Below are 57,671 nucleotides of genomic sequence, written 5' to 3'. Positions count from 1 at the left end.
ACCAAATATGCTGTTGGTAAGAAGCGCTGGGGAGTTGCTAAAAGTCTTTCCGTTACTAAGAATGCAATTACCGCCGAAGATGGTAGTGTGCTTCGACCGGCAATTACGGATGCAGCAGAGATTGCTGCCTATGATCAATGGCGTGCGAGCTGTACAGCTGCTGTGGAGGCCTATGGCAAATATTGTGCTGAGCATCATGTGATTCAACTTCGCCAATTAGAGCGCTTAGAAAAAAGCAGCGCCCCTGCTAGTATCGGAAATGCAGAAATAGCTGAAAATAGAGTGCCCAAATGGCAAGACGGCTGGGTATTGGATGAAACAGCCGAAGAATATTTGGCTCAAATGGCACGTTTTTTCAAAATGCAATTAGCATTGGGACATGACTTTACTTTACTTAAAGGACATGCCGGTACTGGTAAAGATGTTCTCATAGAAATTTTTGCTCATTTAACCGGCCGCCCATTATTTTCTTTCAACTGTACTAAGTGGACAGATGAATTTGCTCTTTGTGAAGATATTCAGCTCCAAGTAGAAGGAGGAGCTAGTCAGACAATTAGGGTACCTTCAATTATTGTCCAGGGTATGCAAACACCTGGTGCGATAATCAATCTTAATGAATTCAATGGTATGCCTGAGCATGGTCAGCTTTTTATGCATGCTCTTTTTGATCATAAGCGCTCTATGACTTCAAATGCAGCAGGTGGAAAAGTGATCAAAGCTGCAGCAGGAGTAGTATTTACGGGATCAGCCAATATCGGTTACCCAGGTACTTTTGATATCCAAATGGCTACTCAGAGTCGTATGACTGAAATTAAAGTAGCTTATCCGCCATTACAAAATGCTGCAGGTGACTATACTGTTTCGGAGGCTTGGCGTGTAGCTAGATCTGTCCCTTCCTTGAAAGATATGTCTATTGAGTCTGATCCTAAGCGTAACAAATTTGTGGCTCATTGGCATAAATATGTAAATAAGGCGACACCCCAGCAGACCTTAACTCCACTTACTCCTGTACAGCAGTTTGATTTGGAAGTGATTTTGGCTTTAACTCAATTTACCGACAAGTTGCGTAAAGAATTTGTGAAAAGTTTAGGGAAAGGAAAACCTGGTAGTAAAGGCCTTCCCGTTAATTTACCAGTAACTGGCCGTGAAATGCGGCGCTGTGCCTATTTGCTTGGGCAAGTACCTGACAAACAAAAGACTGACAAAAATGCACTCAACTACCTGAATGCTGATAAATTGGCAAAACAATTATTGGAAGAAGTATTTTTGGCTCATTTTGATGATGAGGATGATGTGCAAAAGATAAAGGCTGGTATGAATTCTTGGACATCAGTTCGTAAGCCATAATAAGACTAGCCAATGAAAAAACCATCAGCTGCTCCTAGTCATAGACCTAAAGTAGATGCCCATTTGCGTGAACGCATTCATGAAGCAGAAGCTATTAGTCATGCATCAGAAATTCGGGTATTGCCAGGAAAAGATTGGGGACATTGGTATGGCACCACACCGGCAGCAGCAGTAGCACAAAAGCTCTTGGAGGGTAAAACTGAACCAAGTGATAAAAGTGTGCAAGATGCTTTGCGTCCCAAGGCGCTAATCTATAAAGCAGATGATGTAAAAGCCTATGGTGTTGATCCTATCATTGCCAGAGTTCGCATGTCTTCTACGCGAGCTACCAATGATGATTATAGTCGCCGAGCGCACTTTTATGCCGCATTCTTTGATAAAGAAGTAGATGTTCCCACTTTGAACACTGTGTACGATGATTTGACGTTTTGTGCTGTGGTGCATGAAGGCATGGAGAATCTAGGTGCTACTGGGCGTGATCAGCTCCAGCAAGCGATGTCATTACAAGGACAAAAGTTGGTGGCTGGGTTAAAGACAAATAGCGGCTTTGGTAAAGTTTTGGATCTTTTACAATTGAAATGGCTAAATACCCAAGGAGTTGTTTCTGATCCTGAGTATGTACGTTTACAGAGCTTGCTTGATACGGGAGAAAAAGATCTTTTTGATTACCTCTTCCCGCATTACGAGAAGTTCTCTCAAACACGAGATAGAAAAGCATTTGAAAGGCTGCGTGATTGTATTGTTGAGATAGTGAAAGATAAGCCTGATGAGCCCAATCCTATTGATGATCCCGAAAAAACTCAGGTCATTAATCCTGATCAACCTGGCGGTGTGCCAATGCCACCTCCGGGCGGTGAAGGAGACCCTGCTATTCCTCCTGAGGATGCTGATGAATATCATACTCCACCACCATCACCTTCAGGTGGAGGCCCCGATGAAGGTAATGATACGATGAAAAGCAGGCCATTTTTTGTCATTGAAGCTCGTGGTACTAGTCAAAAGCCTTTATTGGGCTATTATTGCCGAGGCCACAAAAGTTATTTTGATAAGAATACTTTGACCTGGAGTAAGAAAAAAGTATTAGGTCCTTACACGAGAAGTGTGCCTGGAGATCATCGCTTTGCTATCACCGGTTATGTGACCACTGGCATTACCGCTATTCCTATTCCTGATGGTTATGAATTGGATGCTAGCAAGCTGACAGTAAGCGGTGGTGTGAAAGTGGATCTGCTGCGTGATCAGAATGGCTGTTTTTATGCCCAGTCATCATCTCCAGTTGAAATATCAGTAGAGTTTGTTAAAGAAGATAATCCCTTTGAAAGCCCACCAATAGCTCAAGATACAGAGTCTCTCTATACCGGAGCCCTTTCCGCTGCTACTGAAGCTTTACTTGCTTCAGTGCGTGGTAGTGGAGCTGGTGCTGAAGCTATTGCTTTAAAAGTACAGAAGTATTTACGCAGCAATCATGTGTATCCAGGTGGTGGTGATCTCCAAGCGGCCCAAAGAGTGCAGCATCAGATTCGCTCTACTTCAAATGCTAGTAATTATGTTCAGAACCTGGATGCAGCGAAACATCTGGAATGTTATTCTACTGCCCATTTAGCCATTGCTTTATTACGCAATCTTGGTGTGCCTGCTCGTTTAGTAGTAGGAGACCATATAGATTCTTCTAAAAAAGGTAAGGCCAGTATCGATAATACTACTGGTCACGCCTGGGTCGTAATCTGGAATGGTAATCGTTGGGTACGTATAGATCCCACACCTCCACCTGATCCTGCTGAGAAGAAGAAAAAGGACAAAAAAGATAAACAGCAAGGCAAGCAGAAAGAGAAAAATGACGGCGGTGAAAAAGCTGATGATGGGGGTATGGAAGGTGATAAAAGTGGCAGTGCTGATTCGGGTGATGAATCAGGAGATCCTGGGGATGAAAGTGGCGATCAGACACCTGGGGAACCAGGTCAGGACTCAGGAGATGGTGAGGGAGAGAAAAGTGATCAACCTGGTGAAAAGCCAGAAAGTATGGAAGATATTGTCGAGCAACTTAAAGACAGAGCCGAGCAAAGAGCCAGGGAAGAAGCTCAAAAGGTTGATGATAGAGATGTCGATGATGCCCAGAAAGAGCTTGATAATGCTAAAAAGAAATTGGATCAAATGGAGGAAGCCAAACAAAAGATGAAGCAAAAAGTTTCTGAAGATGGGACTGATAAGTCTTTTAAGGATTTGGAAAAGTTACGTGAAAATCTTGACAAGGAAGAGCTACTTGATGATATGAAAAAGGAAATTGAAGAAATTATTGACGCTGTCGAAGAGCAAAAGAAACAAGAATTGCAAGAAAAGTTAGACAAGCTCGAAGAGGATGGATTTATTGATGAAGCAGAGAAAAAGAGAATGGAAGCGGAACTAAAAAAGGACAATCCTCAAGCGTTAGATCGATTGGCACTGGAAATTGAACGTGATGCGGTACTTCATGACCAATATGAATTAATCAAAGAAGAGGTCGCTGACGTGGTGGATCAATGGTATGAGTACTTTGTGGAGCGCCTGCCAAAAAGAGTTGATGCTCGAATTGCAGATTATGCTGGGGCTCGTAGAGGAAAATTGGATAAAAAAGCCATGGGCCGTCCAATTGCGATACAAACTGGTAAGGTATTTCGCCCCCGTGAATGGACTAGCTCTACTGAGCCAATGTTCTTAGCTGCATTTTTAGTGGATGTGAGTGATTCTATGGATGGACCGGTTCATGATGAACAATATCGTATAATAGAACCTAGTAAACTCAAGGCAGTGTTAAAGGTGCTAATTGCTCTCTGTGAACTTTTATCACGTATTAAGAAAGAATATGGTTATGTGCGCTTTTCTATTGATGTGTTTGCTGACTATATGAGAAGAATTAAAGGGTTTGAGCAGGACTATGATTCACGAGAACGCTATGATTTCGGTAATGGGGCTCAGTCAACTATCAAAGCTCGTCTCATGCAACATGTTTACACTAACGGAGGAACTGAAATGCTCCCAGCAATTGGTCAGGTGGCAGAGGATCTCAATGCCCAAAAAGAACAATATCCAGAATATGCTTCTGCCTTTTACTTTATGGGTGATGGTGGTGATAGTAGTGGCAATGGTCCTCGAATAAGAAGAATGCTTACTGACGCCAGAAGTCCTTGGGGTATGGAGGATCATATGGTATCTGCGATTATGTTAGGAAATCAATCACAGTTTCGTGTGCTAGCAGATATATTTGGTGATGATAATACTACGGTAGCGCCATCTTTTAATGAATTATTCAGGGCTACGATGGAAAACTTTGATCAACAGATGGAAGCTTATATAAGAAAAATGAACCTTGGCTAATTATGTCACATCGCCTACCAAGACATACAGAATCTACTAGATCAGTTGAAGTTAGAAAGTTTATTTCGCCAACGAAGCGAACTCGCTTAGCTTTGCTATTTGCTGGCTTACTACCATTTTTAGCCTGTAGTTCTAGATCTTCAGACAATAACAATCATCATAATCCTGCTCCTCCAGTAGCAAGTGCCGGTGATGCTGCTACCAATAGCAATGAAGAAGAGCATGACTGCAATGAAGATGGTGGTTGTGAAAGTGATGCTGGTGTTGAAGACGATGCAGGTAGTGAAGATGAAGATGTTCATGAATCAGGACCAGTGATAACTGACACAGATGAAGGTGTTGATTTGGGGGACTTTTCTCCTACTGAAGGCATGGGACAATCGGTTAGATCTTTAGCTACTGCCTTACGCGCCAGGCCGAGGAGTGACAATGCTATCGTCACTTTTATCAATCCTTTACCGACAGGGTGGCAGCTTTGTGGAACAGCTATTTTGCCAGGAGTGATAGCTAGAGCGGGAAGACAGCGAAATCAAGATTGGTGGGACTCGGCTAGAGAGCGTCTCAATCACCATACTTGTACAACTATTGATACTGCGCGAGAATTGCCATTTGGTTTCCCTATAGACACTGATAGTACTTTCGCTGCTGTTTCTAATTATGCAGAAAGACCAATTAGACCAGGATCTCGCCTTTCGATGAGAGAACATCTGCGCCGAAACTTTATGATTGCGTTTCACGAAACAGAATTATATAGATTTTTGGAAGCTAGATCACCAGATCTTGCTAGCCAGTTTGCCCGTTTAGTAACTAATGGTATTCCCGCTCAAGAAACATCTTTCGGAGCCAATATTACTATCAGTAGAACAGGTGCTGTGGGTATAATGCAAACACAAAGGTCTTCCTATGCCGATGCTCGTCGCAATTCTGCTTGGAACCGAGCGTTTCGTGGTAGCAACGGTCGACCTATGCGAGTCAGTTTTGCTTCGGTTGCTCAAACACCTTGGCAATCAGCTCGCGTAGCAGCATTAGAGTTTGATAATATTTTCCGCCATTTTAGAAGCAAATGGGCTGAACCGAATCACCCAGTGTGGCGCTATCCCGAAGCATTTCTTGTTCCTGCTCTCATTGGAGCTTATCATAGTGGACCGACACGAATTTCCAATATGCTCGATCGCCGACTTGCTGATAGTGATATGCAAGATTTGCTTAGGGGCGAAGATCGAGAAGCTATTTTGAATCAGGGCTATATCAGAGCCAGTACACAATACTTTCTCAATCGTACTGATGGCTTTTTTGGTCGAGCATCAGTCCCATACCCTCTACTGATATATACTTGGGATGCTTTATTTGAAGGTGATAATGATACGGAACCAAGTGATGTTGGAGCTAGTCCTTCTGTGTCTCCTACCGAAACTTCACACAATGGTGAAATGCTAGGTGAGGCATTTAATCGTTGGGCACATGCTCGATTAGAAGATATAAAAACTCAGCGATTTGTGAGAGTAGAAAATGCGCCGGCCTTGGGCGCTAGAGTTCCTTTTAATCGTGATGCTTGGAATTTTGCTACTAGGAATGTCAGTCAGGGAAATATTCGGGTCCATGCCTGGCTCATGAGGAATGATGCTCTGGCGAGAAGATTAGCTGGTGGTGTGGCTAATGATGCAGTATTAGAGTCTACGGTACAGGGAATGGTGCATGATCATACTTTTGTAGCCGCTGATCCACATCGACGTCCTTTACTTGCTTTCGATCCAGCCAATATCACTGAGCAATGGCGTCGGGTGATTCGTGCTGATCATGTGCCGGTTGTCGAAAAACTGACTGAAGAACTTAATGCTATCTTGAGAACTGGTGGCATGAACCCAGAGCTTTTCGTCATACCAATGATCAATAGTACAGTAAGAAGTAGAGCTGCCAATAATCGATTGCGTGGTCATAGCCCGCGCAGTGCACATTTGACTGGAGCTGCTATCGATATGAGCAGAAGACAATATGTAGTGATGCGTCGTATGCGAAATGGTAGCTATCAACGTGCGATTAGCAGTATTGATTCAGAAAGCTATTTTCAAGCCCTGATTCAGGCCAGTGTGCGACTTGCTCGCCAAGGCATGCTCTTTGTTCGTTATCATGGGCCACCACAACATTTCCATATTGTGCCAAGAGTGCGAAGAGCTAGATAAGAAATTTGGATTCCTAGATTCTAGATTGAAAACCAGGACATTTTCAACCTGACTTTTTTTCCCTGTGTTTTTCAATTCGTAATTTGTAATTCGTAATCCGTAATTTTCTTTACCTTCTATCTCTCCTATGTTACCCTCTGCCTGCTCTTAATTTTCATTTATTTATCTATGGACCGAGCAAAAAAGAAAACAGTGATTTCTAAGTTTGCTGCGCATGCCAAAGATACGGGATCAATCAAGGTGCAAATTGCCTTGGTTAGCCAACGTATCGATGACTTGACGAAGCATTTGGAAAAGCACAAAAAAGACAATCACTCACGCCGTGGCCTGCTAATGTTGGTAGGTAAGCGTCGCAAACTCATGGCTTATTTTAAAACTATCGATCCCACTGGCTATGAGGCTTTCACTCAAGAAGTTGGGCTTCGTAAATAATTATTTCACATGTCTTCACGTATCGTATCTACTGAATTTGCTGGTCGCACTCTTCAACTGGAAACAGGGGAAATGGCAAAACTAGCTAATGGTTCGGTGCTTGTTCGCTATGGCGATGTAGTAATCCTTGCTGCAGCTACTGTAATGCCAGAAGCGAAGCCGGATATTGATTTCTTTCCTTTGCTAGTTGATTACGAAGAACGTTTTTATGCTGCGGGGAAAATCAAAGGTAGTAGATTCATGAAGCGTGAGGGTAGACCATCGGATGCAGCAGTTTTGGCTGCTCGTCTTATTGATAGACCGATAAGGCCACTTTTCCCTAAGGGATTTGTTAATGACACTCAAGTAATTTGTACCGTACTTTCTGCTGATGGCGAAAATGATCCCGCTATTATTGCTTTGATTGGTGCTTCATGTGCTATGTCATTGGCTGGTTTACCATTCAGTGGTCCAGTTGGCGGTGTGCGAATCGGTCTTATCGATGGCAATTTTATTACTAATCCTACTTATGAACAGATTGAAGCAAGTAGCTTGGATTTGGTAGTAGCCGGTACCGCTGACGCCATTATGATGGTGGAAGCTGGTGCTAAACAGGTCGATGAAGAAACCATGGTAAAGGCATTAGATTTCGCTCATAGTGAACTCAAAAAAACTGTTGCCTTACAAAATGAATTGCTTGCCCAGTGCAATGTTACACCAATCACTTACACCCTGAGAATCCCTGAAGAACAGTTGGGTGAAAAGTGCCAGAAAAAACTCTATGATGTTGTCAAAGAAATGGTATCTGATGAAGATGCTAATGCTATTTTTGCTCATCCATTAAGCAAAGAAATTGATGCAGCTGCACGTGTACTCAAGAAAAAAATAACGGATCAAGTTTTAGCGCTTGACGATACATTTAGTGCCAAGTTTATTAGCGAGGTGGTGGAAGGAGTGCTCAAAAAACATTTGCGCAAAAATATTCTGGTAAACAACAAGCGCCCTGATGGTAGAGGATTAACTGATATTCGGCCTATTTCAGCTCGAGTTTCTCTTTTGCCTCGCACTCATGGATCAGCGTTGTTCAACCGAGGTGAAACTCAGGGATTGACCATTGCTACTATTGGCTCCAAAGGAAACGGACAAATGATAGATGATATGGATATGGACTATACGAAGCATTACATGCATCATTATAATTTCCCTTCTTATTCTGTTGGCGATGTGAGACCTTCACGTGGGCCTGGTAGACGAGAAATTGGTCATGGTTATTTAGCGGAAAAGGCTTTAGTTCCAGTGCTTCCGGCACTTGCTGATTTCCCTTATGCTATTCGCGTAGTAACTGAGATATTGGGTAGTAATGGTTCTACTTCAATGGCAGCAGTTTGTGGTAGCACCTTATCTCTTATGGATGCAGGAGTGCCTATCGCCGCTCCCATAGCTGGTGTCGCGATGGGACTGATGACCGAGCCAGATGGTACTTACAAGGTACTTACTGATATTCGTGATCTGGAAGATTTTGGTGGTGATATGGATTTTAAGGTAGCTGGTAGCGCTACGGGTATTACTGCTTTGCAAATGGATATCAAAGTAAAAGGTATTACTATTGATATTATGCGTGATGCTATTGCTCAAGCTAAAGTGGGTAGACTTTTTATCTTAGGCAAAATGCTTGAGGTATTACCTACCGTACGACCAGAAATGTCTCGCTTTGCACCACGGGTGATTACTTTAAAGATTCATCCTGATCAGATTCGGGATGTGATTGGTAGCGGAGGCAAAATTATCAATGAAATTATTGATTCTACTGGTGTTGAAATTGACATTGAGGATGATGGTACAGTGCTGGTTTCTTCTAATAATGAAGAAAATATGGCTAAGGCAGTAGAATGGATTAAGCGTCTTACTTTCAAATTTGAAATCGGTGATGTGTTTGAAGGAAAAGTAACAAAGATTATTCAAGATAGAATGTCAGGAAAAGAGGTGGGGGTTTTAGTAGAAAAAGTCCCAGGAAGAGATGGTATGGTACACATTTCTGAACTAGCTGATCGTCGTATCAATACTATTAGTGAGGTATGCAAGGTTGGAGATATGCTCAAAGTTGTTGTGTTAGATGTTGATCCAGTAAAGAATCGTGTCAGCCTTTCTCACAAAGAATATTTGAAACGCTTTGGTACTAATGGCTAAACTGTGGAATAAACAGTTAGGATGGATACTAGCAATATTAGTGGCTATTGTGTTGTGTCTTAGTATTGCAGCATTTTTATATCATCTTTATCGACCATTAGTATTAGCTAATAAGATTAGCAATCAAGATATTGTCGGCTATTTTGAATGGGAGGGCCAAGCTGATACCAGCTTCCCGCTACCGTCAAGCCTAAAGGCGTTGAAAAGCAAGTTGGACTGCGCATTACTAAATTGTCCTTTCTGGGGTGAGACAAATGCTTTGGTGCTAAGAAAAAAGACTGATAAAATTGTGGCTGAGCTCTATCTCTATAGACCAGATAAAGAGGCTCTACTAAATACTTGGCAAGATTTAAGTGGTGGATCAGAGCAGGTGGTAGTATCAGACACTTCCTATCAACTCAAATGGTTCGATACTATCGCTGTGATTTCCCCACATCCTACTGTTACTGTCGCCAAGCTTAATACTGTACAAGAAATGCCTTGGCTCAAAGAAGCGGGTGTATCCTCCTGGAGTCGACGTTGGGGCATATCTTTTTGCTCACTTGAATGTCTTAATTGGTGGGGCCAAGGAATTGGTGAAAAGTATAAATTTGATTTATTACCAGCTTATTTGCAAGGTACGGTACGCTACTTAGTACTAACACTGTACCCAACCAAACCATTCCATGCTGAATATCAACTATTTTTTACTGATCAATTTCATCATCCTATTAGCAGCAAAAGAGATTATCGGAAAGCCATTTTAGCTGGCGGTGACTGGGCTGCATTTGCTGGTGAAGGTCTAGCGAGCAAGCTAAAGATGCTTGAAGGTGAAAGTCAGAACTTTGGTTTATGGCAAACAGTCGAGACCTTGTGGGGTAATGCTCCCACTGGTAAAGCATGGGGAGAAATAGCAAAAAGTATTGGTGACTATCCATATATTTTCCATTGGGGAGGAACTTTGGAGCAATCTCGACTCACACTGACCATTTCTCCGGAGGAAAGATCTGATTGGAAAGAACACTTTACTCAGAATATTGCTCAGTATGCTGCTATCCTTTTTCCCAAAACTGTTAATTTTGTTTTGCCTGATGGTACTAGAGGGGCTGAATATGTGAAAAATACTACTTTGCTTACTGAATGGAAAAAAGAACATGAGACAGATGTCCTAACTATCAAGAGTCGTGATACTAGCAAACCATTGCTCAAAGTATATATTGCTGATCAATTAGATGGACTTGATATTAGTATTGCCTCGCCATTACGTTTAACTAGTGTTACCCAGGATTGCTTCATGACGTCCTCGCCGGTAGAAGAGTTGAATGCTCTGCGTTTACCTTCCACAATACTCTGGAGTACAGTGGAAAATAGTAGTACACAAGCGGTTAAGGGCAGTGTCTATTTAGACAATGAAGGGCATAAATGCTAGTGTCCGGAGGACACTGAGAATGGAGAATGAAGAGTGGAGAGTGAAGAATGACGCTCCCATTCTCCATCCTTCATTCTCCATTCTTCATTCTTCATCATGGAGGCCCTCAATTTTTTAGCAGAGCAAATTAAAAAATGTCATCTTTGTCGCTTGGGCGATACCAGAACTAATGCTGTGCCAGGGTATGGCAATCCTGAGTCTCCAGTGCTGTTTGTTGGTGAAGGTCCAGGGAAGAATGAGGATGAAAAGGGTCTGCCCTTTGTCGGTGCTGCAGGTAAATTTCTTGATAAATGTTTAGATTCAATTGGCTGGAAAAGAGAAGATGTCTTTATTACCAACGTAGTAAAGTGTCGCCCACCCGAAAATCGCGATCCATTACCCGATGAGATTACTACCTGTTGTAACAATTACTTAAAAAATCAAATTCGGTTGATAAAACCATTATTAATAGTTACTTTAGGACGGCATTCATTGGAACTTTTTTTGCCTGGTAAAAAAATATCTGAAGTTCATGGCAAGGCCATGCGTACTCAGGGAGAAAATGGTCTACAAGTATATTTAGCACTCTATCATCCGGCAGCAGCTCTCTATAATGGTGGTTTACAATCGGTATTGTTGGCAGATTTTCAGAAAATCCCTGCGCTCTTGGAACAATTAAAAAACACTAATGCTTAATCTCTGGGTATTACTTTTTTCTGCCATTCTCGGTTGGAGTACCTTATGGTTAGTAATTAGTCGCCTCACCCCTTGCGAACTATTGATTGATCAGGTATGCACCACAGGAATCGAATGGGGTGGCGTATTCGCTTTTTTCGTTGCTCTTTTTATTGCCCTAAGTGCTACTTTTGCCATGGTGATATTTTTCCTGCATAGATTCTTTTCTGGTAATGAAATCTTCTATGCATTCTTAGTAGTAGCCCTTCGACAAGGTGTGCTATTAAGTACCGGTCTCTGTCTACTACTTTTACTCAAAGCCCTACAAGTATTTTTCTGGTGGGATGGCTTGATTATTATTCTCGTTATGGTTTTAATTGAGCTTGCTTTTCATCGTAAACCTTTATCGCCATAAGTATGAATATTGATGTTATTCAGCAACAAGTAAATGAGTTGGCAGAATTGATTAATAAAGTGCAAAACTTTTCTGAGTTAACTGAAATCAAACGCAAATATATTGGGAAAGATGGTTTATTAGATGCTCAGTTTAAACAATGGTTACAAAACTCTTCTCCAGAAGAAAAAAAACAATTTGGCTCTCAGCTCCAAAGCTTACGCAATCAAGCATATACTTTATTTCAAGATAAGGAAGAACAAATAAAAATTCAGGAATTGGTAGCGCAAGAAAGCAAGGAAGCTATTGATGTGACATTGCCTAGTAAGTCACTCGGTGGTTCACTTCATCCCCTTACTCAAGTTCAATATGAACTTATTGATATCTTTCGCAGTTTAGGTTTTGCTGTTTTGCGTGGTCCGGAGGCAGAATTTGAGTATTATAACTTTGAAGCACTTAATATCCCAGCGACTCATCCGGCACGAGACATGCAAGACACTTTCTTTTTGAGTGGTGAGCACAAAGTAATGCGCACGCACACCTCTTCTGTGCAAGTGCGCGCTATGGAACAGTATGGTGCGCCATTACGTATCATTGTGCCTGGCAGAGTCTTCCGTAATGAAGCACTGGACGCTTCTCATGAGCATACTTTTTATCAACTTGAAGGCATGATGATTGATGAAAATCTCACCATTGGTAATTTGCTAGCAGTAATGAAATTGCTGCTAAGAGAAATGTTTGGTCGAGAAATTAATGTTCGTCTGCGACCTGGGTATTTCCCATTTGTGGAGCCAGGCTTTGAACTAGATGCTGAGTGTGCTATTTGTGGGGGCAAGGGCTGTAGTGTATGTAAACATTCCGGGTGGGTGGAACTTATTCCCTGCGGCATGATTCACCCCAAGGTTTTAGAATATGGCAAAATTGACTCTACTAAATATAATGGTTGGGCATTTGGTATGGGCCTTAGCCGTTTGGTAATGATGAAGTACAAGATTGATGATATTCGTCTGATGCAAAGTGGTGACTTACGTTTCTTATCTCAATTCTCTTTATGAAAATCTCCCGCTATTGGCTAGAGCAATTTGTCGATTTAGCTGATATTTCCAATCAAGAATTTTCTCGTCTGTTTAATATCCGCACGGCCGAGATTGATGGCATAGAAAGTGCAGCAGAGCAATTTGCTCATATGGTGATCGGTCAAATAAAATCTATTAGCCCGCATCCCAATGCTGAAAAATTGCGTGTTACTCAAACTGATATCGGTGATCAGATAGTACAAATTGTTTGTGGCGCTCCCAATATTAAAGAGGGAATGAAAGTGATTGTTGCCTTGCCAGGCAGTAAAGTCCGTTGGCATGGCGAAGGGGATTTAATTGAACTTAAAGAAGCTGAGCTAAGGGGAGTGAAAAGTATTGGTATGATCTGTGGAGGTGATGAAGTAGGTGTTCCTAGTACTGTGGATGGAGTAGAGGATATGTCTCAACTTGCTTGCCGACCAGGAACTCCTTTGGCCGAAGCTCTAGGGAAAGATGATACTATTATTGAAATTGATAATAAGTCGCTTACTCATAGACCTGATTTATGGGGACATTATGGATTAGCCAGAGAATGTGCAGTAATTTGGGACAAAAAGCTGCAAGTATTACCTATATACCAAGGTAGTTTTGGTAAACAAGAACTTACTGTTCGGGTAGAAGATGATCGATTATGTCCTCGTTATATTGCCTGTCATTTTTCCCTGGATGCGATCAAAGATGAAACGTATCTTGCTAATTATTTAGCTCGGATTGGTCATAATTCTCATGGCATCCTGGTCGATTTAACGAATTATATCATGCATGAGCTAGGACAGCCGCTGCATGTATTTGATGCCGAGAAAGTACAAGGTAATATTACTATTCGTCCCGCTAAACAGGGTGAAAAAATAGTAACATTAGATGGGATCGATAGAGAATTATCTGCTGGCATGTTAGTAATTGTTGATGAGAAAAAGATCCTAGCTATTGCTGGTGTAATGGGAGGAATCGACTCAGCTATTAGTGAAAATACTAAAGAAATTATTCTTGAGGCAGCTAATTTTGATCCTACCTCAATACGCGTCACTGCCCAAAAGTTATCTTTACGTACAGATGCAGTACAACGTTATGAAAAATCTCTTGATCCTCATCTCGCAGAATTAGCGGCCAAGCGCTTCTTTTTACTACTTAAGCAGTGTGCAGAAATTACTATTCAATCAAAAGTAGCTGATCATTTTCCTACCCCACCAAAGCCATTAAAATTCACCGTAGATAGTACTCATATTGCTAATCGCATAGGAGCTCCAGTGACCAAAGCATTTATTACTAAGACATTAAAAGCCTTAGATTTTGCTGTGATAGCTAAAGGCGAGAAATTGGCACTAACAGTACCAAGTTTTCGTGCTACGAAAGATATTAGCAGTGAAGCCGATATTATTGAGGAAATTGCGCGTTTTTACGGTTATGAAAAGATTGAACCTAAACTGCCACAAGTACAACTTACTTTGCCACCTAAGCAACCATGGCAAGAATTAGAAAAGCAGATTAAATTATTCCTAGCACATTCTTGCCATCTTTCTGAAGTATATCATTATTCATTCTACGGCCCGAAAGAATTACAAAAATTTGAATTTGCTCATGATCATATAGTGCTCAAGAATTCTCTTTCTGAAGAACATACTCATCTCAGGACTACTCTTTTGCCGGGCATGTTAGATGGCTTAGTAAAAAATAGTGCTTTATTTAGCAGAGTTGCTACTTTTGAAGTAGGTAAAGTGTATCTTCCTACCAGTGAAAATGATTTACCCAATGAAAGAAGCAGAATCGCTGTTCTTTATAGTGAAGAAAATAATGTTCAGCCATTTTATCAGGTTAAGACTTCTATAGAAGCATTACTCAATCATTTAGCAATTCCTTTTAGAACTAAGTCTTATCAACCAAAGCCGACAGAATTAGCTTTACAAAAAGGTCGCGCATTAGAAATTCTTGTTGCCGATAAGGTACTCGGCTATATTTATGAGTTATCAGCTCGTATTCGTAGTAAGTATAAGATCACTAGCAAAGTTGCTTTTGCCGAAATAGATTTTGAGGTATTGCTTGAATATGCTGGTCAAAAAGCAAAAACATTTAAACCTATTCCAAAGTTTCCCAGTAAACTATTTGACGTCTCTGTCGTGGTGGATCAAGCAATAGAAGCTGGTATAGTTTTAGCTAGCATTAGCAAGCTAAACACTCTGATTGAAAAAGTAGAGCTTTTTGATGTATTTACTGATACCAGTTTAGGCGAACAAAAAAAGGCTTTGGCATTCAAGGTCACCCTACAAGCTGGAGATAAAACACTGACTGATCAAGATATGCATATTGTCCAAAAAATGATATTTGATCACTTGGTACAAAAGTATCAAGGCGTGATACGGGGGCTATGAGAGAATTACAAATTACGAATTACGAATCATGTGGTGAGCCTGCCGAATCCATACGAATTGGGGATGCGGGAAGGAAACGAGAATTAGGAATGATTGCTGAGGAATATGCTGGACATTATTTGCAGGCTTGTGGCTATATGGTTGAACATTGTAATTGGAGATATAAGCATCATGAATTGGATTTAGTGATAAGAGATGCTAAGCAGCAGCTGGTATTTATTGAGGTTAAGGCTGCACAGGCGCCATTTGATCCGATACAGCATTTTTCCGATCGCAAGCAGCGTGATTTCAAAGCAGCTATTGGTGATTACTTAGAACAGTATCAATTGTGGGAAGAAACATTTTCCGCTGACTTGGTTACCATTTCATTAGCGACAGACTATTCGATCTATTCATTGGCACATTATGACAATGTTATCTAAACGGGTAATAGCAATTGATTATGGTTACTTGCGCTCTAGCTTTGGGTTTATTAATGATAATCAAGTAATTACTACTTTTGAACCAAAAAAGTTTAATTTAACTGAAGATGATTTTGCTCAATTAGCTGAACGCTATAAAACAAACCATTTTGTTCTTACCGGTCCCAATACCGAATTTTTACCAGTAAAAAGCAGCAAATACACTTTTGCCAAAGTCGGTCGCATTGACGCACTTACCCAGGGAGTACATTTCCTATCGCCCCAAGCTCCTATGCTAGTTATTCTCTTTGAAGTAGGTTGCCATCTCTTTTATCATGATAAAGAGACTCTCTATCTAGGCTGTTTGCCATACAGTTTTTCTAGTTTCGGTTTAGCAAAAGATATTAGCCTCAAAGAGGAAATGGGCCAAGAACTAAATTCTGCTCTAGCTATCTGCGCCACTCATGCTCTACCCCATACCAGAGTTATGGATCGTTACGAAACCCTACTTTCATATACTATCGCCCTAGGAATCAAAGAATTCCTAGCCCGTTACCAAGTAAATAATCATACCATCATAGGCAACATTACAAAAAACCAGAAAGCCCTACTGACTTCTTTCTTACTCCCCCCAATTCCGAATTCCGAATTCCGAATTCCGAATTTCCCCTCGTTGCCTTCCCCCGAACATATCGCTATCTTTGGCATGCTCAGTCCTTACCTTGCTTAAACATGTTGGCGAAGATTAGAAACTTTTGCATTATTGCTCATATCGATCATGGCAAGTCCACCTTGGCTGATCGCTTCATTGAAATTACTGGCACGCTAGCTAAGCGGGAAATGAAGCATACGCAAATGCTTGATACTATGGATATTGAGCAAGAGCGTGGTATCACTATCAAGCTACAACCGGTTAGAATGGAATGGAAAGAGCATTTATTAAACTTAATCGACACACCAGGTCATGTGGATTTTGCTTATGAAGTTTCTCGAAGCTTAGCTGCTTGCGAAGGAGCGATACTAGTAGTTGATGCCAGTCAGGGAATTGAGGCACAAACATTAGCTAATGTTTATTTAGCGATGGAACATAATTTAAAGCTCATTCCGGTAATTAATAAGATAGACTTACCGCATGCTGAGCCAGAAAAAGTTGCTCAAGAAATAGAGCAAGTACTTGGTTTGAAGCGAGAAGAAATGATATTTGTTTCTGGTAAGACAGGCCAAAATGTTGAACAAGTATTAGATGCTATTATAGAACGTATTCCCGCACCCACCTTAAGCGAGACCAAAGGACTACAAGCACTTATTTTTGACTCCATGTATGATACTTACAAAGGAGTAGTAACGTATGTACGTTTATTTGGTGGCGAAGTGAAAAGAGGGGATACCATTTATATGGCCCATACCAAGGTAAAGACCATTGTTACTGAAGTGGGTTACTTTAGACCAAAGTATGAAGAAGCAGCATCATTACAAAATGGTGAAATTGGCTACATTGTCACTGGAGTAAAAGAAGTGGGAGAAACTCGAGTGGGTGATACAGTATTGAGTGCTCCGGAAATTCCCGCTTTACCAGGATACAAAAAAGTACAACCAATGGTATTTGCTGGGCTCTATTGTGTAGAAGGTGATGACTATCATTTGCTGCGGGATGCCTTGGGCAAACTCAGCCTCAATGATTCTGCGCTGGTTTATGAACCAGAAAAATCTCAAGCACTTGGCCTCGGTTTTCGTTGCGGATTTTTAGGTCTGCTTCATATGGATATTGTCCAAGAGCGGCTAGAACGTGAGTACAATATGAATTTAATTATTACTTCACCAAGCGTTTCTTATCGCATCACGAGTGGAACTGAAACTCTCATGATTGATAATCCTGCTGATTTCCCTGATCCCGCTACTATCACCAAGCTTGAGGAACCAATTGTCAATCTCGAGGTAGTAACACCCAAGGAATATGTTGGCGATGTAATGAAATTAGTTCAAGACAGCCGTGGTGGTATGAATAATATGCAATATTTAGATCCCACTCGGGTCCATATTACTTTTGCCGCCCCATTGGCATCTATTGTTAGTGATTTTTATGATGATTTGAAATCTATTACCTCTGGCTATGCATCTATGAACTATACCCTAACAGGTTACCAAGAGGAGGATTTGGTGAAGATGGATATTCTGGTGGCGGGTGAACGAGTAGATGCCTTCTCCAGTATTGTCGTTCGTGGTGAAGCTCATAAAAGAGGTAGTGAGCTTTTGGAACGATTAAAAGATATTATCCCCAAAGCACAATTTGCCATTGCTCTGCAGGCAGCAGTTGGTGGCAAGATCATCGCCCGAGAAACCATTTCAGCTTTTCGCAAAGATGTCACCGGCTATCTGTATGGTGGTGATGTCACCCGCAAAAGAAAACTTTTAGAAAAGCAAAAGAAGGGAAAGAAACGAATGAAAATGGTCGGACAGGTGACCATTCCGCAAGAAGCATTTTTAGCAGTGCTGCGCAAGAATTAATTTTCATAACGATAAGATTACACTACTAGGTATAGTTTTTTTACTATGCCTTATTTCTTTGCTTACAATAAAAAACTAAAAACATTTGCTCGTAAGAATAGAAAGCCTTTGACTACTGCCGAACACAAGCTTTGGCAACTCTTGCGCAGAAGGCAGCTATTAGGTTTTAAGTTCTTACGCCAAAAGCCATTAGCCAACTTTATCGCTGATTTCTATTGTTCTAAATTGCGCTTAGTGATTGAAGTCGATGGCGGCTACCATAAGAATCAACTTATCTATGATCAATGGCGGTCCAAAGTGCTAAATGAAAAGTTTGGCATTACCGTGCTACGGTTTACAAATAATGATGTGTTGGATCAGGTAGAGCAAGTGGAGCATGCTATAGTGACTTGGGTATTGCAAACCCATCCTCGTCACCTTCTCTTAAGTAAGGGAAGGAACACTTGGTCTCGAGAATAAGCTTAATAAACACATTAAACTTCCCCTTCGATAAGGCGAAATGCAAAAGGGGTTTTCCGGGTAACACACTCTCTCAAGCTTGCGTACTCACTAACAGAAACATAATCTCTATGATCACCTTCATTTCGCTACTCACAGCTACATTGGTAACTACAGCGCCAGTATCTCTACCACCTTCAGTAGCCCATCTTAACCTGCAGAATACTTATTCTGCAGGGGAAACAATCCAAATTAAAGTTACTAATGATACTAGCGGTAACATTACTATCGATGAAATGGGGCAATGCCATCGTTTCTTTAGAGTGTTTGATCGTAACAATAATGAGCTTTCTTTGTTAGATCCGCTAGCTCTTTGTACTATGGACTTTCGCAGTATCACTTTGGCTCCTTTTGAAACAAAAGTAGTAGATACTTGGAATCAAAAGTTTTATACCAACTGTCCTCCTGGCGCTCAATGTGTTGCTCCTCCATATCTTCAAGTTGGTGAAGGGCCTTATAGCATTCAAGTAAATGTCGCTAGCCCCATTCATCAAGAGTTGAGAAAAACAATAGTAATTAACACTCCAACCACCACATTTAAGGATGTTCCAGCAAGTTATTGGGCCTATAGCTATATCATGGATCTCTATACTAGAAGGATTGTCCGTGGCTATGGTAATGGCAATTTTGGCCCAGAAAATTCTATTACTAGAGCTGAAGTAGTGAAGATCGCAGTAAATGCCGCTTTAGCTAAGGGTTTGCATCGTGATACCATTTCCTCCTGCTTTCCAGATTGCCCAACACTAGAAATTCCTGTACTCACATTTGAGGATGTCCCTCCTAGTCATGCTATGTTTCGTTATATAGAAATAGCGGAAATGGTGAGCATTATTGAGTCAGGTACTTATTTCTATCCAGATCGACCTGCTACTCGTTTTGAATGTTTACAGATTTTATTAAATGCTTTTCAAAAGCAAAATGAAATCAGCATGTTCAATGCGAGCTCAGCACAATCATTTTCTGATGTAGCAGCCCCAATGCAACGTGCATATACTGACTACGCTGCCAATGAAGGTATAGTTTCTGGTCAGAATAATAACTTCTACCCCAATCAATCTGTTCGCCGCTCTGAAATTGCTAAGATTGCTTATAACTTGCTTATTAATTAGTAGTTACAGTTTAAGGGCTGTGGGCCGTCTCTTTTCAGCAATAATCACTAATTGCTAATTGTTATTTATTGTGCTACTTTGTGCGCGCTATTTAAGGTTTCTTATGTACGCAGTTATCCATGTCTCTGGTAGACAAGAACAAGTAATGCCCGGCGAAGTAATCGAGATCGAAAAACTCGCAGGTGAAGTTGGTGATATTGTTTCTTTTGGTAACGCCATTACTATCGTAGATGGTGAAAAGTTGGATTTAGCTCCCAAGGCGGAAGTCAAAGGTAAGATTTTGGAGCATGGCAAAGGAGATAAGGTACTAGTCTTCAAAAAGTTACGTCGCAAGAGATATATGAGAAAAAAGGGTCATCGACAACAATACACAGCAGTAGAGATTCTAGCCTGGTAATATCCCTCCCCTCAAATTAGTAATTCGTAATTGGGAATTAGTAATTGACATGCTGTGGTGGTGGAATGGCAGACACGCCAGCTTGAGGGGCTGGTCCTCGCAAGGGGGTGGAGGTTCAAGTCCTCTCCACAGCACCAGCCTGCGCTCGGAGAGCTTCGGCTGGCGCGGCCATCACTGATAGGCTTAGTTTGCCATGTCTGCTTGTTCGCAGATAATGCACTCCGCTGAGCCAGCGCAGTGCTAGGCGACCGAAGTCGTCGTTCATGCGACGCGCAGGTAGCCATGTTGCCTAAGAATATTTTATTGTTTGTATTTCCCATGAATCTTCCTTATTCTTGGAATACTTAAAATTTTCTAGTGGTATTACAATACAAAAAGAAAGGCGACTATTTAATGGTATATAAACCTGCTAATGTACCAACCACGCCAGGAGAAAAGCCGGATTCATTGGTAGAACAGGTACTTGTTCAATTTCCTGAATTATCTCAAGTGAATGGATTTAAGGTGGGTGAAGGAGGTTTATTGTATAGACTTGATACTATTACTTCAGGCTTGGTTTTGTTTGCTTGCAATGATCAAGCGTTCAAATCATTCATCAAAGCAGCAGATGAGGGAAAAATTAAGAAGAAGTACCTTGCCAAAGTGTTGGGACATATGGAAAGAGCTGCTGGTTACATCGATTGGCCAATTGCGCATCATCCCACCAAGAAGTCACGAATGATTGTTTATAAAGATGCGGGACAGAAAAAGAGGGGACAATGGCGAGACTCTATTACGGATTATCGAGTAGTTAAATTAATTGGGGGAAATACGCTACTAGAAATAGCTATTACTCAGGGTGCGCGTCATCAAATACGTGTACATTTGGCTGCTATTGGGAATCCTTTGTGTGGTGATCCACTTTACAATCCAGGTTCAGCAGGAGAAGAGTTCCTTTTGGAATGTATTTCTGTCGAGTGGGTAGGAAAGGATATTTTTAGTTTACAAGAAATATTAGGTGACAAAAAAGATGCCTTGTAAACTGGGCACAATAGTTTAGTTATGATAGCCTGGCTTTGATCGTTTTTGTTAGCAAAATTGTTATGATGTTTCCTACGCATGTAGTAACAACAGCAGCCACCACAGCCTATTTCCTCAACCGTTGGAATGTAAGCAATAATAAATGGCTTTTTGCTCTAGGATTTGTTGCCGGAGCTTTGCCTGATTTTGATTTGCTGTATTACATGCTTTTCAAAAAGCGTAAAAATACCATATTCACTGCAGATGCAGTCAATCATAGACAGACATTCATGCACGCTCCACTGTTCTATTTGGCCATACTCATACCTTTACTATTGATTTCACTACTCACCGGTAGTGTATTACTATATCAGGTTGTAGTGCTAGTAAGTATTGGTGTATTTAGTCATATTATCATGGATATGGTGTGGGTAGGCGGAGTACCACTTCTGTGGCCATTTGATATCAGCATGCGTGGCTTCTTTCTTAAACATTCTCGTCGTCAGTTAGCACAGTATGTAAAAAAGCAAGGTAATGACTGGATGGCGTTTTATCTTCATCACCCACTTTTTTACTGTGAAATGGCATTTCTAACTATCATGATGGTGGGAAATTTTGTTCCCGCTAGTTTGGTGATAGGAAGTAGCGCTTTTTTTGGCATTCCAGCTCTGGCAGTCAAGCTCAAACAAAGAAAGCTCAAGCGACAATTTGTTGAGGCAATGTAAAAAGCTTTAAACCCAAGCTTTTGTTTTCGCAAAGCCTTATTTATCATGTGAATAAACCTGGATTTAAAAATACTTGTCAGCTAATTTAAACATCGTTATAGTGCACCCGTGTTTAAAGTGTAATTTTAGATATTTCAAGGACAGTTAGCTCAGTTGGTAGAGCATCTCGTTTACACCGAGAGGGTCACAGGTTCGAGTCCTGTACTGTCCACCAGCCTGCGCTCGGAGAGCTTCGGCTGGCGGGGCCATCTCTGAAGGGTAGTTTTACATGTCTGTTTGTTTGAAGACATTGCTCTCCGCTGAGTCAGCGCAGTGCTAGGCTGCCGAAGTCGCGATTAGCGCGCAGGCAATGCCACGGCATGCAAGAATGCCTAATGATCATTTACAGCTCACTACTGAGCTAGCTTTTTATATTCTCAACAAATAAGCAGGTGAACCAAAGTTTCATTTTTCCTCCACTACACTAGATAGAGCTTAATCTTTATCTATGTTTTTTGTTTACTTCCTCAAAAGTCAGCAATCAGATTTTCTATATATTGGCTCAACCGGCAATCTGAAAAGAAGACTACAGCAACATACTGATGGCAATGTCCAATCCACCAAACATTACCGACCATTAGGACTTGTTGGTTATATTGTTTTGCCGACTGAAGTGCAGGTACATAAGTTAGAGAGCTATTTTAAGACTGGTTCAGGGAAGGCTGTTTTAAAGAAAAGGATATTGCAATATTAGGTTCCCCTTTCATTACGTCAGGGACATACTGCAATTGTGGCATGCTGGATTACTGAGCAAATAGCACAACTACTAATTAACCGATTCTCTTCAAGACCTTTTCTAGTAGATTTCTTGGCGCAATCAAAGGTACATCAGGATATCTTGCGATACCTTGCAAAGCTCTAGGACATCTTAGTATATTGCAATGCAGATTGTGAAAGGATTGCTAAAAATAACTTTCATTTGACCACTGCATTAATCAAATAAAATTTGCTATTCAGCAAAATGGTAATGCTAATTGGTCTAGGTATCAAACTTCAAGTTGCATCGACACCTCATTGAAAAGCAATCAATGCTTTAGAGCGTCTCAGATTTCTACTATCAAAACATTCACGAGGTATTGGAATAGTATGCTCTCTATAAAACTCGAGTTCTTTTCTTTGTAGTTTATAAGCCCGTTTATTAGTATGATCTTGTAATACTTCATCCAGTATCCTATCTGTAACTGAATGGATATCATCTGGAATTGTGTTGACTTTTTCTGTAACTGGATAGTGTTTATTGGTATTCCATCGAGCAGTAATAAGCTGCGCCTGTTCAGGAGTAAGCGGAAAATACTCTTGAGCTAGTGTATCATTATAAGGAAAGTCGCTCATCCAGAGCGGAAACCATTGTCCCCATTCTCCTGTTGTTTTCATATGAGTAATAATTCGGGGCAATAAATTTTCATATTCCTCTTTGCTATACTGTTTATTCAGAATACAATAGGCAGATCTGCGAGGGAAACCGATACACCCAAACATTTTTTCCGAGTGAAATACATACGCACAATACTGACTTTCCGCAAGCCCTGGAGACATATAACAAAACTGACAATTGTATGGTCCCTTACTCATGGCAAAGCTTCGATAAATGAATTGACCATCAAAGATAAAACTACTACGCATACAGTCTTTGCAGTTTTGCATGTTAAATGAGTCACTAACATGATCACTATTTTTAGTGATGAAACTGTTGGTGCAATCTTTACAATTATCAATATATTCACCAGTACAATCTACATTATTCACATTTGAATTATATACATAGCCTGAAGATGCTATGAGCTCCACAAACTGTTGCTGCAATGTAACCAGCTCTGACCATTTGCCGGTAAAAAGCTTTGCTATTCTGGTTTTATATTCTTCAGGTGTATATTGCTGATTCCACAGACAAAATTGTTTATGTTCTAGGCCAACACAACCAAAGCAATCCGAGCAATTACGACAGCCATAAAGAAACAGGGAGTTTCTGCAATTGAAGCTATGTTGTGCCCACTTGAGATCATAGCAACCATGACAGTTGATGCATTCATAGCAGAGCTCACAGTTAGAAATATAGATATTATCTATACAATCCCTACTGGAATAGACTTTATTGCCATACATGCATTCCTGACTATTGAGACAGTTGAAAGTAAAATAACAGTCCTTTACATTCACATTAATATTTACATAGGGACTATTCTCAGCATTGAGGGTTAATTGAGCTTCACGAGGGACAGTATTAGAAAGCTCAAAGAATTGTTGGAAAAAAGGTTTAGTGAAGTCATATGGTCGGCCGTATTGCAGGGGATCATTATCTTCACTAAGCCAAATATCTTGAGCATACACTGGGAAGGCTGTATTTGGTCGGTGAATACTAATGATATCTCGACCACTTTTATCACAGATACGATTGAACAAAGTTGTTTCATTTCTAAAGGCGAACATTTCCCTAAAACCTTCTAAAGGAGTGACTTGTGCTAAAGGAATCCGGCGTTGCTCACAATATTGCTGCTCAGCAGGCAAAATAGAAAAAGTCTTTTTGTCACGTATACGAACAGTTTCCATAGGAATCTTTTAACAGGAAAAGAATAGTACTAATTAAGCGCGAAACCAAACAGATCATTAGGCAGTACTTATGGTTAGTGTTACCTAATAAAATTACATGAGTTGTTTAGCTTAAGAACTAAACTCATCTGGTTCAGCTAGACAGTAACGTGGACACGCCCAAGAAGCCATGGTATAAATACCTCTCTATTTTTAGATTAAATGCTAGCTGATTTACATCCTGATACTAGAGATATTATTACCGACTGGTCAAAACGTGGTCCATTATTGGCATCAGGAGCTTCTTTTCGGAGAGAAAGATTGGCAATAATTTTAAACCGAGAGGTAGAAACAGTATCAGTACCAGATCACATTGAAAGAGCTGCTTGGAATAACATTATGGATGAAGGACTATGTGATGCTGAAAATTGGGGAAGTGTAACTATGATTGCAAGAGAAAAAGTTCGTTGGGTATTGGATAATCATCCAGAGGCGGCCACTCGAATGGTGGTTGGCTTAGATACTGTACCTTTAGCGACTACGGTTTTACCAAAAGTTAATGGTTGTTATACAGATGTACTAGATTCTCGGGATGACGAAGTTTTTAAACGCTTAGGAGATTTAGATCTTGCAGAAACAAAGATAGCTCGCCTCCTTACTGAAATGGGGAGCATTAGTGATTTAGATTTATTAGCACCAATCAGTCATGTTGTTTTTCATAAGCCTCGATCTCTGGAAAAAGCTGCAGATCAAATTGAAGAACTATTTCGTATAATGATGCAGGGATATAGTAGTATGCGATTTATTGATGCTGTTCTTACTAAAAGTGCCGGTTTTGGCCTTGAACGAAAACTTTTTCATAATCAAGATGGAGAAGATTGGTGGAAAAAGCAAAGTCATCGAAAACGTTGGTTGTTAGATTATATGTATAGTCGCAGATATTTAGCTACATGTGTGAGAGTTATTACTGCTATGGCAATTCATGTTCCTGGCTCAGATACTATTGAAACCAGCACAGCATTTGCTGATGTATCATTCGATACTATTAGCAATTGGGTAAGTTGGCGGTATTCCCCGGAGAGATTACGTGATGATTTAGTAATGGAAACTATTCGTTTAGAACAAGTTGCAGGAGTGAATCCTCAAATAATTCCAGGTGGTATTGACTACAGTTTAATTGGCAATGAGCCAAACTTGGACTCATTACTTAGAGGACATGTGCATGATCATGGAAGAGTTCCTGATAAACCAGATATATTCAAGGGTTTACCAACAAAAGCTTTTGAGTGCTTCCTAGAAAATTTGGCTTTCAAAGCATTTTCTCGTAAGTTAAAAAAACGACGAGGGGTGAGTTAAAGTGTTTAATCACTACTCTCTGTCGTTAGTTTGCGCCTCAGAGTTCATCTTCTTCAGTCTTATTCTCATGTTTGGTCATCACTCGTTCTGTTGATAAACCACTCTTCTTTAATTTTACTTACATACCAATTGTCTGCATGAGTAGCCATAATTTTTTCAGCTAACTTTTTTGCCGAATCGGATTTCACTCTAACAGCCGTGGTATGAAGCCAATGTCGCTCACCAGCTCTACTATTACCCCAATCTAATTGTTCTTTGAGAGTTAATAATAATTCTAAATTATCAGCATCCTTTGCTAGTATTGATTCTTTAGTTACCCGAGCATGATATTCATGTAAAACTTCTTGGATATAGTCACCAAAAGGCAAGGTGTCTGTTAAGTCTTTCAATGCTTTTTCTTCATCTACTTTCACATACTTTTGATGGGTATAGTTAAGATCTGCAGTCCGCACCTCAGATATATCATGTAGAAGACACATTTGCATTACCTTAGCTACATCCACATCCCCCTCCATTTTTGCCAAGGTCAAACCTATATATGAAACTCTATTGATATGTTCAGCCACGCTCTGTTTGCCAGTGCCCAAATACCAAAGACCACTACGAGGCGTACGAGCCAAAAGACCCATTTCAAACAAAAAATGCACCATGGATTGAATAGCTTGATCAGAGAAGTCTTGCATAAAAATTTATTATTGTCTGGAGCTTAACATTAAATAACGTTCCGTAAAGTTATTTGGCGATCAAGCTAAAGCTATGATATGCTAACAACTTTTAATAATCTCGAGCCATTTTATGAAAAAAGCTTTGGTATCACTCTCAATGTGCTTTTCTCTATTAGTGATTGCTGGTTGCCAACCGCAATCAAAAGTCTCTTTATCTCCATTACCTCAAGCAGTTGAGGAACTTCAAACGCAAACAGTTCCTGAAGTAAAGAAGCAAAGCGATATAGTTACTCAAAGTCCCATGCCAACACAAGCTGGTGTCACTTTGTATCGAGGATCATGGTTTGATATCAAATATCCTAGCAACTTCATCCCTAGGCCTACTTCACCGACAAATAAAACTAATGCAATAACTTCTGTTCAAACTGATGAGGCATATTTTACTTCACCAGATAGCACGGTAGAGTTCTTTGTCTTTTCTCCTCTTTGGGGAGGCAATCCAGAAAACTATTTAAATATTAGTAATACTGAAGAACAAGTGAGTGAAAAAACTGAAACTAGGAAAGAGAACGACTATCCTGGGCAATTTGGTGACAAAACAATTCGTTGGCTCACTATTAAAGCAAAAGATAGCTCCTATTATCGTTCACTAATATCTATCAAAGAGCAAATTGGCACTGGTAGTGATTTACATCATGTGTTCGGTATTAAATATAAGAACAATGACGCTTATGCCAAATATAGAGATGCATATGCTGCTTTCAAAAACAGCGTACGCCAGTATTCTGATTAAGAAATATTGTTCTCTACATTTGTAAGCTCCATTAAGTATATGCTAAAGAATCCAGACCATTCTTCATCATTTTCTATCCGTGAACTCTTACTAGCGAGTTTTATGTTAGGTTGCTCTGGCTCGGCCAGCTCTAGTACAAATGATGCGGAAATAATCTCAGATGCCGCTGAGGATACTAGTCCTGATATAGATCGGACTAATTGCCGAATAGCTGCTGTGGAATTAGGAAATCCTCGAGCATCAGCTCATGTACCACCAAACTCATTTGTATATACCTATCCAGGCACTCACGTACCTTTGCGCGTATATTTTTCTGGTAATTGTATGATGAAAGAGCAAAGGCTGATATTTACTAGTGATCGTACTCCTGGGCGTAACCAAATAATAACAACTGATGGTAGTAGTGGCGAAGATGCATGGAGTTCAATGGCCAATGAAAGAATCGTTGAACCTTTACCACGGGATGGCGACCAAAGATTACGCTGGACTGGGTTTATTAATATTGGTAAAACCAACAAACTAATTAGTGATACTGATAGCCGTCACGCCATACACTATACGGTTAGTAATGAGGTGAATTCAGTCTCAGGGATGTCTTGGGTACTGATCCCTGGCAGAGACCATATTTATCGCCCCTCGTTTTCTCCTCATACTGATTTCATTGCTCGTCATGAAATACCCCGTATTGGTGTATCGATTCATAATGGTCTTAATCCACGTATTATATGTCTTACTTTTAATACTGACGACTTTTCACTGGATACTCAGCGAGCTTACAACTCACTTCATGCTGCCCAGCCCAATTGTTTATACTTTGGCACCAGTTGCTCATCAAATGAAATATGTGCAAATACTACAGGGTCAGGTTCTTATGGTGCCTGTAGTAGTACTTCATTATGTAGACAATTAGCTCCCCAAGAAATCCACACTTTTGTTATCCCGCCAACATTGGCCGAAGCGATCATGCGCGACAGGCAATTACCACATATCAGATTATCAGTATCAGCAGTTACTAGTCATGGATTGCCAATAGCTTTCACCAGTGATGTCCCGGCTGATTTTGCCAGAACTTATAGTTTTCGCTAATAGTGTTTTTCTGCCATATCAATAGCAGCAATTCAATCTAGACAAAAGCTGTATCCAGCATTATTAATGATTTGATCATTAAGTTTCTGCCATGAAAACTCTGGAATTTTCAGTTACTATCAATGCCCCCAAAGAAAAAGTTTGGCATACTATGTTGGCACCAGATTCATACAAAGTTTGGACTGAGCCTTTTATGCCTGGCTCCTACTATGAAGGCTCTTGGGATAAGGGAACAAAAATAAAATTCCTCGGTCCCGAGAAAAGTGGCATGATTGCCGAAATTGCGGAAAGTAAACCTTATGAATTCATTTCCATCAGACATCTTGGTTTTATTCAGGATGGTGTAGAAGATACCGAAAGTGAAGCAGTGAAAGCCTGGGCGCCAGCATTGGAAAATTATACCTTTACTGAACAAAATGGTGTTACTAAGGTAAAAGTTGAGATGCAAGTGACGGCAGACTTTGAAAAGGATATGGTGGCCGCTTGGCCCAAAGCACTAGAAAAGTTAAAAGAGCTCTGCGAATAGCCAATTTGGCACTCAATATCTAAGAGGAAACACCTGCTGAAGCTGCTTCCCTTATTTAGTTAAATCTAGCTCATCATCAATACGTATCTGAGCGACGAAGTCGGGCACATGAGAAACTAAAATCATCGCACCGGTATATTCATCTAAAGCCTGGGCAATCACTGGTAAATGGCGGAAATTAATATGATTGGTAGGCTCATCTAAAATTAACAAACCAGGTCTTTGTAAAACCAATCTAGCAAAAGATACTAGCCCCTTTTGACCTTCAGACAAAGTTCCTATTTTACTATTGATAATCGCTGAGGTAATGAGAAAACCAGCAGCGGTAGAACGTAAATGCTCTTCAATTGGCTTTCCTGCGGATGATTCTAGCGCTTCCATTAAGGACTGATGAACAGTATGAGCAAAGTTTAAGGTAGAGAAGTCTTGGCGATAATATCCTACGCGCACGTTGGCACCAATAATGGCATCTTTAGCCTTTCCTGTTGCTAGGTTTTCTAACAAAGTACTTTTACCAATCCCATTGGGTCCAGTCAGTAGTAAATGCTGATTTTTGCGTACTACTAGAGAAGCCTTTTTTACTATCGGCTTATGGTCTTGAATAATGGTAAAGGCATTAATTTTAACAATTTCGCCGGCCAAATCTTCTTGGCAGGGGATAATGAAGCTACGAATAGTTTTATCTTCTTTGCGAACTTCGACAATATCATCTTCTAATTCATCAGCTACTTTGCGCATACGTTTTGCTACAGCACGCATCTTGCCACCTTTATGAGCAAAGACATTAGCCTTGTCGCGTTTTTCTTGAATGCCTTTAGCTAATTGGGCATTTTTACTATTTTCTTTTTGTTTACGAACTTCAATTTGCTGTACTACATCAAAATAGTTACCGACATATTGTTCTACTTGTTTGGTAAATACATCCAAGTACAAAACTCCGTCAGTGAACGCATTCAAAAAATCGGCATCATGAGAAATAACAATGCAGGTTTTAGGATAATTGATAATAAAGTCAGTAAGATGATCAATACCAGCATGATCGAGATTATTAGTAGGCTCATCCAACAACAGAAGATCAGGATCTTGGATCAATGCTGAAGCTAAGAGTAATCGAGCTTGTTGGCCCCCAGAAAAAGATTTAATGATGCGATCATGTGGAGCATGAAGGTTCACTACCGCCAAAACATCATCAATCCTTCTATCAATATCATAAGCTTTCTCATGTAAGTATTTTTCAAAAAAAGCTTTCACGGTTAAATCACGATCCTCAAGAGGAGTGACTTGAGGAGCAATCGCAATAGTAAGACCAGGGACAATATTCACCATCCCCTCATTTGGTCGATAATTACTACAAATTAACTTGAATATAGTACTTTTCCCCGCACCATTTTGCCCCATAATGGTGATCTTACTACCACGACGCACAGAAAAGCTCGCCTCAACTAAGATTTGATGCTCATTTTCAAATTCAAACGATACTGTATCGAAGCTAACAATAGTTTCCTGGGCCATAAGAAGTAACAAACAAGATTAGATCGCGGCAGAGAGTAGCGTATCTCACATAGTTTGGCTAGGTGAAAACCGGTATCTGAGAATTTTACTACCGAAAAAAGTTAGGTTAATAATATAACTGACTTAGAATTCTTATGCAGATTATTACCAACAAAAACATTCCGGTAGTCTCAGCAATTATCGAACGCATGCGTAATGGTGAGATAGAAGTGCTTATTCAAACAAGATGGAAGCCAGAAAAAGATCCGATTTATTCTGGTACTCTCGAAATACCTGCTGGAGCAATTGAACAATATCAGGAAATTTACGGCGCTCTCAAACGAGAGATCTTGGAAGAAACTGGTCTAAAAGTAACGAGAATAAAACCTGACATGAGAACTAAAATATATAGTTTCAAAGATGATGCTGCATTTGCTTTCATGCCATTTTGTTGTCAGCAACAAATTAAAGGTGGTAAACCTTGGATTGGCTTTGTTTTCCTTTGTGAAGTAGAAGATAGCGAACCCGTACCTCAAGAAAATGAGGTTAAAGATATTCGTTGGATTAATAAAAATGCTTTAAGAGAAATGTTGATCAATACCCCCGAAAAGTTTTTTACCCTTCAGCTTGGCGTATTAGATTATTATCTCAACTATTCACAATGAAGTTCAGAGCACCACACTATTATTTTTAATTTATTATTATGGAATTCAGCCAATTGCAAAATAGAGCAATCGCCGTGATGAATCAGTATATTCAATTGAATCAACAAGTCGGTAGACCTGCTTGGACTGCGGCTGAGTATTTACAAGCCTTTGTAGGAGATGTTGGGGATCTCACTAAACTGATCATGGCAAAAAACAACTTTCGCACTATTCCAGACTATGAAGAAAAGCTTGGTCATGAACTTTCTGATTGCTTATGGGCAATTTGTGTTTTAGCCAAGCAGCTAAATATTGATTTGGAAATAGAATTTCAGAAAACAATGGAACAAATAGAGAAAAAGATTACTGCTCAAGCATAGCTAGAAAATCAGTGGTAACGGATGCCTAAATGAGAACAAGTTTTCTCAAAAAGGCAACAAAAATAGATCACCAGCAATAATTGCTTTCTTAGTATTTTTATTCGCAGTATACTGAAGGTTGGTTATCAAGTTGGATTAGTCTTTAACTTCTCAATTCTATGACTATTCTTACCCAGGCAGCTCTACAAAAGTTAATTCAGGCCACCCCGGAGCCAGGAGTCTCTTTTTATTTCACTGCCAGTGCATCAGGTCAAGGTAGCAGTAAAGAAATTATTCAATGGAAGAATTTAATGCATGAAGCAGAGAGACAATTAGCGGAACGAGGGTTGGAGCCCAAAGCTAGTAATCGTATTCTATCTAAAGCCAAAACATTGCTCACGAATGGTTCATTCTGGCAAAAAGCACAAAAAGGCGTTGCTATTTTTGCCTCCAGCAATCATTTTTCTTATTACTTTCTGCCCTATGAAGTGACAAACAAAGTAACTGTCGATAATGCCTTTTACATTATCCCCCTATTAAAAGCTACCCTGTATGAAAAGGACTTTTATATTTTGGCTCTCAGTCTTGCGAATGCCCACTTAGTTTATTGTTCCCATGGTCAAGGAGAAAGTATCTTTTTAAAAGATGTCCCTCATTCCTTAGAAGAAGAGTTTCAGTACGTTGCTCTCGAAGAACATTTACAAACTCATGGTAATGCCAACTATGGTCGTGCTGGTTTTGTTCATGGTCATGGCGGCCAAAAAGATGAAGGTAAAAATGATATTACCCTTTTCTTTCGCATGATTGACAAAGCTATCCAAAAGTTATTTCTCTCCAATAAAAACTTCGTCATCTTAGCTGGTACCGAACGGCATCTCAGTCGCTACCGCCAATTGAGTCATTATCCCTATTATCTGGATAAAGCGATTATCGGCAATGCTGATCTCAAATCAGACAAAGAATTAGCTCAAGAAGGCTATCAGCTCTTGGCTGAAACGTTCACTATCAATGCCGATACTGTTGCTAACAAATACGCCAGTCTAATTGCCAATGGTAAGGGATCGATAGCGCCTGAAGCTATTTTAGTTGCTGCTCATAGTGGCCGCATACACGAGATGCTCATCAATGGTGAAAGTGAACTATGGGGCAAGTTTGACCCTGAAACCATGTCAGTAGATCTGCATCGAAAGCCATTGCCATACGATCATGAGCTAATCAATCTAGCCACCATAGAAACCATCAAAAATAATGGCCAAGTACATATCCAAGAAGACTTCCAAGAGCCCATCCTAGCCACCTACAGATATTGAGCCGCACTCTTAGCTCTCAGCTCTTCGCTCTTAGCTCTACTTAGATGTCCATCATCTTCCGTTCCGCGCTGGCACGAGTAACTTTCAGAACAAGTTCCTGATTATCATCCTTGGCAATGCTTACGGCATGTTTATATTTACAGGTCTGGCATTGATGGATGATTTGGAAAACTGTTTTATGCGTATTGTAAATCACATCTACCGGGACCATGATTCCTTGGCATGTACTTTGCCTATCACCTGGTACTTGCAAATCTACATGCAGTGAATGTAGACATATGGGGCAATGGTTACGACAGTATCCGCCACCTCTTTTGGCTACTGGATTATGACAATTTTGACAGACAAAAGCTTCATCACGATGTGTCATCTTCATGTACTTGGAGATAAAGGTAGTTTACAATATAAATGTAGCGTATTTTTCGTTTCATGCCATATCTCTTCATTAGTACTGGACTTGCGATCATCTTCCTTGCAGTCTTGCTGCATTTTTTACGCCAGTATCATGCCGTCAAATTTGCTTTAAAGTTAGTATTTTTGCGTGTCACTGTACCGCGAGTAGAGGATGCCAAAGAACAAGAAAGAAGTAAGGACAAAGAAAAGGACTTCAAAGAAAGTGTCAGTATTATGGAGCAGTTACTAGTAAATCTTAGTAGTTTGCTCAAACATAAATGGTATCAAGTCTGGCAATATCCGGAAACACTTTCTTTTGAGTGGGTAGCCAGTAAACAACTCATGTACTTTTATATTGCAGTGCCTCGTGGTTTAGAAACCATAGTAGAGAAACAAATCACTTCTTATTATCCTGACGCTTCAATAGACACTTTGCCGGAGTATCCACTTTTCCAAAAGGGAATGGCAACTGAGAGTACTTTACTAGTATTCAAAGAACCTCACTATTTACCACTGAGGACTTATAGCCAATTGGAATCAGATCCATTGAATGCCGTAATTAATGCTTTCAGCAAATTAGGTGAAAGTGATTTAGCTAGCCTACAACTCACCGTTAGTGTGCCAAATAAAAGACGCGCCAAAAAGGGTAAGAAAGTAGCTAAAGATTTATTTCAAGGCAAGCCATTGCCCGGAAACTTTACCGTATTTAGTCCACTTAAAGCATTGTGGCATTTCTTTACCAGTATCAGCACTAGCAGTAGCAAAAGTGAGCCCAAGAGATTAACTCCCCGCGAAGAAGAAAAAGTAAAGTTAATTGAAGGCAAAGTAAATAAAACCGCTTTCTCAGCTAGTTTACGCATTGTGATTACCAGCACCACAGAAATCAATGCCAAGCTGCAAATGAAAAACATTTTGACTGCTTTGAATCAGTTTTCTAGTCCTGATCTCAATCGTCTAGTAAGTAAGAAGTATTTGGCCAAGAAAGATATTGAACGTTATTTTTTACTACGCCAATTACAACCAGGTAAAAGAAATCAATTAATAGTTAATACTGAGGAAGTGGCTAGTATTTTTCATTTACCAAATACGCGCTTCAATTCTAGCCCTGCTTTATTTTGGCAGTCATTCCGCATCGCTCCCGCACCAGCTGAACTACCTAAAGATGGTGTGCTATTGGGCTACAATGTCTACCGTGGTGAGATTAAGGAAGTACGCATTCAGCACTCTGATCGTTTCCGTCATTTTTACGTCATTGGGCAAACCGGTACTGGTAAATCAACCATATTACAAACCATGATTCGCCAAGATTTGCAGCTTGGTAATGGATTATGTGTAATTGACCCACACGGTGAACTTATTGAGGATATTTTGCCGTTTATTCCTAAATCTCGGGTGCAAGACGTGATTTATTTCAATCCAGGCGACACCGATCGGCCAATGGGCTTAAATATCTTGGAGGCTACTACTCCTGAAGAAAAAGATTTTATCTCCACTGAAGCTCTCAATATCATGATCAAGCTCTATGGGGAAGAAATATTCTCTCCCCGTTTGCAAGATTATTTTCGCAATGGTTGTCTTACCCTGATGGATGACCCAGAAGGTGGCTGTATCACGGACATTGTCCGTCTTTTCACCGATGACACTTGGCAATCTTTCAAATCAGCAAAGGTGCAAAATCCCATTGTAAAGTCTTTCTGGACAAAACAAATGGCTATGACTGGTGCTCGAGAAAAGCAAGAAATGATTCCTTACTTCGCCGCTAAATTTGGTGCCTTTATCACCAACACTTTGATGCGCAATATTCTCGGCCAGACTAAATCTGCCTTTGATTTCTCTGATGTGATGAATAACAAAAAAATCCTCCTGGTTAATCTTTGTAAAGGAATGGTGGGGGATTTTAATGCCAATCTTCTTGGTATGATTATTGTTGCCAAACTGCAAGTGGCGGCAATGAGAAGGGTAAGCGGGCCAAAAACAGATTTTTTTCTCTATATTGATGAATTCCAAAACTTCGTTACCGATAGTATCGAGACTATTCTTTCTGAAGCACGTAAATATCGCTTAGGTTTGATTATGGCCCATCAATTTATTCCCCAACTGATTCGTAACAAAAACGACACCAAAATTCGTGATGCTGTCTTTGGTAATGTGGGTACTATTCTCTCCTACAAAATTGGTGTCGATAGTGCTGAAGTTATTGGTAAAGAAATGGCCCCCGTATTTAGTGAACAAGACTTGCTGAACATTGGTGACTTCAAGGCTGCTCTCAAGCTATGCGTCAATAACAAACCAACTCGTCCCTTCACCCTTAATGTTATCAAACCTTGGGAAATTAGCGGTAAGGGTAATCCTCGTATTGCACAAGCCGTTAAAGAGCTTTCACGCCTAAAGTATGGAGTCCGCAAGGACTTCGTAAATCAAGAAATTCTAGCAAGAATTGGTGCATAAAGCTGTTTTATGCTTAAATAGTGACGACTTTTTTGCTTTACTTATGTTTGATACTAACAATCCTGTTCCGCCACCATCAGATCAATCAGGTTCTACCGGGCAAGGAAATGATTTTGGCGTCAATGTTCCTGGTACTACTAATACCGGTAGCAATCCGCCTGTGCCAGATCCAATGGCTCCATTATTTCCAGTAGGCAAAAGCCAAGACCCTCGAGATGATGAGTGTTTGTCTATTTTCTCTGATGAAGAAACCAAAGCCAAACATGCAGCTTTAGTAAATCATGCCATCGCTGCGAATAATCTGAAATACGATACTAAGCGTTTATTGGAATTAGTAGCAGGATCATACTCGCTTACCTATGCAGAGAAGATCTATTTCTTGGATATAGCAATTGGTCAAATCACTCAAGCACAAATAGATCAGTTGCTGCAGGTATTTGAAAGTGAACAGGTGCGCTTTGCTGAACTCCACAAAGAACACAATGCCAAAATGGCTGAAGTGCAAAAGAAATATGAAGCATCGCAAGCAGCCCTAAAGGATCCGTCAGTAGTTGCGCAAAAACAAGAAGCAAAACAAGCTGATGAAGCGAAAGTACAAGATATTTTGCAGAATCTTGATTAATTAAGAGCAAGTCGTTAGAATCCCTCCTGCGTATGGCATAAACTCTTATCCATTCGTAATTCGTAATTTGTAATTCGTAATTTCTATGTCCAAGGTATTTGATTTCATTACTAAAAATATTGTTTCGCCAACTATGCCAGCAATTAATGTTGGTGATGTAGTTAAAGTCTATCAAAAGATTGTTGAGGGCAAAAAGGAACGGGTGCAGATTTTTGAAGGCTTGGTCATCGCTAAGCATAATAAAAAAATTGTTCAGACCACTATTACTGTACGAAAAATTGCTTCTGGAGTAGGTGTAGAACGTATTTTCCCTTTGATTTCCAATAAGATTGAGAAGATCGAGGTAGTAAAATCTTCCAAAGTACGCCGAGCTAAGTTGTATTATATGCGTGGTTTAGTGGGCCGGGCTGCACGTTTGAAGGATGAGGTGGAGACAAATGTAGCTGCTTAAAGCATAATGTGGCGCGAGTTTGACTGGTGGCTTTTCTACAGTGCAGTTGTACTCAGTTTATTTGGGCTAGTTGTTTTAGTAGCTGGTGATAGCCAACAAAATCTTTTAGCAAGTACAGCATTTAGGCAAACGATATTTTTACTGCCTAGTATTGGACTTAGCTTGTATATTAGCCGAACGGAATACCGAACGCTCAGGATGCCAGCTTATATACTGTATGTAGTAGGCTTATTAGTATTAGTGTCGGTATTAGTGTTTGGAGTCGTGCGCAATGGTACTCGAGGTTGGTTTGATTTGGGCTTTGTTCAATTACAACCATCTGAGTTAGTAAAGATTCCTTTTATTTTAGCTTTGGCACGGTTTTGGAGCAAAAAGACATTTCATACTCTGAAAGATGTCGTGGTCTCCTTAATACTCCTTATCCCAGTACTTTTTTTAGTATTATTGCAACCTGATCTTGGTACCGCATTGAGTTTTGTTACCATATGGCTAATTATTGTTTTGGCACTTAATTTACCTTGGAAGCAGATTATTTACTTTTTACTTTTTGGCACGCTAATTGCTGCTATTTCTTTTGTCGCTTTGCTAAAAGTCGTCGGCCAAGATAGTTATCAATTTCAGCGCTTAGCAGTATATCCTGATCATTTACTTTTGCGCTCATTAAATCATCGTGATGCTGGCTATCAGGTAGATCAAGCAATTATTGCCATTGGTTCAGGTAAAGCCTTGGGGGCAGGTGTCGGTAGAGGCTGGCAAGCACAATTAAATTATTTGCCGGTCAAAGAATCTGATTTCATTTTTGCTAATATTGCTGAATCAATGGGCTTTTTGGGAGCCACGATACTGATACTACTTTTTGTGCTGTTTCTTTTCCGTACTATTCGCGTCGCCATGATCGCTCAAGACGCCTTTGGTAAATTGATGGCCACAGGTTTTCTCGGCATGTTTTTCTTTCATATGGTAGAGAATATCGGCATGAATATGGGCTTATTACCCGTTACTGGAGTGCCGCTTTCTTTTGTCAGTTATGGCGGTAGTCACCTAATAACCTCATTTATAGGCCTTGGCTTTTTGCAGAGCATCATCATGAGACACAAAAAAATCAAATTCTAAAGCCATTTCTCTTATTGACACTCATATCTGAGTATGCTTAGATGGCTTCGGTATGCTGAAAAAGCATATAAAATTCTAATCAAGCTACAATGTTGAAAGGAGGTGAATCACAATGTCAAAGTCAGATCTCATCAATGCTGTAGCAGCGCAAGCTAAGCTCAGCAAAACTGCAGCTGCACAAGCTGTAGCGGCTCTGTTGGATTCAGTTAGCAAAACTCTTGCTAAAGGAGGTAAAGTTACCATCACTGGTTTCGGAACTTTCATGGTTAGCAAGCGTAATGCTCGCGTAGGTGTAAACCCACGTAATCCAACTGAACGTATCAAGATCCCAGCTATGAAGACACCTCATTTCAAAGCTGGTAAGTCTCTCAAAGAAGCAGTACGTTAGTATTGTTTTCTCAGTTACTTCGAAGAAGGTCCTTGTCAGTGTGTGTTACAAGGACCTTTTTTGTTGGGTGAAATGAGGGAGGAGTAGCGAGATCATGAAGACGAAGACAAACACGAAGACTGAGACAAGGATTTGGGAAGTGGTACTTTTTAGCGACAGACTTGATCTCGAGTTGCTAAAGCTTCGGCTAAACGAATACGGCATTGACGATAAGTCGCACATTTAGATGATAGTACAGTAAGCATTCTAGGAATGCTTTGTTCAGCACGGCTAACCCCTATCATGCAAGTATCTTGTGGGTTTTGACGTATGCTTTCTCTACACTGTGCACGCATAGCAGCTAATCTTTCCTGTACACTGGCAATAAATTCTAATGTGCCTAAACAATGATTACGAGGCTGAGACTCCTCTCTCCCTACCTGGTCCAAGGTAGTAGCACATGCCGCACGTATTCTTGAAATGTTACTTTGTGCTTGAGCACACACATTCCTAGTAGCCACAGGTGCAGCTGTTACTAAATTTGGTTGATTTGCTACCGGCACTGATGTAATAGAAGCACATCCTAATACACTGAGCAAAGGTAAAGCTGCTGATAATTTAGACATAAATTAAAGTAGGAAAGCGATACTATACAACAGGATACATATTGTCAACAAAGCACCGTTTACCGAAGCCTCGGGGCCAGACGCTGATGGAGAAAACGCCAAATCACTTCAGCTATTGCAGCTCGTGTCATAGGATCATCTCTGCCCATGCTGCCATCTGGATGTGCATCTACTAAGTGATGCTGCTGAGCATATAAACCAACACCTTCATACCATTCTCCAGCAGGCACATCAGTAAAACTTGTACCTCGGGGTAAGTTATTAATATCAATACCCTGAGTTAATAAAAGCACTTTTAGTGTCTCGATTAAACTGACTATACGATCAATACGGAATTGGCCTCGAAAAGGACCATCTTGATAGCCACGGACAATTTCCATTTCCAGCGCTCTTAAAACATAACCAGCCTGAGGATGAAATCTTGATACATCTGGGAAAGGATCTCTAGTTACTGGAGAAGTAGGCTCAATATGAGCCGCATCCATTAAGATTTGTAACAACGCTCCTCTAGTGACGGCAACTTCGGGATGAAAAAGCCCATCTCTTTCGGGAATCATAATATTATTAGCGAGTACAAAACGTATAGCTGGTGCGTGGGGATGATTATCAGTAACATCAGGAGGTAAAGTAGCGGCTATTACCTGCCGGGTAATGGTTCTAGCAGGTACTTCTCCATGTGATTGGCAAGAAGTAAGTAAGGCCAAGGCTCCCGCTGCTAGTGATAATTTGCCGGCTGAATGCGTCACAGTTTTTTTCATATTCTTTACTTAGAGTAATAAATAGTATTTACTTTCTTAATTCAGTTATTGAATAGCCACGATCTAATAATGCACAAAATATCGGAAATGCTAAGAATATAGATTCATTATCAACTTGAGTTACTTGCTTACCATGCAACAGTTGATCAACAATAGCATGAAGCTCTCTTAAGCGGGCATAAGCAGCAGCAGTCTCAGGAGAATCAGCATATAACTCTAAATAAGCTTTTCTGGTATCTACAACCATAAAGTAACGAACAAAGTTGTTCATTATCTTGTGAATCCAATGAGGGATCGTCGCAATAGGCGGGGCTTTTTCAAGCTGAGCAGCTACTTCAGGCATAGCTCTTCTCAGTATGGCTAAACTTTCTGGCGTATTTACCTGCTCAATGCTTGCTACTTCAGCCACAATCTGTCGACGAAACCACAGTACCTCTAATTGTACTCTGGTTCTTAAACTAATTCGCATATCAGCCCAATCACTAGGAATACCAGCAAATTGCAGTAACCACTGAGGTAGAGTGGTAAAAAAGGATTCATCTTTACAATCATCTAACAATCCCTGCGTCACCACAGTAGATAGAGCTGCCCTTGCTTGATCACGCTCAGCTACAGAAAAAGCATCAGCAACCCTATCCCACAAAGCATCAATATCGGTCTTCATCGAAAAACTTAAGAAATTTACTGTACTACGATTTGAGAATATGTAAATAGCTCTGCTGTATATTGGTCTAAGCCGCTCAATTCCTAGTTCCTTCTTCCTCACTCCTTGAGCTCGCGAAAAGTACCACATATAAAAAGGGCTCCTAGGAATGAGGAACGAGGAATAAGACTTGCTCGCCTGGATTGGTGCGAGCTCGTATGGTCGGGGTAGCAGGACTCGAACCTGCGACTTCCTGCTCCCAAAGCAGGCGCTCTAGCCAACTGAGCCATACCCCGATAATGTGAGACTCTTGTTGAGATCTACTATTCCTCTTTCCTGGCTCCTATTTCCTTGAGGTCAGAAAGTCTTTTTGTAGACTACATCTTCCGGAAACAGGATCAAGGATCCAGACTCGGTCACAAGTGACCTCGTGGAGCGGGTAATGGGAATTGAACCCATCTCTACTGCTTGGAAGGCAGTCATAATACCGCTATACTATACCCGCAAATAGCAAGCCGATTATAACGAAGCAGCACGTAATTGCAATAGCAATAAACAAGTTTTTTGTAGTGACGAGCTAAGCAACTTTTTGGACGCGAATAACATAAAAATCTGGACAATTAAGAGCCTCTGCTTTGCGACTAAATTGCTCTAGAGTAGGATCTCGATGGGGATTTTCTTCCGCCTGAATAATTTTTCTATCTGGTAAGCCATCTATAACATTCACCATTCTATTAAACTCAGGTTTATTGTAGGTAGTAACCAATACCTCTTTTCCTAGAGCCAATCTTTGCCATGGCCATAAAAGCATCTTAAACCACATTTCTTGATCCCACGGACAAACTTCCGGATGTCTCATAATAAGCTGATTAATTACAGTAGGGTAACGTGCTAGAATATCTGGATGAGAAGCATCTGCACAAATGAAAGTTCTATTTGCGCCAGCACGATATTGTTCATTGTAGTCCTGTATCGCTCTCCAGTAATCGACAGAATAAACAGCCACCTGCTCACTTTTAACCGTAGCGGTTTCTTGCATATCCTTCACATCTGCACCATATCCACAACCGACATTGAGAATATTCCACAACAATACTCTCTCCTGCATATTGGTTTGATGTATGAACTCCAGTAATAGACGAAAAGCCCTTCTTCTCGCTAACTCTTTTTCAGTAACATCATATAATTGCTCCATTCCTCTGGGCGGTCCCAAAATATCCATGAATAAAATCAAGACCGCCTACTATAACCTAATTTTTCTTGAGAGCCAACCGACCTAGAGAGAAAAACAACGCGGTTTAGTAATAGTTACCGACTCAGATCTAATGACATTTGGGGCAGTGATTTCCAACCAAGCCGTATAGGCACCTTCTGGAGCATCTCGGGGAATAACCCAATCATATACCGGTAACAATACATATGGTGTTGAGCCAGGAGTGTACGTGACTGTTGCTGGTGTGGTGCTGACACCAGTATTAAATATCCAACGATATGTCACATCTCCACCAGCCGCGGGTTGTACCAAATATGCTCTACCAGCTAAATTATACGTATTATCCCTACCACAAACCCACCTAGTACCCCAACTTGGTTGATTGGCAGTAAAAAATGCTCTATCGACACGATGAGCAGCAGGGGCATGAGAAGATGCACATTGGGATACAATATGGATAGGACCGGAATTATGTGTCTGGCCATCAGGAGTAATGACAAAACGACGAACATAACGAACCCAATCAGTAGAAGTATTAGTATATTCTAATCTATTGCCCAAGATTGGGGATGAAGTAATACCTGCACTAAAAGTATAAGTGCCTTCCGTACTGCGATTACCAGTTTCATCCTCTACATAATAGCGAATGGTACCTGCTTGGCCATTGGTAGTAACGCTACCTTTAAAATTAAATGCTAATGTACTCGGACAGGTGGCAGAATATGATGCCGTACCAGAATAACCTAAACCTATGGCAGTAACATTCAGTGTTGTGCTACTAGAGGTTGGAGTAGGAGTCGGAGTGGGAGAAGGTGAAGCGCCACTGCTAGTACAATCAATGGCAAAGCCTTCATAACCTGAATCCGCCATATTACTGCCATCAGCATTATTTAAAACATGTAGTCGATAGGCAGTATGAACAGATGTATCCCAATTGGGATTCCAGTGCAAAGAAACTGAAGATTGGCCTGCGGGAATACCCAATACCTCAAAATTAGTCACATGTCCTCCACCAATTCTTTCCCAACGATAAGCAATATTACCAGCTAGACCATTAGTATTCACTATACCCACAAAACTTATCGGACTCCAGGCGGGACAAGGACCCATATAGTTAGCTGGCGATGGTGCCAACATAGAAGCAGAATTTACGCGGAAGCTACTACTTGCGGTAACTGTTGGTGTCGGAGTTGCAGAACTAGTTGGTGCAATTGGTGTTGGCAAGGGAGAGGTAGTCGCTGATGGTGTTGGCGTAATAGTAGTTGTTGGTGTTGGTGAGGGAATTGGAGAGCTAGGTAATAAATCTGGTCGGTATAGATAGAAACGATGCACCATTTCTGCCACTTGTCCTCGATTCATCATTTCGCTGGGACGTAATTGAGCGCCATCGAATAAATGTGCTGCCATGGCAAAACGGGCATATGGTTCGTACCAAACTCCTGCGGAAATATCAGCATAATTGCTACCACTAGTAGGTAAACTGGCCTCAACAATATTATTGGCTCTCAGCATAATTTTCAGTGCTTCTACTCGATTCACTGTTTGATCAGGACGGAACAGGCCATCAGGGTAACCACTGATTACTCCCAATGCTAAACCCCGATTAATATAGCCAAAGTACCAAGCACTCATAGGTACATCAGAAAAAGCTCCTCGGTCTAGATCTCCAGCTTGCACCGAATGTCCTGATGACAAAAGAATAATCTTCAAAAACTCAGCTCTTGTGACTGAACGATTAGGTTTGTAAGTACCATCCTCATAACCGTTGATTACACCACGATCACGCAAAAAATTAACTGCTGTATAATTGGGATGAGAAGAAGGCACATCAGGAAAATCGGCAGCACGGACATGAGGGAAGGCACTAAAAACTAGGAGAACGGCTACTATGGCCAAGAAGAATTTCTTCATAAATAAATAAAAATCGTAGAGATCCTAGCATAGGGGATCTAGATTCTGGAATACATTAGCTAACTTTATGCTTGCTATTCGCTTTTAGCTAGAGATTTGTTAGAGTGGCCCAAATTTTGCTTTATGGCTAAGAATGTCTGGCAAATCTATTTAGCTCATCTCCGACCTTATCGCACCCGCGCTTTAGCAACAGTGGCAATGATTGCTTTTGCAGAGACTATGAGTTCAGTGACTCTCTGGCAATTTTCTCGAGTGGTTGGCAACATGAGCACGAGCAGTTTCCCACTTGATAATTACCAATGGCAAACATTAGTTTGGCAATTAGTTACTGCCTTTCTCTGCTTGCTAATCTCATGGCTATCCTGGCGTTGTTCTGGGTTTCTGACGGCAAGCACATTGCCTCGAGTAGCGGAAGATTTGGAAAATACTGCATTTCAACATTTGTTAACCCAATCACAGAGCTTCTTCTTAGATAACTTTGCCGGCAGTTTAGTGAAAAAGGTACGGACTTTTTCTGCCGGATTTTACAATACAGCAGAAACTGTTTTGTGGCGCATCACCCCTTTACTGCTGGCACTATTATCGATGACGATTATTATTAGCTTCTACAAGCTATGGATCGGGGCAGCAATTCTTGGCGGTATCAGTTTCGTATTAGCTATGAATATTATCTTCTTTTATGTCAAAAGAGCGCTGGAAAATGCTCGAGCAGCAAAAGATTCAGAAGTAACGGGATTCCTGGCTGATATCTTGAGCAATCAGATGAACGTGAAGTTGTTTGCTGCTAGTGAACAAGAAAATCGTGCTTTTCAAAAGTTGAACCATGAAAAGAGTCTGTTGATGAGAGCTACAGTCTTTACCGCTGAAAAAAACTTTGTATTACAAAATGCTATCAATTTAACTGTTGAAGTAGTAATCCTTGGCACAGCTTTTTATTATTGGAGTATCAATCAACTAAGCTTGGGCGATTATGTCTTAATCCAAAGCTATGTCTTTTCCCTCATGACCAAGTTTTGGGACATTGGCAAAGTAGTAAAAGTTTTCTATACAGCTTGGGCCGACGGCAAGGAAATGACGGATATCTTAAATACTCCTGGTGAAATCCAGGATGTAGTGGCAGCTAAGGAATTACTTGTCTCCCAAGGAACTATCAATTTTACTAAATTGTCTTTTAGTTACCATGAGCGACCAGTTTTGAAGGACTTTACTTTGGCAATTACTGCGGGAGAAAAAATAGCTATTGTTGGTCCTTCCGGAGCTGGCAAATCTACTTTAGTAAAACTATTATTGCGATTTTACGATGTACCACAGGGAAGTATTACTATTGATCACCAAGATATCAAACAAGTGAGTCAAAAAAGTCTTTGGCAAAGCATCGCTTTTGTCCCTCAGGATCCTGTGCTTTTCCATCGCACATTATTTGAGAATATTCGCTATGGTACAACGGCATCTTTGGCTGAAGTACAAACTGCAGCCAAGCAAGCTTATTGTCATGAGTTCATTACTCAGCTGCCTAAAGGATATGATACTTATGTAGGTGAAAGGGGAATAAAGTTATCTGGTGGTGAAAGACAAAGAGTCGCTATCGCTCGAGCTATTTTGAAGAATGCTCCTATATTGGTACTTGATGAAGCCACCTCTAGTCTTGATTCTGAATCCGAGAGTTTAATTCAGGCAGCTCTAAAAAATCTTATGCATAATAAAACAACTATAGTAATTGCTCATCGTCTATCTACCATTATGCAAATGGATCGAATTGTAGTAATTGATAAAGGTCAAGTAGTAGATACTGGAACCCATCAATCACTCTTAAGCAGAGATGGTCTCTATCAAAAGCTCTGGTCTATTCAAGCAGGGAAATACAATTAAAACTACAAATAAAAAGAATTTTCTTCGATAACCAGTTCATGCTAAGCTGCCACTGGTTTTTCTATGCTATGCCAGATAACAAAATCATTCAGGTAAAAAACCTGAACAAAGTATTTAAGCTCAAACAAAAAAGCGCGGGTTTTGCTGCCGGGCTCCGATCTCTTTTCAAACCTGAGTATAAGGAAATTAAAGCCGTGGACAATATTTCTTTTACTGTCCAAGCAGGAGAAATAATTGCATTCATTGGTCCCAATGGTGCTGGTAAATCTACTACTATAAAAATGCTCAGTGGTATTCTTTTTCCTAGTAGCGGTGCAATCAATGTACTTGGCTTTGATCCAACCAAAAAGCGCCAACAATTAGCTTTTCATATTGGTTTGGTATTCGGTCAAAAGCCGCAATTGTGGTATCACTTGCCACCAGAAGATACTTATAATCTTTTTGCTAAGATCTATGAACTTGATGAAAAAGCTTATCAGGAGCGTTTCAAGTTTTTAGTCGATGCTTTTGAAATTAAAAATTTATTACGCACACCCGTGCGCAAACTCTCACTCGGTCAGCGTATGCGTTGCGAAATCGTAGCATCATTGCTTCATCGCCCCAAGATTATTTTTTTAGATGAACCCACTATCGGTCTAGATGTAATTGCTAAACAGCATATTCGTGATGTCATTAAGCACCTCAACAAAGAAGAGCAGGTGACTATCTTTCTCACATCTCATGATGCTGGTGATATTGAAGCGCTAGCCAGTCGCACTATTGTTATTAATCATGGCAAATTAATCTTTGACAATGCCACCGAAGAGTTAAAAAAGAAGTTTATTAAGACCAAAATAGTCGAATTGGTAACAGAGGGGAGTATCAAGAGTTTTAATTTTCAAGGAGGAAAAGTGGTGGAGCAAGGTAAGTTTAATTTGCGAGTAGAGCTTGATACCGCTACTAGCTCGATAGAAAAGTTATTAGCTTATGCAGTAGAAAACTTTTCGATCAAAGATATCAATATTTATGATCCACCAATGGAAGAAATTATTGCTGCTATTTATCGTGAACAGCAACTATGATTGCCGCATCTACCGCAAAACCTTTAGTGTCTAAATTATTTCTCAGAAAGAAATTAGCTAAATACTGGGCTCTTGTGCGAGCCAATATCAATAATAGTCTAGTGCATATTGTCCCTTTATTTAGTCGCACGGGATTAGTAATAATGCGTGTATGGGTACTCTCTTATCTCTATCTTGCCATATACCAGAGTTCTCACACTGACATCATTAACGGGTTCACTATACCCATGGTAATATGGGGCGTTATTTTTGCTCAGTCATTTCAAGCAGCTGCTCGACCACCGGTAGCTAAAGTGATTGAAGAAGAAATTAAATCTGGTGTCATTGCCTATTCTATTAGTAAACCCTATTCTTTTCTGCTGTTTCACTTAGCCTCTTTTGTGGGAAAAACTTTACCCTTATTAGTGGTAAATATTTTCATTGGCTGTTTTGTTGCTTGGCTTTTGGTGGGCATGATCTCAATACCAGCAACGACGCTATTATTGGCTACTTTGACAGTAATTCTGGGTTATTTGATTGAGTTTATTATTTTTCTCTTTATCGGTCTTCTCGCTTTTTGGCTTGAAGATATCACCCCAATACTATGGAATTATAATAAAGCACAACTTATTTTTAGTGGGCTGATTATGCCTGTGGCTTTTTTCCCTGAAGGTTTAAGAACTATTGTTGAATATTTACCATTTACTCAGATTTATTATGCCCCATCGCGCTTGCTAGTGAATTTTGACTGGGTAATCTTTTGGCATTACACCAGTATTCAACTGTTCTGGATTTTGTTTTTAGGTGTCGGCACCTATCTTTTTCTTCGTAAAGCAATCAAATATGTTTCTATTAATGGGGGTTAAATATCTTCGGCTATCAATAACCATGGCCAAGCTCAGTATTCTTTCCGCAATGGAATATACTACTTCATTTTGGGCTAAAATTATTGGTATGTTTTTTAATGATGTCGCCATCGGTACTCTTTGGTACATTATGTTTCTCAGATTCCCGGAAATTAATGGCTGGCATTTTGCAGATATGCTCACCTTATTTGCCTTAGTCACTACCCAAGCAGGAATAATGTTAATTTTTGCTGGAGGAGTACATCATATTGCCAAAACTATTATGATGGGCGAATTGGATTATTATTTATCATTTCCTAAGCCGGTATTGTGGCATTTGTGGAGCACGAGGACCGATATCGCAGCCATCGGCGATCTGCTTTTTGGTTTATTCATTTTCTTCTTTTTCAGAGGACCTTCACTTACAGATACTGTCATCTTTTTATTGATGGCACTACTTACTGCGGCAATACTGTTAAATATTATGACAATATTGCATACTTTTGCTTTTTATTTTCATGCCTTTGAAGAGGTAGTTCATCAATATTATGGTATTTTATTGGGCTTTGCCTTTGTGCCTCAATCAGTATTTACCGGTAGCATCAAAACACTGATGCAGACAGTATTTCCTATTTACTTTCTCATTACCTTACCAGCACAAATCATGCAGCAATGGAATTGGCACACTGTTGGAGTTTTGTTTTTATTTTGGTTCGGTACTTTTATATTCGCCCTTAAGTTCTTTAATCATGGGTTAAAACGTTATGAATCAGGAAACTTGATTAATGTCCGCATCTAGTACTATGACTACAGATCTTACTCATCTCTCGACCATAACTAATAAAATTGCTAAGTACTTTGCCGTCGGTAAAGTGAATGCCCGCAATAGTAAAATTCATTGGCCTAATATGTTTGCCCGGAGCATGGCTGTAGTTTTGCGGGTATGGCTTTTTGCCCAACTATATGAAGTAACTTATGCTGAATCAGGAGTCACTGTGATCAATGGCTTCACTGTAGCTATGGTGGTCTGGAGTCTTATGTTCGCTCAAAGTTTTGATAGTGCTAGTCGACCATCACCAAGCCAAGTAATTGCTGAAGAAGTGCAAAATGGTACGATCGCGTATTCTATGAGCAAGCCCTACTCTTATATTTCTTTTCATCTATGGGCTACAGTGGGACGTACGCTACCAGTGCTACTATCCAACCTCATTATTGGCTCCTTAGTTACTTTCATTCTGGTAGGCATGACTTCCATTACTTGGCAGGGGATGCTCTTGGGTAGTATCAATTTGCTGCTAGGTTATATTCTAGACTTTTCTATCGCCTTGATGATCGGTTTATCTGCGTTGTGGCTAGAAACTGTGGCTGGTTTGGTCTCAATTTATCACAAAGCTCGCTTGGTTTTCAGCGGACTTATTGTGCCAGTAGCCTTATTTCCCGACTTTTTTCAAAAACTTATCTTGCTTTCACCTTTTAGCCAAATTTATTACAGCGCAGCTAAGCAAATTGTCCACTTTAGCTGGGATGATTTCTTTTTTTCCCTATCTTTACAAATCTTTTGGATAATCACTTTTATTACTATTAGCTACATCATGTTTTCTTATAGTTTACGCCGTTTATCTGTTAATGGTGGCTAAATATGAAAAAGTTTCTTACTAAACTGCAACTTTATTATCGTCTCAGTGTTTACATGCTCAAGAGTGCCTTACTTTCAGCCATGGCTTATCGCAGTGCCTTTATCATGCAAATCGTCAGTATGATTATCAATGATGTATTTTTTATCATTCTTTGGGGATTATTTTTCAGTCAATTCCCTTCAGTCCGAGGCTGGGACTTTCAAGATAATATGGTCATGCTGGCCGCAGCCAATATCAGTTTCGGCGCAATATTTTTCATCTGTGGTAATTGGCATTTTTCCAAGTCCATTAGCCAAGGAGAATTAGACTATTATCTTACTTTTCCCAAAAGTGTTTTATGGCAATTGCTTCTAAGTAAAACTGATATATCCGCTCTAGGTGATATTATTTTTGGTATTGTCGTCTATGCCCTATGGGGAGACTTATCATTGCTTGGCATCACGAAGTTTATGATAGTTAATCTACTCAGTTTCGGCATTGTCTTGAACTTTCTGATTATTACTCAATCTCTTGCTTTTTATCTCGGGCATTTTGAAGAAGCGGCTCAACAATTACTTTATTTAGTTTTCGGCTTTAGTCTCTATCCGCAAAATCAGTTTTATGGCGGACTAAAAGTGATTATGATGACTATAGTGCCAGCCTTTTTTATTATTTCTTTACCAATGAAGTTTTTACAAACTAATGATTGGAGCATACTTGCTATTCTAACTGCTTTTTGGCTATTTACTGCTCTGCTTGCTAAGCTAGTATTCTCTCACGGTTTAAAACGCTATGAATCCGGCAACTTAATCAATGTGCGCTTATAGTTTGCCAAGCGGCTAAAAAAAATGTTAAACCAATTCCGCACTGTGCATTACGAACTAGGTACTATGTCCATGTTTTCTCGCCTTTACTATCTCCTGCTCACATTTACTACTTTTTGTGCACTCTTGCTTTTGGGCGCTAGAATGTTTGAAGGAATTTGGCTATTAGAAATTGGCATCAGTTTTCTCCCCTTGGTAACACTGCTCTTGGCCATGCTCTTTATTGTTACCTTCATGGCCACCACTCTTTATTTTAGCCAGTTACCTCAAGAAAGCAGATCGATACGAAGGCTCGGGATTGGTGTTGTTTTATTGTTCATCTTCAGTAGTTTAATTCTGAGCACTATTCAGGTCACCAGCGCTTTAGACAATACTGTCTTGGCGCAAGAAAGAGATCTAAACAAAGACAGTAGCAATTACCTGAGCATCGGTTTTTTTAATAAATTTTATTACAATTACCAACACCTACCGATCATCGAGGCAGTTGCCAACAATAGTTTAGATATTCTGGGCATGGCAGAAATTAGTGAAAGTAGTTATCAAGCCTTAAAAGAGCAAATTAATTTACCTTTTAGCTACTACCACGATTGTCATTGTCAATTTAATTCTGGTGATTCAGTAGCTGTCTTTAGTCGCTTCCCTTTAAGTGATATCAAAACCGATGGTATCGCTAGCACTGGCATGATTGAGGCAACAGCAGAATTATCAGGCTCAGAAAAAGTTAAACTGCTTGTGATCCATCCAGATGCCCCGATGTCTCCCTTCTATTTGAATAGGAGAAATATGTTACTCAAAAAATTAGATATACTCTTGCAAAATTATCGTGAGCAAAAAGTAATAGTAATGGGGGATTTCAATCTCTCTTCATGGTCACCAACCTTCACAAAATTGCTGACCATGAACCCATTCCTGAAAGATAGTGCTAGAGGATATGGTCTACTCAGCACTTGGGGACCATATTTTATTCGCACCAAGATTGACCATATTTTAGTTTCTCAAAACATCGCGGTGAGCAACTTTGCTACTATTGGCATTGAGGGATCTGATCACCTTATGATCAAAGCCGAATTGAGATTACCAATGAACATACAAAGGTTCGAATAGCATTCTGTAATTTAAATATGGAAGGAAAGTTACAAACGCACAATCAAGAAATTAGTTATACACTCAAAAAAAGCGTAAGAGCCAAAAGAGTACGAATTACAGTCAAACACAATTTGGCAGTAGTTGTGACCATGCCCCGTTGGGCATCTCTTAGCAAAGGTGAAGAAGCTATTCATGCTCATAGCAAGTGGATTTTGGCTACTGTAGAAAAGTTCAAAAAAACTATTACTTTACTGCCTGATCATGAAAGGTGGCAAGAGTACAAAGAACAAGCCTTACTGTTGGTAAAGAATATTATCACTCAGTATCAGTCTATTTACCCGTATCAGCATAATCAAATCAGTATCAAGAATACCGCAGCTCGATGGGGGAGCTGTTCTACTAAGAAAAATCTCAATTTTAATTACCGTATTATTTTTCTACCAAGAGAATTGGCGGAGTATGTAGTTGTTCATGAGTTATGCCATCTAAAAGAGATGAATCACTCAAATAAATTTTGGCAATTAGTCGCGCATACTTTTCCTGGGCATCGGAAATTACGTAAGCAGCTACACGAGTACACCTATTAATATCGGGTTACTTTGTGCTGAAAAGCATCGTAGTTTGTATACAATTCTGCTTGAATACCAAAGCTTTTAGCACCGGCAATATTTTCTGGATCATCGTCCCAAAGCACCATTTCTTCTTTAGTTACATGTGGCAACTGCTCTAATACTGCTGAAAAGTACTCAGCATGAGGTTTCTTGTGCCCTACATATGCTGAAGAAAATATCTGAGGAAATAGTTGACCAAAATTCATATGCTCAACCATATAATCCGTCCGATACTTTTCTTGATTAGTAGACAAAAAACATTCTATTCCCCGACTTTTCAGATCCTTGATCTGAGCAACCACCCGTTCATCAATATAATGTTCACTCTTAAACCATAATGCCAATAAGTCTTCCACAGAACCAGACCATTGCCACTGCTCTAGATAAGGTAATAACTGTTGCTTGAGATCAGCTTTACCTACTAAACAGGGCCCGAAAGCTTCTTGCCAAAAAAGCACCACAGTAGCCAAAGGCAAACCAAGCCTTTCCGCCAATACTTCGCTAAACAACCGAGGTTTATTGATAATCACCCCATCCGCATCAAAAAGAATTGCTTTGATCATACGTAATTTTCAGACTTGCCCATTTTACAGGCAACCATTTAATTAGCAATAATTTCTCATCCTTTTTCTTATAAAGTACTAACAATCTATTTGCACAATTCCTTTACTTCTATTAATTTGATGCCTTAACAATAAAACCATGTCCCCAATGACTGCCGAATCTCAGCATAATAAAAGCTTTCTTGCCCATGTTGGCGCAGGACTATTGCCCATAATCGAGCGAGCGAAGCCTGAACTACGCGCTGACATAGGAGCTATTGTTGCGGACACACTAGCAAGACCAGGCAATCCTAGAAGTAGAAAAGCGACTGAGCGCATTGTCCGTGAGTTGCGCCTAAGTATGGAGGGGAATATGGCATTTGTTATTGCAGCGGGGGCACTGGCTCCTCATATTAAGGATCCCAGGTTAGTAACAATCGATCGCCAAGTAGTGCTTGGTGCACCTAATTTCGCAGCGACAGACAGAGTGACTAGCCGTTGGGCCCTCGTTTCAGGATCCTTTCCTGTTTGTAGTTCAAGGCATACCCAAGCAGCATGTAGACAAGATGATCTAGGTAACATTGAACCGGTACTACATACCACAATTGAGGGTGAACAAACATCCGTGAGAAAGGCTCGTTTAGCACTATTTGCTATATTGGCAGAAATTGGCTTGAGGCCCAGAGAAAGTGGCGCCGCTGTTTGCTATTTAGTACCCAAAGCAGAGGTGACTGAGTACACACCACCAGTACTAGTTACCGAATGGAAATTAAAAAGTAATTAAATCACCTAATTAAAATATCCATGTCAGCACCTATCTCTGTCCCCTCAATAGAAACTCAAAATGAAGTGTTTTTAGAGGTACTTACTAATAAACAACTGGCTCTGGCAGGAAAACATCTTGTAGGTACAGTGAGACGATGTTTAGATACTCATCTGCATGGGAGCCATGTTGATGATATCAAAAGTAAATTGCGAGAACTTCCTCCATTTGATAGCACAGGTCAACAACCGCTAACACTGGAAATGGTTCGCTTGATGATGGCCGGAAATGAGGGATTTTTGCCCGTATTAGTACCATTGGTTACTCATTTCACTCAGCAGTGCCCATTAGGACTAACGCAAATAACCCGAACCGACAGAGGTACTACTACCATGAGAATAGCCTTACATAGCAAAGTCATTCGTGAAGCAACCGATGCTCAATTGTTTCAGATTACTACCAATATGAATTGTGGCCCAGCAGATGCTCTAGTACAAACTACATATCGAGGTTCTCCCGATGGAACACTAGGCGATAGTGGAAAAGTATTCGATATTTTATATCATGTTGGCATCGATAGAAGACAAATCTCAGATCGAACTGTTGCTATACAGCAAACTACTGTAAAACAATGGGAATTAACTTTCAGAACCTAAGCATTGTATAAATTTTAGCTGCTGATAATCTAAGTGCAGTTATCATTACTCATGCCCATTGCTCTTATTACCGGCTCCTCAAGTGGTATTGGTAAAGTCACAGCTAAGCTTTTTCAAGCAAAAGGTTGGCAAGTAATTGCTACCATGCGCTCTCCAGAGAAAGAAGAGGAATTGAAGCAGGTATCGAATGTGGAGATCAAGAAATTGGATGTTACTAATAGTACTCAAATAGAACAGACAGTAGCAGAAATAGTCGATAAGTATCAGCGTGTAGATGTGCTCATAAACAATGCTGGCTATGGCCTCATTGGTCCCTTCGAATCGGCAACGAACAGTGAAATAGAACAGCAATTTCAAACCAATGTTTTTGGTCTTATGCATATGTGTCGTGCAGTATTGCCTGCCATGCGTAGGCAAAAAAATGGCACGATTATCAATATCTCTTCTATGTTGGGCAAAATCGCATTACCTTTTCATAGCTTATATACTGCTTCCAAGTTTGCGGTAGAGGGTTTCTCTGAAGCATTGCAATACGAGATCAAGCAATTTGGTATCAGAATTAAATTAGTAGAACCAGGCTCCACTAGCACAGATTTTTTCAGCCGCTCACTGATCACTACCGATATTCACAAAGTACCTGAATACAAAATATTATATGAGCAGCTCATGAAAAACAGTGAGTCCTGGAATGATGCTGATCCCAGCATTGTCGCTCAAGTAATTTACCAAGCGGCCACAGACAATAAGCAAAAATTACGCTACCCAGTAGGCAAAGACTCCAAAAGACTATTACGCCTACGCCACTTCATCCCCGAGCAACTATGGCACTATCTCATGGATAAGTTTCTTCTCCATTAACTCCTTACTCATATCATTTGTAATTCGTAATTCGTAATTTGTAATTTCCCTAAACTTGCAGTACTATAGCCGCGCTTTTTAAGTGTTTAAAAGTATTTTATGGGTAATTCAATTTCATTAGCCGCTAACAAGCGTGACGTCATCGGCAAGAAGGTCAAAGATCTTCGGGCAAAAGGTATTATTCCAGGTGTAGTGTATGGTCATGGTAATCCTACTGATCATATTGAACTCAATGCAAAAGAGTTTACTAAAGTGTTTAAAGAGGCTGGTAGCAACACCATCGTAGACTTAACCGTTGATGGTAAGGCCGTAAAAACAATTATTTACGAAGTAACTTTTGATCCTACCAGCGAAGCTCCTCGCCATGTAGATTTTTATCGGGTAAAGATGAATGAAAAGTTAACTACCACTGTACCTTTGAATTTTGTTGGCGAATCTGCTGCAGTACGCACTTTGTCTGCTATTATCGTCCACAATAAAGACGAATTGGAAATCACTTGTCTCCCAGCCGATCTTCCTCATGAGATTCAAGTAGATATTAGCAAGTTAGCTGAAATCAATGACATGATTCATGTAAGCGATTTGACTATCCCCGCAAATGTAGAAGTAAGTGAAGATCCAGAAACAGTTATCGCTCAAGCGATTCTACCAAAAGAAGAAGTGATTGAGACACCAGCAGCTCCTGCTGAAGGTGAAATGCCTGCTGAAGGCGCGGCTCCAGTTGAAGGTGGTGAAGCAGCTCCTGCTGAAGGTGGTGAAGAGAAGAAGGAATAGTGCGAAATTCGAAATGCGAAGTGAACAGTGGGATAACACACTCATAGTTAGTAATCAGTAATTTTATTCTATGGCTCATGATCAAGCTCAAAATCAACAACAGCAGCAACAGCAAAATGTAATTAATGTACAGGTAAAGGACGAGATGCAAGCTGGAGTGTATGCTAATGCTGCATCGGTTAGTGTCAAAGAAAATGATATCTTAATTGATTTCGGTTATATTTTGCCTGGTGTAAATCCCACTACTATCAAAGTAATGGCCCGTGTTAATTTGAGTCATGTAACTGCAGAGCAATTCTTAGGTGTATTTCAAAATGCACTTTTAGATTTTAGAAATCAGAAGAAAGAGCAGAAGAATTAGGAGTGCTGAGTGCTGAATTGAAAAGCTTAGGGAAAAGACCTAGGCTTTTTTTGTTTGATCATAGTTCAGAATTCTGACTTCTTGTGCTAGAGTGCTTGCGCTATTTACGCTGATTTTGTATGGCAGAATTAACTATGGATACCCTCGTTTCACTTTGCAAACAAAGAGGATTTGTTTTCCCTGGTTCAGAGATTTATGGCGGTCTGGCTAATGCTTGGGATTATGGTCCCTTGGGCGTAGAATTGAAAAATAATATTGCTCAAGAATGGTGGCGATTCTTTGTCCGTAGTCGCCAAGATATGGTTGGTATTGATGCCGCAGTATTAATGAATCCTAAAGTATGGGAGTCATCGGGACATGTGGCGAACTTTAATGATGCTCAAGTAGACTGTAAGAGCTGTAAGTCACGATTACGCGCTGATCACTTAATTGAAAATGCTTTAGAAGGTGTAAAAGTTGAGGGCTTAAGCCTAGAAGATCTTGATAAGTTAATCTTGCAAAATAAAATCGCTTGTCCCAAATGTGGTGAACATAATTTTACTGAATGCCGAGTATTCAACTTACTTTTTAGAACATTTATTGGCCCGGTGAGTAAAGATGCTGAAACTGTTTATCTGAGAGGTGAGTTAGCCCAATCAATGTTCACCAATTTCAAAAATGTTCTCAATACATCTCGCAAGAAAGTCCCATTTGGAATAGCTCAAATAGGTAAAGTATTCCGCAATGAAATTACTCCAGGAAATTTTATTTTCCGCACATTGGAGTTTGATTTGATGGAATTCGAATATTTTATCCATCCTTCTACCTGGGAAACAACCTTTGAGTATTGGCTAGCAGAAATGAAACGTTGGGTAGAGCATATCGGCATTGATACCAAGAGAACTAGAGTGCGAGAACACACTCAAGATGAGCTTTCTCATTATTCCAAGAGAACGGTTGATATTGAATTTGAAACTCCTTTTGGTTGGAAAGAGCTTTTTGGTTTAGCTTATCGTACAGATTTCGACCTCAAAAATCACATGGAGAAAAGTGGTGAGGACCTACAATACTTTGATCCTTTTACTAATGAAAAGTTCATTCCCCATGTAGTGGAACCTACTTTCGGTCTCACTCGCACCTTTCTTATGATCCTGCTCAGCAGCTATCATGAAGAACAATTGGCAGGCAAAGAAGGGGAGGATTCTAGCCGAGTGGTGCTAAAATTAAATCCCCGCATTGCCCCCTATAAAACAGCGATATTACCTTTAAGTAATAAGCTTACCGAGCAAGCCCAAAAAGTTTGGGCTTTAGTGAAAGATACCTATAATAGCGATTTCGATACTTCGGGCTCTATCGGTAAACGTTATCGTCGCCAAGATGAAATCGGCACGCCCTATTGTATTACAGTAGATTTCGAAACTGCCAATGACAACAAAGTAACCATTCGAGAAAGAGATAGTATGAAACAAGACAGAATAGCTATCGACCAGGTAGCAACTTACTTAAAAGAACATCTAGGCTTCTAGAAATTCTCCGGCTTGCCTCATCTTAGCTCTCAGCTCTTCGCTCTTAGCTCTACCTCATGGATATTCTCCTCGCCACCTCCAATCCCGGCAAAATTAATCGCTATGCTGAATTATTAGCGCGTCTCAATCCTAATATCAGACTATTAGTTCCCGCTGATGTTGGCATAGATGATATTCGGGTACAAGAAACAGGTGTGAATGAAGTGGAAAATGCTAAATTGAAAGCAAAAGCCTATTGGGAAGCTTTAGCTACTGACAAAAAGATGCCTTGTTTAGCAGGGGACACCGGTACTTATTTGGAGAATGTGCTGCCAGATGAACAACCGGGTATGTATAGTCGCCGTATCAGTGGTGCCGGTGATAGTTATTCTCTAGACGGTGACGAAACCATGGCCAAACACTATCAAGCTCTTTGTCATAAATATGGTGGTAAAATTCCTGGCTTCTACCTAGACGGTCACTGTATCTATGAACAAGATCACTGGATGACGATGCAAAATAAAAGATTTTTTGTCCTTACTGAAAAAGTGGTAGGACCAATTAGCAAAGGCTTCCCCATGTTAAGCATGATCCAAGGAAAAATCACTGGGAAATATATCAATGAAATGAGCCATGAAGAATATCTGCAAGAGATGTCTCCTGTCAGCGATGCTCTCAAGTTATTGTTAGCATCTCTTCAGTAAACGAATGATTAGGCTGAATATTCATAGTCTTGCTTACCAACGCATGACAAATCAGCTAAAGCTCACTACCTACACCTTCATTGTCATACCAAACTAGATTTGGTATCCAGCAGGGACAATAGTGCTCCAAAGTGACAGGTAATTTGAGGGTGATATTGTCCTAGCTGGATACCGGATCAAAGTCCGGTATGCCAGTTAAAGGGCGCAGTCAAGAAGGAAATGCAATGGTAGAGGAGTAGGGTCGGTTGGATTTAAGCACAGCAAAAGCAATAGTGAGCAATTTTCTCGCA

57 protein-coding genes and 4 tRNA genes (1 of these 61 running past the window's edge) are annotated in these 57,671 nt (G+C 40.3%); 48 read left to right on the top strand and 13 right to left on the bottom strand.

Annotated elements, in window-relative coordinates; all coding sequences use genetic code 11:
* From HY817_01925 to HY817_01845, 17 genes are all read left to right on the top strand, one after another.
* On the top strand, positions 1-1,347 hold the final stretch of the coding sequence (locus HY817_01925) for an AAA family ATPase (protein MBI4835994.1). It extends 2,718 nt beyond the left edge of the window; only the last 1,347 of its 4,065 coding nucleotides appear in the window; its start codon lies beyond the left edge, outside the window; it ends in the stop codon at positions 1,345-1,347.
* A gap of 12 nt (positions 1,348-1,359) precedes the next feature.
* Positions 1,360-4,698, top strand: coding sequence for a hypothetical protein (locus HY817_01920; GenBank protein MBI4835993.1), 3,339 nt, complete (start codon positions 1,360-1,362; stop codon positions 4,696-4,698).
* Between the two features lie 2 nt (positions 4,699-4,700).
* The gene (locus tag HY817_01915; GenBank protein ID MBI4835992.1) at positions 4,701-6,878 is read left to right on the top strand and encodes a hypothetical protein; all 2,178 of its coding nucleotides are present in this window, start codon (positions 4,701-4,703) and stop codon (positions 6,876-6,878) included.
* Between the two features lie 168 nt (positions 6,879-7,046).
* Complete coding sequence (rpsO, locus tag HY817_01910; GenBank protein ID MBI4835991.1) at positions 7,047-7,310, top strand: 30S ribosomal protein S15; 264 nt, start codon at positions 7,047-7,049, stop codon at positions 7,308-7,310.
* Positions 7,311-7,319: 9 nt separating this feature from the next.
* Entirely contained in the window at positions 7,320-9,476 is a 2,157-nt protein-coding gene (gene pnp, locus HY817_01905; protein ID MBI4835990.1) for a polyribonucleotide nucleotidyltransferase, read from the top strand.
* The gene (locus HY817_01900; protein MBI4835989.1) at positions 9,469-10,884 is read left to right on the top strand and encodes a hypothetical protein; all 1,416 of its coding nucleotides are present in this window, start codon (positions 9,469-9,471) and stop codon (positions 10,882-10,884) included. Before pnp ends, HY817_01900 begins: the two co-directional genes overlap by 8 nt.
* 96 nt (positions 10,885-10,980) lie before the next feature.
* Positions 10,981-11,559, top strand: a complete 579-nt coding sequence (locus HY817_01895) for a uracil-DNA glycosylase (GenBank protein ID MBI4835988.1) — start codon at positions 10,981-10,983, stop codon at positions 11,557-11,559.
* Entirely contained in the window at positions 11,552-11,953 is a 402-nt protein-coding gene (locus tag HY817_01890; protein ID MBI4835987.1) for a hypothetical protein, read from the top strand. The genes HY817_01895 and HY817_01890 overlap by 8 nt, the downstream gene beginning before the upstream one ends.
* Before the next feature lie 2 nt (positions 11,954-11,955).
* Complete coding sequence (pheS, locus tag HY817_01885) at positions 11,956-12,987, top strand: phenylalanine--tRNA ligase subunit alpha (protein MBI4835986.1); 1,032 nt, start codon at positions 11,956-11,958, stop codon at positions 12,985-12,987.
* Positions 12,984-15,374: a phenylalanine--tRNA ligase subunit beta gene (locus HY817_01880; protein ID MBI4835985.1), complete on the top strand. Its 2,391-nt coding sequence runs from the start codon at positions 12,984-12,986 to the stop codon at positions 15,372-15,374. Before pheS ends, HY817_01880 begins: the two co-directional genes overlap by 4 nt.
* Positions 15,371-15,796: a YraN family protein gene (locus HY817_01875; protein ID MBI4835984.1), complete on the top strand. Its 426-nt coding sequence runs from the start codon at positions 15,371-15,373 to the stop codon at positions 15,794-15,796. The genes HY817_01880 and HY817_01875 overlap by 4 nt, the downstream gene beginning before the upstream one ends.
* Positions 15,780-16,505 carry a hypothetical protein gene (locus tag HY817_01870; GenBank protein ID MBI4835983.1) on the top strand — a complete coding sequence of 242 codons (726 nt, stop codon included), beginning with the start codon at positions 15,780-15,782 and terminating at the stop codon, positions 16,503-16,505. The genes HY817_01875 and HY817_01870 overlap by 17 nt, the downstream gene beginning before the upstream one ends.
* A gap of 2 nt (positions 16,506-16,507) precedes the next feature.
* The gene (gene lepA / locus HY817_01865) at positions 16,508-18,280 is read left to right on the top strand and encodes an elongation factor 4 (protein ID MBI4835982.1); all 1,773 of its coding nucleotides are present in this window, start codon (positions 16,508-16,510) and stop codon (positions 18,278-18,280) included.
* Between the two features lie 45 nt (positions 18,281-18,325).
* Positions 18,326-18,739 (top strand): endonuclease domain-containing protein, encoded by a 414-nt coding sequence (locus tag HY817_01860; GenBank protein MBI4835981.1) that lies wholly within the window; start codon positions 18,326-18,328, stop codon positions 18,737-18,739.
* A 110-nt stretch (positions 18,740-18,849) separates the two neighbouring features.
* The gene (locus HY817_01855) at positions 18,850-19,887 is read left to right on the top strand and encodes an S-layer homology domain-containing protein (protein ID MBI4835980.1); all 1,038 of its coding nucleotides are present in this window, start codon (positions 18,850-18,852) and stop codon (positions 19,885-19,887) included.
* A gap of 103 nt (positions 19,888-19,990) precedes the next feature.
* The gene (gene rplU / locus HY817_01850) at positions 19,991-20,284 is read left to right on the top strand and encodes a 50S ribosomal protein L21 (protein ID MBI4835979.1); all 294 of its coding nucleotides are present in this window, start codon (positions 19,991-19,993) and stop codon (positions 20,282-20,284) included.
* 51 nt (positions 20,285-20,335) lie between these two features.
* Positions 20,336-20,421: transfer RNA gene (locus HY817_01845), tRNA-Leu, on the top strand.
* On the opposite strand, the gene HY817_01840 is transcribed toward HY817_01845, so the two are convergent.
* A complete protein-coding gene (locus tag HY817_01840; protein MBI4835978.1) occupies positions 20,400-20,549 on the bottom strand; it encodes a hypothetical protein in 150 nt (49 codons plus the stop codon). The genes HY817_01845 and HY817_01840 overlap by 22 nt on opposite strands.
* 128 nt (positions 20,550-20,677) lie before the next feature.
* Here HY817_01840 and HY817_01835 point away from each other — a divergent pair, with 128 nt between their 5' ends.
* From HY817_01835 to HY817_01820, 4 genes are all read left to right on the top strand, one after another.
* A complete protein-coding gene (locus tag HY817_01835; protein ID MBI4835977.1) occupies positions 20,678-21,304 on the top strand; it encodes an RNA pseudouridine synthase in 627 nt (208 codons plus the stop codon).
* 62 nt (positions 21,305-21,366) lie between these two features.
* On the top strand, positions 21,367-22,008 hold the full coding sequence (locus HY817_01830) for a metal-dependent hydrolase (protein ID MBI4835976.1): 642 nt from the start codon (positions 21,367-21,369) through the stop codon (positions 22,006-22,008).
* Between the two features lie 138 nt (positions 22,009-22,146).
* A tRNA-Val gene (locus HY817_01825) sits at positions 22,147-22,222 on the top strand.
* A gap of 273 nt (positions 22,223-22,495) precedes the next feature.
* Positions 22,496-22,741 (top strand): GIY-YIG nuclease family protein, encoded by a 246-nt coding sequence (locus HY817_01820; protein MBI4835975.1) that lies wholly within the window; start codon positions 22,496-22,498, stop codon positions 22,739-22,741.
* Between the two features lie 317 nt (positions 22,742-23,058).
* Here HY817_01820 and HY817_01815 read toward each other — a convergent pair whose 3' ends face one another.
* Positions 23,059-24,594 carry a hypothetical protein gene (locus HY817_01815; GenBank protein MBI4835974.1) on the bottom strand — a complete coding sequence of 512 codons (1,536 nt, stop codon included), beginning with the start codon at positions 24,592-24,594 and terminating at the stop codon, positions 23,059-23,061.
* 201 nt (positions 24,595-24,795) lie between these two features.
* Here HY817_01815 and HY817_01810 point away from each other — a divergent pair, with 201 nt between their 5' ends.
* Positions 24,796-25,929 carry a hypothetical protein gene (locus HY817_01810; GenBank protein MBI4835973.1) on the top strand — a complete coding sequence of 378 codons (1,134 nt, stop codon included), beginning with the start codon at positions 24,796-24,798 and terminating at the stop codon, positions 25,927-25,929.
* Positions 25,930-25,994: 65 nt separating this feature from the next.
* On the opposite strand, the gene HY817_01805 is transcribed toward HY817_01810, so the two are convergent.
* A complete protein-coding gene (locus tag HY817_01805) occupies positions 25,995-26,588 on the bottom strand; it encodes an HD domain-containing protein (GenBank protein MBI4835972.1) in 594 nt (197 codons plus the stop codon).
* Between the two features lie 136 nt (positions 26,589-26,724).
* Between HY817_01805 and HY817_01800 the strand changes: the two genes are divergently transcribed.
* The 3 genes from HY817_01800 (at position 26,725) to HY817_01790 (ending at position 28,999) form a co-directional block, all read left to right on the top strand.
* Positions 26,725-27,387: a hypothetical protein gene (locus HY817_01800; protein ID MBI4835971.1), complete on the top strand. Its 663-nt coding sequence runs from the start codon at positions 26,725-26,727 to the stop codon at positions 27,385-27,387.
* A gap of 39 nt (positions 27,388-27,426) precedes the next feature.
* On the top strand, positions 27,427-28,473 hold the full coding sequence (locus HY817_01795; GenBank protein MBI4835970.1) for a hypothetical protein: 1,047 nt from the start codon (positions 27,427-27,429) through the stop codon (positions 28,471-28,473).
* A 91-nt stretch (positions 28,474-28,564) separates the two neighbouring features.
* Positions 28,565-28,999, top strand: a complete 435-nt coding sequence (locus tag HY817_01790; protein ID MBI4835969.1) for an SRPBCC domain-containing protein — start codon at positions 28,565-28,567, stop codon at positions 28,997-28,999.
* Between the two features lie 51 nt (positions 29,000-29,050).
* On the opposite strand, the gene HY817_01785 is transcribed toward HY817_01790, so the two are convergent.
* Positions 29,051-30,511: an ABC-F family ATP-binding cassette domain-containing protein gene (locus HY817_01785; protein ID MBI4835968.1), complete on the bottom strand. Its 1,461-nt coding sequence runs from the start codon at positions 30,509-30,511 to the stop codon at positions 29,051-29,053.
* A 134-nt stretch (positions 30,512-30,645) separates the two neighbouring features.
* On the opposite strand from HY817_01785, the gene HY817_01780 reads away from it, so the two are divergent.
* The 3 genes from HY817_01780 to HY817_01770 all read left to right on the top strand — a co-directional run bounded on the left by HY817_01780 (position 30,646) and on the right by HY817_01770 (position 32,803).
* A complete protein-coding gene (locus HY817_01780; GenBank protein MBI4835967.1) occupies positions 30,646-31,155 on the top strand; it encodes an NUDIX hydrolase in 510 nt (169 codons plus the stop codon).
* 38 nt (positions 31,156-31,193) lie between these two features.
* A complete protein-coding gene (locus tag HY817_01775; protein MBI4835966.1) occupies positions 31,194-31,514 on the top strand; it encodes a nucleotide pyrophosphohydrolase in 321 nt (106 codons plus the stop codon).
* A 158-nt stretch (positions 31,515-31,672) separates the two neighbouring features.
* A complete protein-coding gene (locus HY817_01770; GenBank protein MBI4835965.1) occupies positions 31,673-32,803 on the top strand; it encodes a hypothetical protein in 1,131 nt (376 codons plus the stop codon).
* 40 nt (positions 32,804-32,843) lie between these two features.
* Here HY817_01770 and HY817_01765 read toward each other — a convergent pair whose 3' ends face one another.
* Positions 32,844-33,179: an RNHCP domain-containing protein gene (locus HY817_01765; protein MBI4835964.1), complete on the bottom strand. Its 336-nt coding sequence runs from the start codon at positions 33,177-33,179 to the stop codon at positions 32,844-32,846.
* A gap of 53 nt (positions 33,180-33,232) precedes the next feature.
* Between HY817_01765 and HY817_01760 the strand changes: the two genes are divergently transcribed.
* From HY817_01760 to HY817_01740, 5 genes are all read left to right on the top strand, one after another.
* Complete coding sequence (locus HY817_01760) at positions 33,233-35,644, top strand: ATP-binding protein (protein ID MBI4835963.1); 2,412 nt, start codon at positions 33,233-33,235, stop codon at positions 35,642-35,644.
* Positions 35,645-35,687: 43 nt separating this feature from the next.
* Positions 35,688-36,266, top strand: coding sequence for a hypothetical protein (locus HY817_01755; GenBank protein ID MBI4835962.1), 579 nt, complete (start codon positions 35,688-35,690; stop codon positions 36,264-36,266).
* 85 nt (positions 36,267-36,351) lie between these two features.
* Positions 36,352-36,717, top strand: coding sequence for a 50S ribosomal protein L19 (gene rplS, locus HY817_01750; protein MBI4835961.1), 366 nt, complete (start codon positions 36,352-36,354; stop codon positions 36,715-36,717).
* A gap of 6 nt (positions 36,718-36,723) precedes the next feature.
* Complete coding sequence (locus tag HY817_01745; GenBank protein MBI4835960.1) at positions 36,724-37,830, top strand: rod shape-determining protein RodA; 1,107 nt, start codon at positions 36,724-36,726, stop codon at positions 37,828-37,830.
* Positions 37,831-37,942: 112 nt separating this feature from the next.
* Positions 37,943-38,218 carry an HU family DNA-binding protein gene (locus tag HY817_01740; GenBank protein MBI4835959.1) on the top strand — a complete coding sequence of 92 codons (276 nt, stop codon included), beginning with the start codon at positions 37,943-37,945 and terminating at the stop codon, positions 38,216-38,218.
* Positions 38,219-38,367: 149 nt separating this feature from the next.
* Here HY817_01740 and HY817_01735 read toward each other — a convergent pair whose 3' ends face one another.
* The 7 genes from HY817_01735 to HY817_01705 all read right to left on the bottom strand — a co-directional run bounded on the left by HY817_01735 (position 38,368) and on the right by HY817_01705 (position 43,348).
* Complete coding sequence (locus HY817_01735; protein MBI4835958.1) at positions 38,368-38,823, bottom strand: hypothetical protein; 456 nt, start codon at positions 38,821-38,823, stop codon at positions 38,368-38,370.
* Between the two features lie 59 nt (positions 38,824-38,882).
* On the bottom strand, positions 38,883-39,581 hold the full coding sequence (locus tag HY817_01730; protein MBI4835957.1) for an S-layer homology domain-containing protein: 699 nt from the start codon (positions 39,579-39,581) through the stop codon (positions 38,883-38,885).
* Positions 39,582-39,609: 28 nt separating this feature from the next.
* A complete protein-coding gene (locus tag HY817_01725; GenBank protein MBI4835956.1) occupies positions 39,610-40,245 on the bottom strand; it encodes a hypothetical protein in 636 nt (211 codons plus the stop codon).
* Positions 40,246-40,443: 198 nt separating this feature from the next.
* A tRNA-Pro gene (locus tag HY817_01720) sits at positions 40,444-40,520 on the bottom strand.
* Between the two features lie 135 nt (positions 40,521-40,655).
* Positions 40,656-40,729, bottom strand: a tRNA-Gly gene (locus HY817_01715).
* Positions 40,730-40,801: 72 nt separating this feature from the next.
* Positions 40,802-41,446 carry a hypothetical protein gene (locus tag HY817_01710; GenBank protein MBI4835955.1) on the bottom strand — a complete coding sequence of 215 codons (645 nt, stop codon included), beginning with the start codon at positions 41,444-41,446 and terminating at the stop codon, positions 40,802-40,804.
* 54 nt (positions 41,447-41,500) lie between these two features.
* Positions 41,501-43,348 carry an S-layer homology domain-containing protein gene (locus tag HY817_01705; GenBank protein MBI4835954.1) on the bottom strand — a complete coding sequence of 616 codons (1,848 nt, stop codon included), beginning with the start codon at positions 43,346-43,348 and terminating at the stop codon, positions 41,501-41,503.
* A 123-nt stretch (positions 43,349-43,471) separates the two neighbouring features.
* Between HY817_01705 and HY817_01700 the strand changes: the two genes are divergently transcribed.
* From HY817_01700 to HY817_01665, 8 genes are all read left to right on the top strand, one after another.
* Complete coding sequence (locus HY817_01700; protein ID MBI4835953.1) at positions 43,472-45,217, top strand: ABC transporter ATP-binding protein; 1,746 nt, start codon at positions 43,472-43,474, stop codon at positions 45,215-45,217.
* A gap of 68 nt (positions 45,218-45,285) precedes the next feature.
* Positions 45,286-46,278, top strand: a complete 993-nt coding sequence (locus HY817_01695; GenBank protein MBI4835952.1) for an ABC transporter ATP-binding protein — start codon at positions 45,286-45,288, stop codon at positions 46,276-46,278.
* Positions 46,275-47,123, top strand: a complete 849-nt coding sequence (locus HY817_01690; protein ID MBI4835951.1) for an ABC-2 family transporter protein — start codon at positions 46,275-46,277, stop codon at positions 47,121-47,123. Before HY817_01695 ends, HY817_01690 begins: the two co-directional genes overlap by 4 nt.
* A gap of 22 nt (positions 47,124-47,145) precedes the next feature.
* Positions 47,146-47,901 (top strand): ABC-2 family transporter protein, encoded by a 756-nt coding sequence (locus HY817_01685; protein MBI4835950.1) that lies wholly within the window; start codon positions 47,146-47,148, stop codon positions 47,899-47,901.
* A gap of 4 nt (positions 47,902-47,905) precedes the next feature.
* Positions 47,906-48,739 (top strand): hypothetical protein, encoded by an 834-nt coding sequence (locus tag HY817_01680; protein MBI4835949.1) that lies wholly within the window; start codon positions 47,906-47,908, stop codon positions 48,737-48,739.
* 2 nt (positions 48,740-48,741) lie between these two features.
* Entirely contained in the window at positions 48,742-49,545 is an 804-nt protein-coding gene (locus tag HY817_01675; protein MBI4835948.1) for an ABC-2 family transporter protein, read from the top strand.
* A 63-nt stretch (positions 49,546-49,608) separates the two neighbouring features.
* Entirely contained in the window at positions 49,609-50,646 is a 1,038-nt protein-coding gene (locus HY817_01670) for an endonuclease/exonuclease/phosphatase family protein (protein ID MBI4835947.1), read from the top strand.
* 17 nt (positions 50,647-50,663) lie between these two features.
* Positions 50,664-51,215: a M48 family metallopeptidase gene (locus tag HY817_01665; protein ID MBI4835946.1), complete on the top strand. Its 552-nt coding sequence runs from the start codon at positions 50,664-50,666 to the stop codon at positions 51,213-51,215.
* Here HY817_01665 and HY817_01660 read toward each other — a convergent pair.
* Entirely contained in the window at positions 51,212-51,802 is a 591-nt protein-coding gene (locus HY817_01660) for an HAD hydrolase-like protein (protein ID MBI4835945.1), read from the bottom strand. The two genes, HY817_01665 and HY817_01660, sit on opposite strands and share 4 nt — an antisense overlap.
* A 139-nt stretch (positions 51,803-51,941) precedes the next feature.
* On the opposite strand from HY817_01660, the gene HY817_01655 reads away from it, so the two are divergent.
* The 7 genes from HY817_01655 to HY817_01625 all read left to right on the top strand — a co-directional run bounded on the left by HY817_01655 (position 51,942) and on the right by HY817_01625 (position 57,381).
* The gene (locus tag HY817_01655; GenBank protein ID MBI4835944.1) at positions 51,942-52,565 is read left to right on the top strand and encodes a hypothetical protein; all 624 of its coding nucleotides are present in this window, start codon (positions 51,942-51,944) and stop codon (positions 52,563-52,565) included.
* Between the two features lie 20 nt (positions 52,566-52,585).
* Positions 52,586-53,200 (top strand): hypothetical protein, encoded by a 615-nt coding sequence (locus HY817_01650; protein MBI4835943.1) that lies wholly within the window; start codon positions 52,586-52,588, stop codon positions 53,198-53,200.
* Between the two features lie 51 nt (positions 53,201-53,251).
* Entirely contained in the window at positions 53,252-54,058 is an 807-nt protein-coding gene (locus HY817_01645) for an SDR family oxidoreductase (GenBank protein MBI4835942.1), read from the top strand.
* Positions 54,059-54,157: 99 nt separating this feature from the next.
* Positions 54,158-54,832, top strand: a complete 675-nt coding sequence (locus HY817_01640; protein MBI4835941.1) for a 50S ribosomal protein L25 — start codon at positions 54,158-54,160, stop codon at positions 54,830-54,832.
* A 70-nt stretch (positions 54,833-54,902) separates the two neighbouring features.
* A complete protein-coding gene (locus tag HY817_01635; protein ID MBI4835940.1) occupies positions 54,903-55,193 on the top strand; it encodes a DUF3467 domain-containing protein in 291 nt (96 codons plus the stop codon).
* Between the two features lie 119 nt (positions 55,194-55,312).
* Positions 55,313-56,698: a glycine--tRNA ligase gene (locus tag HY817_01630; GenBank protein ID MBI4835939.1), complete on the top strand. Its 1,386-nt coding sequence runs from the start codon at positions 55,313-55,315 to the stop codon at positions 56,696-56,698.
* Between the two features lie 56 nt (positions 56,699-56,754).
* A complete protein-coding gene (locus HY817_01625) occupies positions 56,755-57,381 on the top strand; it encodes a non-canonical purine NTP pyrophosphatase (protein MBI4835938.1) in 627 nt (208 codons plus the stop codon).
* Positions 57,382-57,671 lie beyond the last annotated feature (290 nt).

Source organism: Candidatus Abawacabacteria bacterium, assembly GCA_016207805.1.
GTDB lineage: Bacteria > Patescibacteriota > Gracilibacteria > RBG-16-42-10 > RBG-16-42-10 > JACQZO01.
The sequence above is the reverse complement of the archived record's forward strand: the minus strand, read 5'-3'. Positions and strand labels throughout refer to the sequence as shown.

What these genes read in the sequence shown, in the direction of transcription:
- HY817_01790 (MBI4835969.1), top strand. Translation starts at nt 28,565, where the DNA reads ATGAAAACTCTGGAATTTTCAGTTACTATCAATGCCCCCAAAGAAAAA.
- HY817_01820 (MBI4835975.1), top strand. Translation starts at nt 22,496, where the DNA reads ATGTTTTTTGTTTACTTCCTCAAAAGTCAGCAATCAGATTTTCTATAT.
- HY817_01810 (MBI4835973.1), top strand. Translation starts at nt 24,796, where the DNA reads ATGCTAGCTGATTTACATCCTGATACTAGAGATATTATTACCGACTGG.
- HY817_01635 (MBI4835940.1), top strand. Translation starts at nt 54,903, where the DNA reads ATGGCTCATGATCAAGCTCAAAATCAACAACAGCAGCAACAGCAAAAT.
- HY817_01880 (MBI4835985.1), top strand. Translation starts at nt 12,984, where the DNA reads ATGAAAATCTCCCGCTATTGGCTAGAGCAATTTGTCGATTTAGCTGAT.
- HY817_01920 (MBI4835993.1), top strand. Translation starts at nt 1,360, where the DNA reads ATGAAAAAACCATCAGCTGCTCCTAGTCATAGACCTAAAGTAGATGCC.
- HY817_01855 (MBI4835980.1), top strand. Translation starts at nt 18,850, where the DNA reads ATGATCACCTTCATTTCGCTACTCACAGCTACATTGGTAACTACAGCG.
- HY817_01815 (MBI4835974.1), bottom strand. Translation starts at nt 24,594, where the DNA reads ATGGAAACTGTTCGTATACGTGACAAAAAGACTTTTTCTATTTTGCCT.
- rplS (MBI4835961.1), top strand. Translation starts at nt 36,352, where the DNA reads ATGTCCAAGGTATTTGATTTCATTACTAAAAATATTGTTTCGCCAACT.
- HY817_01725 (MBI4835956.1), bottom strand. Translation starts at nt 40,245, where the DNA reads ATGAAGACCGATATTGATGCTTTGTGGGATAGGGTTGCTGATGCTTTT.
- HY817_01765 (MBI4835964.1), bottom strand. Translation starts at nt 33,179, where the DNA reads ATGAAGATGACACATCGTGATGAAGCTTTTGTCTGTCAAAATTGTCAT.
- HY817_01625 (MBI4835938.1), top strand. Translation starts at nt 56,755, where the DNA reads ATGGATATTCTCCTCGCCACCTCCAATCCCGGCAAAATTAATCGCTAT.
- HY817_01890 (MBI4835987.1), top strand. Translation starts at nt 11,552, where the DNA reads ATGCTTAATCTCTGGGTATTACTTTTTTCTGCCATTCTCGGTTGGAGT.
- HY817_01785 (MBI4835968.1), bottom strand. Translation starts at nt 30,511, where the DNA reads ATGGCCCAGGAAACTATTGTTAGCTTCGATACAGTATCGTTTGAATTT.
- HY817_01895 (MBI4835988.1), top strand. Translation starts at nt 10,981, where the DNA reads ATGGAGGCCCTCAATTTTTTAGCAGAGCAAATTAAAAAATGTCATCTT.
- HY817_01870 (MBI4835983.1), top strand. Translation starts at nt 15,780, where the DNA reads ATGACAATGTTATCTAAACGGGTAATAGCAATTGATTATGGTTACTTG.
- HY817_01630 (MBI4835939.1), top strand. Translation starts at nt 55,313, where the DNA reads ATGGCAGAATTAACTATGGATACCCTCGTTTCACTTTGCAAACAAAGA.
- HY817_01695 (MBI4835952.1), top strand. Translation starts at nt 45,286, where the DNA reads ATGCCAGATAACAAAATCATTCAGGTAAAAAACCTGAACAAAGTATTT.
- HY817_01740 (MBI4835959.1), top strand. Translation starts at nt 37,943, where the DNA reads ATGTCAAAGTCAGATCTCATCAATGCTGTAGCAGCGCAAGCTAAGCTC.
- HY817_01640 (MBI4835941.1), top strand. Translation starts at nt 54,158, where the DNA reads ATGGGTAATTCAATTTCATTAGCCGCTAACAAGCGTGACGTCATCGGC.
- HY817_01690 (MBI4835951.1), top strand. Translation starts at nt 46,275, where the DNA reads ATGATTGCCGCATCTACCGCAAAACCTTTAGTGTCTAAATTATTTCTC.
- HY817_01775 (MBI4835966.1), top strand. Translation starts at nt 31,194, where the DNA reads ATGGAATTCAGCCAATTGCAAAATAGAGCAATCGCCGTGATGAATCAG.
- HY817_01685 (MBI4835950.1), top strand. Translation starts at nt 47,146, where the DNA reads ATGGCCAAGCTCAGTATTCTTTCCGCAATGGAATATACTACTTCATTT.
- rpsO (MBI4835991.1), top strand. Translation starts at nt 7,047, where the DNA reads ATGGACCGAGCAAAAAAGAAAACAGTGATTTCTAAGTTTGCTGCGCAT.
- HY817_01800 (MBI4835971.1), top strand. Translation starts at nt 26,725, where the DNA reads ATGAAAAAAGCTTTGGTATCACTCTCAATGTGCTTTTCTCTATTAGTG.
- HY817_01655 (MBI4835944.1), top strand. Translation starts at nt 51,942, where the DNA reads ATGTCCCCAATGACTGCCGAATCTCAGCATAATAAAAGCTTTCTTGCC.
- pheS (MBI4835986.1), top strand. Translation starts at nt 11,956, where the DNA reads ATGAATATTGATGTTATTCAGCAACAAGTAAATGAGTTGGCAGAATTG.
- lepA (MBI4835982.1), top strand. Translation starts at nt 16,508, where the DNA reads ATGTTGGCGAAGATTAGAAACTTTTGCATTATTGCTCATATCGATCAT.
- HY817_01835 (MBI4835977.1), top strand. Translation starts at nt 20,678, where the DNA reads ATGGTATATAAACCTGCTAATGTACCAACCACGCCAGGAGAAAAGCCG.
- HY817_01680 (MBI4835949.1), top strand. Translation starts at nt 47,906, where the DNA reads ATGACTACAGATCTTACTCATCTCTCGACCATAACTAATAAAATTGCT.
- HY817_01780 (MBI4835967.1), top strand. Translation starts at nt 30,646, where the DNA reads ATGCAGATTATTACCAACAAAAACATTCCGGTAGTCTCAGCAATTATC.
- HY817_01705 (MBI4835954.1), bottom strand. Translation starts at nt 43,348, where the DNA reads ATGAAGAAATTCTTCTTGGCCATAGTAGCCGTTCTCCTAGTTTTTAGT.
- HY817_01700 (MBI4835953.1), top strand. Translation starts at nt 43,472, where the DNA reads ATGGCTAAGAATGTCTGGCAAATCTATTTAGCTCATCTCCGACCTTAT.
- HY817_01665 (MBI4835946.1), top strand. Translation starts at nt 50,664, where the DNA reads ATGGAAGGAAAGTTACAAACGCACAATCAAGAAATTAGTTATACACTC.
- HY817_01645 (MBI4835942.1), top strand. Translation starts at nt 53,252, where the DNA reads ATGCCCATTGCTCTTATTACCGGCTCCTCAAGTGGTATTGGTAAAGTC.
- HY817_01830 (MBI4835976.1), top strand. Translation starts at nt 21,367, where the DNA reads ATGATGTTTCCTACGCATGTAGTAACAACAGCAGCCACCACAGCCTAT.
- HY817_01745 (MBI4835960.1), top strand. Translation starts at nt 36,724, where the DNA reads ATGTGGCGCGAGTTTGACTGGTGGCTTTTCTACAGTGCAGTTGTACTC.
- HY817_01915 (MBI4835992.1), top strand. Translation starts at nt 4,701, where the DNA reads ATGTCACATCGCCTACCAAGACATACAGAATCTACTAGATCAGTTGAA.
- HY817_01670 (MBI4835947.1), top strand. Translation starts at nt 49,609, where the DNA reads ATGTCCATGTTTTCTCGCCTTTACTATCTCCTGCTCACATTTACTACT.
- HY817_01900 (MBI4835989.1), top strand. Translation starts at nt 9,469, where the DNA reads ATGGCTAAACTGTGGAATAAACAGTTAGGATGGATACTAGCAATATTA.
- pnp (MBI4835990.1), top strand. Translation starts at nt 7,320, where the DNA reads ATGTCTTCACGTATCGTATCTACTGAATTTGCTGGTCGCACTCTTCAA.
- HY817_01755 (MBI4835962.1), top strand. Translation starts at nt 35,688, where the DNA reads ATGTTTGATACTAACAATCCTGTTCCGCCACCATCAGATCAATCAGGT.
- HY817_01875 (MBI4835984.1), top strand. Translation starts at nt 15,371, where the DNA reads ATGAGAGAATTACAAATTACGAATTACGAATCATGTGGTGAGCCTGCC.
- HY817_01650 (MBI4835943.1), top strand. Translation starts at nt 52,586, where the DNA reads ATGTCAGCACCTATCTCTGTCCCCTCAATAGAAACTCAAAATGAAGTG.
- HY817_01795 (MBI4835970.1), top strand. Translation starts at nt 27,427, where the DNA reads ATGCTAAAGAATCCAGACCATTCTTCATCATTTTCTATCCGTGAACTC.
- HY817_01770 (MBI4835965.1), top strand. Translation starts at nt 31,673, where the DNA reads ATGACTATTCTTACCCAGGCAGCTCTACAAAAGTTAATTCAGGCCACC.
- HY817_01860 (MBI4835981.1), top strand. Translation starts at nt 18,326, where the DNA reads ATGCCTTATTTCTTTGCTTACAATAAAAAACTAAAAACATTTGCTCGT.
- rplU (MBI4835979.1), top strand. Translation starts at nt 19,991, where the DNA reads ATGTACGCAGTTATCCATGTCTCTGGTAGACAAGAACAAGTAATGCCC.
- HY817_01730 (MBI4835957.1), bottom strand. Translation starts at nt 39,581, where the DNA reads ATGAAAAAAACTGTGACGCATTCAGCCGGCAAATTATCACTAGCAGCG.
- HY817_01840 (MBI4835978.1), bottom strand. Translation starts at nt 20,549, where the DNA reads ATGAACGACGACTTCGGTCGCCTAGCACTGCGCTGGCTCAGCGGAGTG.
- HY817_01710 (MBI4835955.1), bottom strand. Translation starts at nt 41,446, where the DNA reads ATGGATATTTTGGGACCGCCCAGAGGAATGGAGCAATTATATGATGTT.
- HY817_01675 (MBI4835948.1), top strand. Translation starts at nt 48,742, where the DNA reads ATGAAAAAGTTTCTTACTAAACTGCAACTTTATTATCGTCTCAGTGTT.
- HY817_01660 (MBI4835945.1), bottom strand. Translation starts at nt 51,802, where the DNA reads ATGATCAAAGCAATTCTTTTTGATGCGGATGGGGTGATTATCAATAAA.
- HY817_01760 (MBI4835963.1), top strand. Translation starts at nt 33,233, where the DNA reads ATGCCATATCTCTTCATTAGTACTGGACTTGCGATCATCTTCCTTGCA.
- HY817_01735 (MBI4835958.1), bottom strand. Translation starts at nt 38,823, where the DNA reads ATGTCTAAATTATCAGCAGCTTTACCTTTGCTCAGTGTATTAGGATGT.